Raw genomic sequence first — 55865 nt, 5'->3', positions numbered from 1 at the left:
CGCGGCGGTGGCGAGCTGCTGGACGTCGAGTACCTCACGCTCGACGGCAAGCGGGTCGTCGCGTTCGGCTTCTGGGCGGGATATGTCGGCGCCGCCCTCGCCGTCCTGCGTCACCGCGGTCGACTCGACGGCGGTGTCGCGCCGATGGGGCGGGACGACCTCGACCGGCAGCTGCGGGAGAGCGCCGCGGGCCGGGAGCCGGAGCGTGCCCTGGTCATCGGCTCCCGGGGTCGGTCCGGCCGTGGTGCGGTCGAGGCGCTGGAGCTGGCGGGGTGCGCGGTCACCCGGTGGGACCGCGCCGACACCGTCGAGCTGGACAAGGACGCACTGCTGGACCACGACGTCCTGGTCAACTGCGTCGTGAGCAGCACCCCCCGCGAGCCCTTCGTCGGTCCGGCCGACGTGCCCGCGCCGCGTCGGCTGCGCACCATCGGCGACGTGACCTGCGACGTCACCTCCGACAACAACCTGCTGCCCGTCAACACCGCGATCACCACGTGGGAGGAGCCGGTGCGCGAGGTCGGGACGGCGCAGGCGCCGCTCGAGGTCATCGCGATCGACAACCTGCCCTCGCTGCTGCCGTTGGAGTCCTCGGTCAGCTTCTCCGCGGAGCTGACGCCGCTGCTGGAGGACCTGGCCGAGCGGCGCGGGCCCTGGGCTGCGAGCCTGGAGTGGTTCCGCCGGCACGTCCCCCGGGGCTGACCTTCCCCCCACCGAGCGTCGCCTGTGGTTGCCCTCAGGCCCACCGAGCGTCGGTCGTGGTTGCCCCCAGGCCCGCCGAGCGTCGCTCGTGGTTGCCGGCATACCCACCGCGGTGGGAAGGGGTCGTCAGGGCCGCACGAAGCCACCGCGGTGGGAAGGGGTCGCCAGGGCCGCACCAAGCCACCGCGGTGGCTCTCGGGTCTCAGCGCTTGCGGGTCCAGCGCCAGCCGCGCGGCGGCTTCGTGCCGTCGTCCGGCGGCATGGTGCGCACCGAGACGTCGCCGAGCAGGCTTGTGGCGTTGATCCGCACGCAGGCGCCGGTCTCGGGCGAAGTCTGGGCCTGCGGGTCCACGTCGTGACGCAGGTTGCCGAGCAGGGTGAACCCCGAGAGCTCGACCCTCGTCCCGGCGGGGACGGCGATCCGGATGTCGCCCATGCCGGTGAAGGACGAGAACTCCAGCGTCTCGCCGGGGCGGATCACCTCACGCAGGTCGAGCTTGACGTCACCGACGAGCAGCATCGTCGTGGTCCGCTCGGCGGCCTGCCACGCCCCCGTCCGCACGACGTCGCCCATCAGGGTGCCCAGGGACTGGGTCGGCGCACGCATCGGCGCTGGTGAGCTCGCCGATGGGGTGACGTGGTTGCCGCGCCACTGCGGCGGCAGCTCCTCGCGCGGGGCGGGCCGCTGACCAGGGACGGGTATGTCCGGTCGCCACTCGGGCGGCACGTCCGAGGGACCCTGGGCGGACGGGTCGGGGGCGGCTGGGTCGGGCATACCCGTCAGCGTAGCCATCCGAGCGGCCCAGCCTCTGTGACACGTGTCACCAGGCCGCAGAGCAACCACGCGCGACGCCCGGTCGGCCCGAGAGCAACCACACGCGACGCCCGGTCGGCCCGAGGACAACCACGAGCGACGCCCGGTGGGTCTGGGAGCAACCACACGCGACGCCCGGTGGGTCTGGGGGCAACCACGCGCGACGCCCGGTCGGCCCGATAACAACCACACGCGACGCCCGGTCAGCCCGAGAACAACCACGAGCGACGCCCGGTCGGCCCGAGAACAACCACACGCGACGCCCGGTCGGGCCGAGGACAACCACGAGCGACGCCCGGTCGGCCCGAGGACAACCACACGCGACGCCCGGTGGGTCTGGGGGCAACCACGAGCGACGCGCGGTGGTCAGCGGAACGCGCTCGCCCCTGTCACCGCGCGGCCGACGAGCAGCGACTGCACCGTCCGGCTGCCCTCGTAGGTGTAGACGGCCTCCAGGTCGGCGAAGTGGCGCGCGACGTGGTGGTCGAGCAGGATGCCGTTGCCGCCCAGCATGTCGCGGGCGATCCCCACGACCTCGCGGGCGGCGGTCGTCGCGTGCAGCTTGGCCATCGCGGCGTGCTCGATGGTGCAGCGGCCCTGCGCCTCGAGCTCGCTCATGCGGGTGCACATCAGCTGCATCGAGGTGATGAGGGTGACCATCCGGGCGAGGTCGTCCTGGATCAGCTGGTTCTTCGCCAGCGGCCGGCCGAACTGCTCCCGCCGCGACGCATAGGTCAGGGCGCCCTCGTAGGCCGCGACCGCGTGCCCGACCGCCTCCCACGCCACCGTCTGCCGCGACTTGGCCAGCACCTTGTTGGTGTCGGCGAAGGTGCGGGCCTGCGCCAGCCGCTGGTCCGCAGGCACCCGCACCCCGTCCAGCCGGATGTGCGCCTGCCAGACCCCACGGTTGCTGATCTTGCCCTCGATCACCTGGGCGTCCCACCCGTCGCGCTGCTGCGGCTGCTCGACCACGAAGCCGCCGACGTCGCCGGCCTCGTCCCGCGCCCAGACGACGACCAGGTCGGCGACCGACCCGTTGCCGATCCACCGCTTGGCCCCGTCCAGGACCCACTCGTCGCCGTCCCGCCGGGCGGTCGTCTCCAGGCTGACCACGTCGGAGCCGTGCGTGGGCTCGGTGAGGGCGACCGCGCCAACGGTCTCGACCCGCGCCATCGACGGCAGCCACCGCTCGCGCTGCTCCTCGCTGCCGAGCAGGTGGACCGAGGTCATCGCCAGCCCGGAGTGCACGGCGTTGAAGGTCGCGATCGACCCGTCGCCGCGCGCCAGCTCGGCGCACAGCATCCCCTCCGCCACGGGGGAGACCCCGGCGCAGCCGTAGCCCTGGATCGAGGCGCCCGCCACGCGGGTCGCGGCATACCCGGGCACCATCTCGGCCGGGAAGCGGGCCGCCTCCCACCACTCCTGCGCCGCCGGCACCACCTCGGCGTCGCACCAGGCGCGCACCGCGTCCCGGAGTTCGCGTTCGGTGTCGTCCAGCAGGTCGTCGAGGTGGAGGAAGTCGGTCCCCCGCGCGCGCCCTAGGTCGGCCCCGTCGGGGACCGCCCGGTCGGCCTCGGGCATCGGCTCTGGTGCCTCACTCATGGCTCGAGGGTATGCCGCCGGTCCGGGGCCGGCGATCTGCACCCTCGGCGTCCGGCGGGGTGGCCTTAGGGAGCCAGCGGGTGGGTGTGGGTCAGGCCCGGCTCCCGGCCCGGCTCGATGAACCACTCGTCGCCGAAGGCCGCCGCGAACTGCTCCTCGGGCATACCCAGCATCCAGCCGACGTCCTCCTGGCTGGCGTGCGCCGAGAGCGCGGCCCGCTTGGCCGCCAGCACCGGGCGGACGTCGACGTGCCAGTGGAGCTCCGCCTCGGGCGTGCCGACGGGGTTGCCGTCGTCGGCCGGAGCGTCCGGGTCCCAGTCGGCGTCCTCCTCGGCCATCCCGGCCTCCTTGGCCGCCTCGAACATGCGCCGCATGTGGTCGCGGTTCAGCGTCGCCTCCAGCTCGCGCGGGCGGCGGGCGGCCAGCTCGGCCGCGCGGTGGGCCACGTGGTGCACCTTGACGTGGTCCGGGTGGCCGTAACCCCCGTGCCAGTCGTAGCCCACGAGCACGTCGGCGTCCTCCTCGTCGAGGACCGCCGCGACCCGCCGCGCCGCCTCGTCCGTGTCGGACCCGTGGAAGGACTGCTCGTGACTGTTCTGCTCCCACCCGGTCATGCCGGAGTCGGCGTAGCCCAGCCAGGCCACGCGGGCGGTGCCGAGCGCGACCGCGGAGCCGTCGGCCTCGGTCCGGCGCCGGTCGACGACCGTCTCGCCCTCGCGCAGGTCGGTGGGGACGGTGCCGTGGTCGCCGTTGGTGGCGTAGACGCAGATCACCCGGTGCCCGGCGTCGGCCGCGAGGCGCATGGTGCCGCCGGTGCCGCTCGCCTCGTCGTCGGGGTGCGCGTGGAGGAAGACGATGGTGCTCACAGCGCACAACCTAGAGCCCGCCACCGACATTCACACAACCTCCACATCTGTCCAGCACCCCCTCCACCTGCACGGACCTACGCTCGAGACCATGACGCAGACGACGCGCACGGTGCTGGTGGTCGAGGACGACCCGACGATCAACCAGGCGCTGACCGACCGGTTCGCCGCCGAGGGGTTCACGGTCGTGCGGGCGGTCGACGGGCCCACAGCCCTCACCGAGGCGGCCCGGCACACCCCCGACGTGGTCGTCCTGGACCTCATGCTCCCCGGCCTGGACGGCCTGGAGGTCTGCCGCCGGCTCCAGGCCGAGCGGCCCGTCCCGATCCTCATGCTCACCGCGAAGACGGACGAGACCGACATCCTCGTGGGGCTCGCGGCGGGCGCCGACGACTACGTCACCAAGCCGTTCCGCATGCGCGAGGTGGTCGCACGGGTGCAGGCGCTGCTGCGCCGGGTCGAGCGCGCGGCAGAGCTGGCCGACTCGCGGCTCCCGGTGCTCACCGTCGGCGACCTGCGGATCGACTCCTCGGCCCGACGGGTCCGCGTCGCTGGGCGGGAGGTGCACCTGACGCCGCTGGAGTTCGACCTGCTCACCGCGCTGGCGGAGCGGCCGGGCGCGGTGCGGGGCCGGGAGGCGCTGATGACCGAGGTGTGGGGCTGGGCGGACGCCCACGGCACCCGCACCCTCGACAGCCACGTCAAGGCGTTGCGCGCCAAGATCGGCGCCGAGCGGGTGCGCACGGTGCACGGCGTCGGGTATGCCCTGGAGGCCGGCCGATGAGCCCGGCGCCGGAGCAGCCGCTGGACCAGGTCGGCTCGATCACCGTCAAGATCGGTGTGCTCGTCACCCTCAGCATCCTCGCGGCGGTGGTGGTCTCCGAGGTGGGCGACCGGGCGGGCGTCTCGGCCTGGCTGACCATCCCGGTGTCGGTGGCCGCCGCGCTCTTCGTGACCCAGTGGCTGGCCCGCGGAATGACCTCGCCGCTGCGGCAGATGACCGTCGCCACCCGGCGGATGGCCGGTGGCGACTACTCCATCCGGGTCGCGGCGACCTCGAGCGACGAGGTCGGCCAGCTCGGCTCGGCCTTCAACACGATGTCCGCGGAGCTGGAGGGCGCGGACCGGCAGCGGCGCGAGCTGCTGGCCACGGTGTCGCACGAGCTGCGCACGCCCCTCGCCGCGCAGCGGGCGCTGCTGGAGAACCTCGTCGACGGCGTGGTGAGCTCGGACGACCGGGCGCTGCAGACCGCTCTCGACCAGTCGGAGCGGCTGAGCGCGCTGGTCCAGGACCTGCTCGACCTGAGCCGGGTGGAGGCAGGCGTCGCGGCCCTGGACCTGGAGCCGGTCCGGGTGGGCGACCTGCTCGCCCGGTGCGCCGACGAGGCCCGGGCCACGTCCGCGGCCGCCGGTCGCGGGGTGTCCGTGGAGGTGGCCGTCTCGCCCGAGGACCTGGAGGTGTCGGCCGACCGTGCCCGGCTGGCCCAGGTCGTCACCAACCTGCTCGACAACGCGCTCCGGCACAGCCCGGAGGGCGGGACCGTGCGGGTCGTCGCCGACGGCGCCGGCGGGGAGAGCTGGACCCTGGAGGTCGGCGACGAGGGCCCCGGCTTCCCTCCGGGGCGTAGCGAGCAGCTGTTCGCCCGCTTCGGCGTCGGTGACGACGCGAGCGGCGGCACCGGCCTCGGGCTGTCCATCGTCCGCTGGGTCTGCGAGCTGCACGGCGGCGCGGTGGCCGCGGTCGAGGACGCGGAGGCCAGCTCGCAGGACCAGGGCCTGGCGACGCCGTCCCCCGGCGCGGGGCATACCAGCGCTGCCGGAGCCGTGGTCCGCGCCGTGCTGCCCCGCTCCCCCGCCACCGCCCGAATTCGACCTCTCGAAACGTCGCCATGGCAGACAAACCAGCAGTCGAATTCCGGCAGCCCACGAATTCGACCTCTCGAAACGCCGCCATGGCAGACAAACGAGCAGTCGAATTCCGGCGACGCCCCCCGACCGACCCCCAAGCAGGCCCAGGAGAGCGCGATGACCACCGAGACCCCGCCCCCGCCCACCCCGGCGCAACCCAGCCCTCCGCCCACCCCGGCGCACCCCATCCCGGTGCCGACACCGTCGATCTTCGACACCCTCTTCGGTCGGTTCTGGCCCGAGCCGACCTCACGTCTGCGCACCGCCCCGGTCGCCCTGTGGGCGTCGATCGCGGTCGGGGCCGCCGCCGCGATCCTGCTGCCCTACCGCGGCATCGGCCTGAGCTACCTCGCGGTCCTGCTGCTGGGCGGCGCCCTGGTGCTGCACCTCAGCGCCCGACGGCGCGACCCGTGGACCGTCGTGTCGACCGTGCTGTGCCTGGGGCTGGCCAGCCTGCTGGTGCTGCGGGCCGCCGAGTGGCTCTCCGTCCTGGCCCTGCTCACCGCGGCCGTCCTGGTCACGACCGCCCTCACCGGCGCGCGCGGCCTGCCCGCCATGGTCGCCGGCGCGGCCTCCTGGGTGGCGAGCGGGCTGCGCGGCCTCCCGCTCCTCGGCCGCACCATCACGGCGACCTCACGGCATACCCTCCTCTGGCCGGTCCTGCGGACCGCCGCCATCTCCCTCGTCGCCCTGGTGATCTTCGGCGGCCTCTTCGCCTCCGGCGACGCGGTGGTCGGCGCCTGGGTGAGCGACCTGCTGCCCGACGTGAGCATCGCCGAGTCGCTGGTGCTGCGCAGCTTCACCTGGTTCGTCGTCGGGGGGATCGTGCTCGCCGGCTGCTATCTGGCGCTGAACCCGCCCCGGGTGGACCTCGTCGCGCTCCCGGAGCCCCGCCGGGTCACCCGCACCTGGGAGTGGCTGGTGCCCGTGGGTGTGGTCATCGCCACCTTCGTGGTCTTCCTCCTGGCGCAGGGGGCGGCGCTGTTCGGCGGCCACGACTATGTGCAGCGCACCACCGGCATGACGTATGCCGAGTCCGTGCACCAGGGTTTCGGCCAGCTCACCCTCGCGACCGCGCTCACCCTCGTCACCGTGGCGATCGCCAGCAGGCGGGCGCCGCAGGAGAGCGACCGGGAGCGGTTGCTGGTGCGCGCGGCGCTCGGTGCCCTGTGCGTGCTCACCCTCGTGGTGGTCGGCTCGGCGCTGTACCGGATGCACGTCTACCAGCAGGCCTACGGGTTCACCGTGCTGCGGGTCCTGGTCGACGCCTTCGAGCTGTGGCTCGGGCTGCTCATCGTGCTGGTGCTCGTCGCGGGCGTCCGGATGCGGGGGCGGTGGCTGCCGCGGGCGGCGCTCGCCTCCGGTGCCGCGATGCTGCTGGTCATCGGGCTGGGCAACCCCGAGGCGTGGGTCGCGCAGCGCAACATCGAGCGCTACGAGCGGACCGGTGAGCTGGACCTGGCCTATCTGCAGAGCCTCGGCGCCGACGCGGTGCCGACGATCCGGGCGGGGCTCGAGGGAGAGACCGTCCCGGGCCTGGCGGACGGCGACGACCTCGCCGACTGCGCGGTCGGGTGGGCCCCGGACGAGGAGCTCGCCGAGGACGCGCTGAGCTGGAACCTCGGTCGGGACCGGGCGGTCGCGGCCGGCCCGCAGAGCCTGACGCCCGTCGACGGCTACTCCTACCCGACCCTCGCGCTCGGCGACTGCCCGGTGGAGCTCAGCCCCTGAGGTCGGGGAAGTCGCTGTCCCGCCACTCGGTCTGCCCGGTCGGTGGTGGGGTCTGGGCCGACCCCGCCAGCTCCTCCTCGCGGGCGCGCAGCTCGACCCGGCGGATCTTGCCGCTGATCGTCTTCGGCAGCTCGTAGAACTCGACCCGCCGCACCCGTTGCCACGGCTGCAGGTGCTCGCGGGCGTGCGCCAGGATCGACCTCGCCGTGTCGGCGTCCGGCCGGTGGCCGTCGACCAGGGCGACGTAGGCCTTCGGCACGGCCAGGCGGACCTCGTCGGGCGCCGGGACGACGGCGGCCTCGGCGACGGCCGGGTGCTCGATGAGCACCGACTCCAGCTCGAACGGGCTGATCTTGTAGTCGCTGGCCTTGAACACGTCGTCGGTGCGGCCGACGTAGGTGATCATGCCGCGCTCGTCCCGCTCGGCGACGTCCCCGGTGTGGTAGAAACCGCCGGCCATCGCCTCGGCGTTGCGGCCGTCGTCGCCCTGGTAGCCGGTCATCAGCGCCACCGGCGACGCCGAGAGGTCCAGGCAGATCTCCCCTTCCCCGGCCCCGTCGACGACCTCGCCCCGCTCCGGGTCGACGAGCACCGTGGGGACGCCGGGCAGGGGCATACCCATCGACCCGGGCTTGACCCGACCACCCGGGCAGTTGCCGATCTGGGCGGTCGTCTCGGTCTGGCCGTAGCCGTCGCGCAGGGTCAGCCCCCACTGCCGCTGCACCTGCGCGATCACCTCCGGGTTGAGCGGCTCGCCGGCCCCGATGACCTCGCGCAGCGACCCCGGGCCGCCGGACAGGTCGGCGTTGATGAGCATCCGCCACACCGTGGGCGGGGCGCAGAAGGTCGTGACCCGGTGGCTGCGGATCACCGTCAGCAGCGCGGCCGGGTCGAACCGCGCGTAGTTGTAGACCAGGATCGTGGCCTCGGCGATCCACGGCGCGAAGAAGCAGCTCCACGCGTGCTTGGCCCAGCCCGGGGAGGAGATGTTGAGGTGCACGTCGCCGGGCCGCAGCCCCAGCCAGTAGGTCGTCGACAGGTGCCCCACCGGGTAGCTGACCTGGGTGTGCTCGACGAGCTTGGGCTTGTTGGTGGTGCCGGAGGTGAAGTAGAGCAGGAGCCGGTCGTCCGGCATGGTCCCTGGGTGCTCGACCTCGTTGACGTGCTCGCGGTATGCCGCGCGCAGGTCGGTCCACCCGTCCACCTCGCCGACGCTGACCCGGAGGTAGTCGCCCGGGACGTCGTCGAACTTGCCGGTGTCGGCCGCGTTGGCCACGACGGCGCGGGCCTCGCCACGCTCCAGCCGGTCGCGCAGGTCGGCCGCACCGGCAGCCGTGGTCGTGGGCATGATGACCGCGCCGAGCTTCATCACGCCGAGCATCGTGTCCCACAGCTCGACCTGGTTGCCGAGCATGACCATGACGCTGTCGCCCTTGCCGATCCCCTGGTGCGCGAGCATCGCGGCGACCTGGTCCGAGCGGGTGGCCACCTCGTCGTAGGTGAGCGAGGCCTCGCTGCCGTCCTCCTCGACGACGACCAGGGCGGGGGCGTCGTTGCCGCGCGCGACGGCGTCGAACCAGTCGACCGCCCAGTTGAAGCGCTCGCCGACGTCGGGGTAGCGGAACTCGGTGCGGGCGCGGTCGGGGTCGCCGTAGAGCTCGACGAGCTGGTCCCGCGCGGCACGGTAGGCCTGGGTCGCGGGCTGGTCGGTGGACGTCGTCGCCATGACCTCATGCCTACACCCGGCGGGGTATGCCTGTCAGCCGCAGGCCCGGACCCCGCCGGTAAGTCTTCGTCGCGACGGTGTCGGACCCGCGACCTACAGTCGGGCCATGACGAACCCCATGGACGACCAGACCCGGCCCGCCGGGCCGGAGGACGACGCGGAGATGCTGGGCGCTCCCAGCCCGCAGTCGCCGGACGAGCAGATCGAGCGCGACCCGGAGGACTGGGCGACCGGCGACGACCCGGCCACCGAGGCGCAGAAGTCCTACCTCGACCGGCTCGCCAGCGCCGCCGGCGAGCAGATCCCCGCCGAGGGGCTCACGAAGGCGCAGGCCTCCGAGCACATCGACCGGCTCCAGGAGCAGACCGGGATGCAGCCCCGCGACTCCTGACCCGTCGACCCACGGCGGTCAGGCGTGCTCCTCGGTCCAGACGCGCCGGACCTCCCGCATGACGGAGACGACGGCGGGGCGGCGCACGCTGGAGTCGCGGTGGACCAGCATGATGCGTCGGGTGGGCGGGTTCCGGACCGGGAAGCTCACCACCGTGTCCGGCAGCTCGGGGCGGCCCAGGCGCGGCATCAGCCCGATCCCGAGGCCGGCGGCGACGAGCGCGATCTTGCTGGGGTGGGTGTCCGCAGTGGCGGCGATCCGGTAGTCCAGGCTGCGCTCGTGCAGGGCCGTGAGCAGCCAGTCGCTGAAGACGCCCGGCGAGTCGTCGACCCAGTCGCGGCCGCCGCAGTCGCCGAGGTCGACCACCCCGTTGCGGCCGACCCGCAGGTCGTGGTCGTGCGGGGCGATGAGGTCCACCACGTCGTGGCCGAGCACGTGGGCAGTCAGGCCCCCGGGCAGGGCCTTGTGGTAGTCGGTCCAGTCGTGCACCACGGCCAGGTCCACCTCGCCGCGGCGCAGCGCGCCGAGCGAGCCCTCCGGGGTCAGCTCCCGCATGGTGATCCGCAGCAGCGGGTGCAGCGACCGCAGCACCGGGAGGGACGGCGCGAGCAGGCCGACGATCCCGGTCGGGAAGGAGGAGAGCACCAGCGGCCCGGCCACGTCGCTGGTGAGGTGCTCCAGCTCGGCCCGGGCGGCCTCGTCCAGCTGCTCGAGCTGGGAGGCCAGCTGGACCAGCACCTCGGCCGCATCCGTGGGGACGACGTTGCGCCCTCGCCGCACCAGCACGGGCTGCCCGGCCTCCTTCTGCAGCCGGGTCAGCTGCTGGCTCACGGCCGACGCGGTGAGGCCGAGCCGGTCCGCCGCGGCGAGCACCGTGCCCTCCTCGACGACCGCCTTGAGACTCACCAGCTGCTCGGGGGAAAACATACACATGATCTTACAGGTATCTGTAAGAAATGTTCGCTTGTGCTAACAGAAAAAGAGTGTCAGAGTAGTACCTGTCAGACCCCGACACGAAGAAAGGTGGCCATCATGACCGCTCTGTCCAAGGCTCTCCGCAGCAGCACCCACGTGATCCTCGAGATCGGTCGCTCCTGGCGCCCGATCGAGCACCTGCGCGGCTGACCCGACACGCACACGGAGCCGCCCCCGGACCTGGTCCGGGGGCGGCTTCGTGCATCCTGGCCGTCGTCGACCTCCCTGTGCCGACCTCGCGATTTCGACCTCTCGAATCGTCGCCATGGCGACGATTCGCGTAGTCGAATCCGAGGGGTCGAGCGCCCCTCACCCGCAGGTGGCCTCCTCCAGCGCGGCCAGGCCGGCCAGGTCCCCCTCGCCGAGCTCGTCCTGCCCCGAGTTCTCCGCCGCCATGAGCTGCACCGGATCCTGCGAGTGACCCAGCCCGAGGACGTGGATGAGCTCGTGCAGGATCACCGTCTCCTCGTCCAGGCCGCCCAGCCAGAACCCGGGCAGGTCGGTGTCCAGCACGACCATGCCGCCCACCGAGCGGGCCGCTCCCCCGGGCCCGATGACGTAGGCCGCACCTCCCAGCCCAGCGGTCGGACCGGTCAGCTCCGGCACCTCCGCCTCGTCGGCCCACCCCAGCAGGACCGGCCCGCGCCCCCGGCCCAGGAACTCGCGGTCATCGGTCTCGCCCGTCACCTCGAACGTGAAGCCGCTCACCTCGTTGAGCCGGCCGACGGCGCCGGCGACCAGGTCGGCATACCCGTCGGGCGCACCCTGCGGGTTCACCTCGATCTCGATGACCTCGTCACAGGGCCAGGTGATCGGTGACCCGTCGTCGGTCACCTGCATGAAGGTGTAGCCCTCGCCGCCGGAACCGGGCACGCCGTCCATCCGGTCCGGCGTGACGGTGCGCTGCACGTTGCCCAGGTCGAGGGTCGGCGAGAGGTAGACCATGAGGCCGATGACCAGCCCCAGGACGAGCAGCACGCTGAGCACGCTCGTGCATCCTCCGCCGCGTCGCTGACCGTTCACGCGCTCAGTGTGCCCCGCCGACCTGAGCGGACCCCGCGACGGGATCCGCCCGCACGAATTCGACCTCTCGAATGCTCGCCATGGCAGACAATCGAGAGGTCGAATTCGGTGGGCACGAGGATCGCTACTGGCCCAGGCTCGCCAGCAGGTCGGCGAAGTCGGTGGGCTCCTCGGCCCGGTCACGCCGGCGCGCCGCGGCCGGGGCGAAACCCTCGACCCCCGCCGAGACGACGGCGCCCGCCATCTCCTCCGCGGCCCGGGTGATCCGCCGCCCCAGCTCGGCCGATCCCGGCCCGCCGAAGTCGTCGGTGGCTGCGAAGACGCCGCTCGGCACGACCGCCGCCCGCAGGTAGCTGAAGAGCGGACGCAGCGCGTGGTCGAGGACGAGCTGGTGCCGCGCCGTGCCCGCCGTCGCGGCGACCAGCACCGGCGTCCCGGCGATCGACTCCGGCTCGAGCACGTCCACGAACATCTTGAAGAGCCCGGAGTAGCTGGCCGCGAAGACCGGGGTCACCGCGATCAGCGCGTCGGCGCCGGCCACGGTCTCCCGCGCGCGCTCGACGGCGGGCGTGGGCATACCTCCCGTGGTCATCGTGGTGGCCAGGTCGTGGGCCAGCTCGCGCAGCTCGATCACCTCGACCTGCGCCGACTCGCCCCGCGCGCCGATCTGGGCGGTCACGGCGTCGGCGAGGCGGTCGGCGAGCAGCCGGGTGGAGCTCGGCTGGGAGAGGCCGGCGGTGAGGACGACGATGCGTCGGGTCATGACGTGCTCCTTGAGGTATGCCGGGTGCGGGTCAGCCGGACACCGTGGCCGGGTCGCCGCTCGGGGTGGCGACGTCGGCCTTCGCCGCCGGTGCCACCAGGTGGTGCGGCGCGTCGGGGCCGGCCGCCACGAGCGAGCGGTGGGTGGGCGGGTCGCTCGGGACGTGCGCAGGGCGGCGCGCCTCGAACTCGCGGCGCAGCACCGGCACGACCTCGCGGCCGAGGATCTCGATCTGCTCCAGGACGACGTCGGTCGGCAGGCCGGCGTGGTCCATGAGGAACAGCTGCCGCTGGTAGTCACCCACGGCGTCGGCGAACCCGAGGGTCCGCTCGATGACCATCTCGGGCGTGCCCACGGTCAGCGGGGTCATCCGGGTGAAGTCCTCCAGGCTCGGCCCGTGGCCGTAGACGGGCGCCTCGTCGAAGTAGGGCCGGAACGCCCGCTTCGCCTCCGCCTCCGAGCCGGCCATGAAGACCTGGCCGCCGAGGCCGACGACCGCCTGGTCGGCGCCCCCGTGACCGTAGTGCTCGAAGCGGCGCCGGTAGAGGTTCACCATCTGGGCGGTGTGGCCCATGTCCCAGAAGATGTTGTTGTGGAAGAAGCCGTCGCCGTAGTAGGCCGCCTGCTCGGCGATCTCGGTGGACCGGATCGACCCGTGCCAGACGAACGGCGGGGTGCCGTCCAGCGGCCGCGGCGTCGAGGTGAAGCCCTGCAGCGGGGTGCGGAACTTCCCCTGCCAGTCGACGACGTCCTCCCGCCACAGCCGGCGCAGCAGGTGGTAGTTCTCCACCGCGAGCGGGATGCCCTGGCGGATGTCCTTGCCGAACCACGGGTAGACGGGGCCGGTGTTGCCGCGGCCCATCATCAGGTCCACCCGCCCACCGGAGAGGTGCTGCAGGAAGGCGTAGTCCTCGGCGATCCGGACCGGGTCGGTCGTGGTGATCAGCGTGGTCGACGTGGACAGCAGCAGGTCCTGCGTCTGCGCCGCGATCCAGGCCAGGTGGGTCGTGGGCGCGGAGGGCACGAACGGCGGGTTGTGGTGCTCCCCGGTCGCGAAGACGTCGAGCCCGACCTCCTCGGCCTTCAGGGCATACGCCGTCATCGCGCTGATGCGCTCCCCCTCGGTCGGGGTCCGTCCGGTCGTGGGGTCCGGCGTGACGTCGCCGACGCTGAAGATCCCGAACTGCATCTGACTCACCCTCCACAGGTTGTTGACGAATCAACTATATAACGCGTGGGGGGCTGTTGTATTCCGGGGCTCAGCCGAGCAGGTCGCCCATCCGCCGGGCGATGAGGTCGGTGGCCCGCTGCGGGGCGACCCGGGAGAGCCGGTCCAGCATGGCGGCGTCGGAGCCGACGGTGACGCGGTACCTGCCCTTGACGACCGCCTCGTCGACGATGATCCGGGCGGCCCTGGCCGGGGGCAGCGTCCGGTGCGCACCCGACTCCGCGCGCTCCTGGCCCCCGCCGCCGGGCGAGGCGACCCCGGAGTTGGTCGTGATGTCGGTCCCGATCGCTCCCGGGAAGACCACGCTGACCGCGACCGCGGTGCCGCGCAGCTCGGCATACAGGCCCTCGGTCAGCAGCCGGACGGCGGCCTTGCTCGCGCCGTAGATCGTCTGCCCCGGGACGGGGACGAACCCGCCCATGCTGGACACGTTGACCAGGCACGCCTCGGGGCGCTCGACGAGGTGCGGCAGGCAGGCCTGCGCGGTGTGGATGGTGCCCCACAGGTTGACGTCGAGCACCCTGCGCATCGCCTCCCCGGACAGCTCCATGAAGGGGACGAACTCCTGGATGATCCCCGCGACGTTGAGCAGCCCGTCGAGGTGACCGTGGTGCGCGATCACCTCGCCCGGCAACGCCTGGACGGCGTCCCGGTCGGTGATGTCGACGGTATGCACGGACACCCGGTCGCCGGCGCCGGCCAGCCGGGCGGTCTCCTGGAGGGACTCCTCGCGCACGTCCACGGCCGCGACCCGCGCCTCCCGCCGCAGCAGCTCGAGGGCGATCTCGCGTCCGATGCCGTTGCCGGCGCCGGTCACGACGAAGGTCTGGTGGGAGATCTGCACGGGCGCTCCGCTCGTCGTGGGCTGGTGCCCGCCAGGGTAGTGCGCGAGGCCCGCGTGGGTTACTGTCACCCCAGGGACTGCTTGACGTCACGTCAGGAGGGGAGTTCGGATGGCAACGGTGCCGGCCGAGACGGACGCCGACCAGCGCAGCGCACCGCTGGTGGCGCAACACCTGCGCGTCCCCTTCATCCTGCTCGTCCTGTGCTTCGCCGCCTGGGGCATGGCGGCCAACCTCACCGACATCCTCGTCGGCGTCTTCCGCGGCATCTTCAGCATGTCGAACTTCCAGTCCTCGCTGGTCCAGTTCGCCTACTACGGCGCCTACTTCCTGCTGGCGATCCCCGCCGCCTTCATCAACTCCCGCTTCGGCTTCAAGGCAGGCGTCCTGGTCGGGCTCGGGCTGGCCGCCCTCGGCGGCTTCCTCTTCATCCCCGCCAGCCAGCTCCTGGCCTACAACATGTTCCTGCTGGCGCTCTTCGTGCTCGCCGCGGGCCTGTCCATCCTGGAGACCTCGGCGAACCCCTTCGTCATCGCCATGGGCGACGAGGCGAGCTCCACCCAGCGGCTCAACCTGGCCCAGTCGTTCAACCCCGTCGGCGCCAACCTCGGCGTGCTCATGGGTGCCGTGCTCATCCTCCCCAACCTCACGCCGGAGGAGAGCAAGACCATCATGAGCGAGGCTGAGCTGGTCGCCAGCCAGGAGGCCGACCTCCTGCTGGTGCTGCGGCCCTACCTCGTCATCGCGGCGATCCTGGTCGCGATCTGGCTGCTCATCGCCTTCCGCAAGATGCAGCTGCCGAGCCAGCCCGAGGCCGTGGACCTGACCGAGGGCGGCGGTGGCACGCTGGCCCGGCTGTGGGCCAACCGGCACTACCGCTACGGCGTGCTCGCCCAGTTCTTCAACGTCGCCGCCCAGACCTGCACCTGGACCTTCACCATCCTCTACGCCCAGGACGTCGCCGGGACCTCCTCCGCCGCCGCGGGGTGGTGGCTGCAGGCGAGCCTGCTCATCTTCCTCGTCTCGCGCTTCGTCATGACCTGGCTGCTCGGGATCGTGCGCCCGGCGCTGCTGCTGCTCGTCATGGCGCTCTTCGGGGTGGCCTGCTGCCTCACCTCGATGTTCGTCCTCAACGTCGTCGGGCTGATCGCCGTCGTGGCGATCTCCGCGGCCCTGTCCCTGATGTTCCCGACGATCTACGGCCTGGCCCTGCAGGGGCTCGGGCCGGACGCGAAGTTCGGCTCGGCCGGCCTCGTCATGGCGATCCTCGGTGGCGCGCTCGTGCCGATGATCCATGCGGCGGTGATGGACAGCGCCGGCTCGGCGGCGGGCTACGTCGTCCCGGGGGTATGCCTGGCCCTGGTCGCCGCGTACGCGGTCTTCGACCTGCGCACCGACCGTCCCGACGCGGCACCGGCACCGGCGCCCGAGGTGGGTGCACAGGAATGGTGAGGCGCGGGAGGGTGCATACCCTGCTGGCGGCGACCCTGGTCGCCGGGGCGGCGCTCGCGGGCTGCACGCAGGAGGATCAGGAGCCGGTCACCGTCGGGCTCATCACCAAGCAGGAGGAGAACCCGTACTGGGTCGAGATGCGCGAGGTGGCGCAGGACACGGCCGCCGACCTCGACGTCGAGCTGCTCACCGCGACCGGCGAGAGCGACACCGACGTGGCCTCGCAGGAGAGGGCGCTCGAGGAGATGGTGGCCGAGGGGGCGGACGGCATCCTCATCGCGCCGACGGACGCCGAGGCGCTCAGCGCCGCGATCACCCGCGCACAGGAGGCCGGGGTGCTGGTGATAGCGGTCGACACGCCGACGGACCCGCCGGAGGCGGTGGATGCCACCTTCGCGACCGACAACGAGCGGGCCGGCGAGCTCATCGGGCGGTATGCCGCGGCGAAGGCTGCCGAGCTCGGGCTGGAGCCCCGGATCGCGACTCTGGACCTGACGCCGGGAGTCAGCACCGGGGAGCAGCGGCATGCGGGCTTCCTCAGCGGTTTCGGCATCGAGGAGGGCGACGCGGCGATCGTCGCGTCGGTGGACACGGAGGGGGATCGCGACAAAGCCGCGGTCGCGATGACCCAGGTGCTCGCCGAGCACCCGGACGTCAACGTGGTCTACACGGTGAACGAACCCGCGGCGCTCGGGGCGCTCGCCGCGCTCGAGGACGCCGGGGCCGACATGGATCAGATCGTCATGGTGTCGGTCGACGGAGGCTGCCGCACGATGCGCGAGGGCGTCCGGCCCGGGCTCATCGACGCCACCGCGTCGCAGTACCCGCAGAACATGGCCCGGGAGGGCGTCGAGGCGATCGCCGACGCGGTGCGTGAGGGCGACCAACCCACGGGATACCTCGACACCGGCACCGAGCTGATCAGCGACGACCCGGTGGAGGGTGTCGAGTCCCGCCGGGTGGAGTTCGGCGTCCGGACCTGCTGGGGCTCCTAGGGCGACCCCGATGCTCACGCTGGACCCGTCCGCGCTGGACGCCGCAGCCTCCCGACAGGCGTTCTCCGGACTCGTGACGGTCGACGTCGAGGACCGGCGCGTCCTGGAGCGCTGCTACGGCTTCGCGCACCGCGCCCACGAGGTCCCGGTGACACCGGGCACGCGGTTCGCCCTCGCCAGCGGGAGCAAGGCGTTCACGGCGCTCGCGGTCCTGCGGCTGGTCGAGGACGGCGCGCTACGCCTCGACCAGCGGGTGCGGGAGGTGCTCGGTGCCGACCTGCCGCTCGTGGACGACGCAGTCACGATCGAGCACCTGCTGACCCACACCTCGGGGATCGGCGACTACCTGGACGAGGAGGCGGGGTGGGAGGTGGACGACTACGTGCTGTCGGCGCCGGTGCATACCCTCACGACCGCCGAGGCCTTCCTGCCGATGCTCGACGGGCTCCCCCAGGCCTTCGCCCCCGGCGCCCGGTTCGCCTACTGCAACGGTGGCTACATGGTGCTCGCCGTCGTGGTCGAGCGCCTCACGCGGGCGACCTTCCAGGAGGCCGTGCGCCGGTCCGTCCTCGCGCCGGCCGAGCTGCACGAGACCGACTACCTGCGCCTGGACGACCTGCCCGCCGCGGCCGCGACCGGGTATCTCAACGAGAGCGGCGACCGCGTCAACACGCTGCACCTCCCGGTGCTGGGCAACGGTGACGGCGGAGCGTTCAGCACGGCCGCTGACCTGCACCGCTTCTGGCGCGCGCTCCACGCCGGCCGGATCGTCTCAGCCGACACGGTCACGACGATGACCCGGCCGCGCCACGTCGTCCCGGACGAGGGCATGCGCTACGGGGCGGGCGTGTGGCTGCACGCGACCAGGACCGCGACGATCCTCGAGGGCTACGACGCGGGCGTGTCCATGCGCTCGACGCACCTCCCGGGGACGTCCACCACGGTGAGCGTCCTGGGCAACACCTCAGAGGGTGCCTGGCCGGTGATCTCCGCCGTCGCCGAGGCGATCGACGAGGACCCGACCGGCTGAGGTCAGCGGAGGGTGCGCTGGGTCGTGGTCGGCCAGGCGACCACGGCGGCGCTGCGCGTCGCGGGGAAGGAACGGATGTCGTGCTCGGAGCGGCCGACCATGAGGGAGAGCAGGAACTTCGTCATGAAGCCTACGGTCCGGCATACGGACTCATACGTCCAATGTCTAGCCACAGTCTTACCCATGCATTAGCGTCATAGGTATGGACGTGGCCACCCTGCGCTGGTTCCAGCTCGTCGCGGACGGCGTAACGGTGACCGAGGTGAGCGACATCGAGATGGTGTCCCAGCCGGCGGTGTCGCGGGCGCTCGCGCGGCTGGAGCGCGAGGTCGGGACCCCGCTGCTGCGCCGCGAGGGGCGGGTCCTGCGGATGACCCACGCCGGCACCGTCTTCAAGCGTCATGTGGACGCCGTGCTGCACCAGCTGGACGACGGTCTCGCGGCGGTCCACCAGCTGCTCGACCCCGAGACCGGCACCGTGACCGTCGCCTTCCAGCCCTCGCTGGGCACCTGGCTGGTCCCCGACCTGGTGACCAGCTTTCGCCGCGCGCACCCGGAGGTCCGGCTCGACCTGCGGACCAAGGAGGACGAGACCGTCACCGCCCTGGGGCCGCACAGCACGGTCGACCTCGAGCTCTCGACCCTGCGTCCTCGCGTCGGCGACGACCAGCCTCGGTGGCGGGCTCTCGTCGCCGAGCCGATGCGGCTCCTGGTCGGGCCGGACCACCGCCTGGTGGGCACCCCGGAGGTGGCCCTCGGCGACGTCGCCCACGACGACTTCGTGATGATGGTCCCGACCTCGGTGCTGCGCAAGCACACCGAGCAGCTGTGCCGCGAGGCCGGCTTCACCCCCAGCATCTCCTTCGTGGCCGCCGACCTGCCCACCCTGCGGGGCTACGTCGCGGCCGGGCTCGGCGTCGCCGTCGCCCCCACGCGCTGGGGCGGGTCGGTGGCGGCGCCGGTGGCCGGGCTGCACGTCCTGGCCCTGGCGGACCGCACGGCGACCCGGGACGTCGGCCTGTCCTGGGCGCCGCAGCGGCGGCTGCTGCCCGCCGCGGAGCTCTTCCGCCGGCACGTGCTGGACCGCGCGGAGGCCGGGTTGCTGCCCACCCCGGTGCCGCCGACGGAGGGGTGAGCACGGGCATACCTGTGCCGTCATCTGTGACGTCTCTGCCGCTCTGGCGACCGATGTGTCACAGGAGAGTGCCCGAGCGTGGGCGCGGTTTAGCGGCACCGTCGTCGTCAGCCTCATCACCTGTGGACAACTTCTGCGCTCCGCGGCGGGAGTCGGGCAGGGTGGCGACATGCTCGACGACGCCGAATCGCTCCCGTTCTCCTGGTCGACCTCGGCGCTACGCCTGCTGCGCTCCGGCCCGGCCGATCCTGAGTGGTTGGCGCGCTGTCTCGCCAACGAGCTGGGCGACGCCCGGATCACGGCGCAGCGCGTGTGCGCCGCGATCGACAGCTCGACGCTCCTCGTGGGCCGGCCCGACGGTCTGGCCTGCCGATTCCTCGATCTGCTCGAGGGTCAGACCCTGACCCATCGGGTCACCGCCTCCACCACCGACCGACGCGACCTGTGGACGGATCTGTCGCTGCTGCCCTTCCAGGTGTGCGCCGAGGGCGAGCCGCTCCCGCTGGCGGGGGGTGGCGAGGTCACACGTGGGACCTTCGCACACGACGCGCTGGTCGGGCCCGAGGGCTGGCTGCCCGACGTGCCGCGGGGAGGCCTGATCGCGCTGACCTGGGAGGACGGTGCGCTCAGGATCAGTGCCTGCCCCGATTCTGGAGTTCCGGTGGCCCGGGACGCCGAGGTGCGTGGCATCGTCGGGCGGCACGTCCGTGAGCAGAGGTGGTGGTCGGGCTGGGGCTCGGAGGACGAGCTAGACCGTCGCCCCGAGCTGGCTCGGGCGCTGGCTCACGCGCTGCTCGAGGATCCGCAATTGTTCACCGACCCGGTAGGACCGCTGGACGAGGTGTTGCACGGCATCCTGGCTGAGTACTCACGCCAGCACTTGGTCGAGGACACTGCAGCCTGGGAGGCGGGCGAGGTGGTGTCCTTCTCCGTGGCAGGGATGCCCGAGGCCCTCTACGGTGAGCTCAGCCGTCGGGCCACGAAGTTCGGCATGTCCTTCGATCGTTTCGTGGTGGCGACGCTGGGCCACACCGCCTGGCGCACACCGTTCGCCGAGAATCTCGGGCCCTGGGAGGACTGGACTCCCCGAGAACCGCAGGCGTCTGCGCCGCCGACAGTCCTGCGACCCGTACCCACGCCGACGGACCACGACTCCACGGGGTGAGCGCGGGCATACCTCCGGCGACCCTCAGGGGTGGTGGCTGTGCTCGTGCTCGGTATGCCGCGGCGGCTCCAGCTGGAAGGTCGAGTGGTCCACGCTCACGTCGAAGTGGTCGGCCACGCAGGCCTGCAGGGCGTCCAGCATCTGCGGCGCGTGCCCGTCGCGGAAGCATCCCTCCTCGACGACCACGTGGGCCGTGAGCACCGGGGTCCCCGTCCCGATCCGGGAGGCGTGCAGGTCGTGCACGTCGACGACATGGTCGACCTCGAGGATGTGGTCGCGGACCTCGGCGAGGTCCAGCCCCGGCGGCACCGACTCCAGCAGCACGCTCCCGGCCTCACGCAGGATGCTGACGGCGCGCGGGATGATGAGCAGCGCGATGAGCAGGCCCGCGATGGCGTCCGCCTTCACCCAGCCCTGCGTCTGGATGAGCACGGCGGAGACGATCACCGCGACCGACCCGAGCGCGTCGGCGACCACCTCGAGGAAGGCGGCGCGCAGGTTGAGGTTGCTGTCCCGGCCGCCGGCCAGGATGAGCATCGCGACGATGTTGCCCAGCAGGCCGACGACGCCGAAGACGAGCAGCAGGCCACCGGTGACCTCCCCGGGCTCGCTGCTCAGCAGTCGCTGGACGCCCTCGACGATCGCGTAGATCCCCACCCCCAGGAGCACCGTGGCCTGGGCTCCCGCCCCCAGCACCTCGGCGCGGGCGAAGCCCCAGGTGCGTCGCTCGCTCGGCGGCCGCGCCATCAGCCGGGCAGCGGTGAGGGCGATGAGCAGCCCACCCGCGTCGGTGAGCATGTGCCCGGCGTCCACGAGGAGAGCCAGGCTGCCCGTGATGATGGCACCCACCACCTCGGCGACGAGGATGACGGCGGTGACGAGGAAGGCGAGCAGCAACCGCGTGCTGCTCGCCCCGGCAGCGTGGTCGTGACGGTGCTCGGCACTCATGCGCGCCAGTATGGCACAGCGAAGGCATACCCCCTAGAGGTATATGTCGGCCGGCTGCGGCGGTGGTGCTCGGCGAATCCCGTTGACCCTCACCCCACGTGAGGAATCACCATGAACCCGGGCGCGTTCAGCGTCCGAGACACGAAGGAGAGATCGGTGACCACCCTCGAGCAGGCCCGCCGGGCCGCCTACGACCTGAGCCCCACCGTGCGCCAGAAGGCCGCGGTGCACCTGGGCACCCACGGTGATGCCACGCTCGCGCGGGAGCTGGTCACGCTGCTGGTCGCCGAGCCCGACTTCTTCGTCCGCGAGACGTTGACCTGGGCGGTCTGCCGCCACCCGCAGACCGCGCTGCCGCACCTCCTCGCGGCGCTGGGGACCGACCCGCAGGCGCGGGTGCAGGTCCTGCACGCGCTGAGCAAGATCCAGGCGCCGGAGGCCGTCGACCACATCCTGCCGCTCGCCGCCGACGACGACCCGGCGGTGGCGATGAAGGCCTGGTGGGCGCTCGGCCGCACCGGCGCGCCCGAGGCGGCCCCGGCCCTGCTGCCGCACCTGGGCAGCGGCGACGAGGAGCAGCAGCGCGAGCTGTCCCGCGCGCTGGAGCAGCTGGGCGAGCCCGGTGTCGAGGGGCTCGCCGCCGCGCTGGCCGACGAGGACCCCACGGTCCGGCGGCACGCAACGCAGGCGCTCGTCCTGATCGGCGACCCGGCTGCCCGGCCGGCCGCGGCCGCGCTGGCCGCGACCGCGGAGGCGGACGAGCAGGACATCGCGATGGTGGCCCTCGAGGCGCTGGCGGTGCTCGACGCCCCGGAGGTGGAACCGGCGCTGGAGCGGCTGCGCGACGGTGAGGACCGGTTCCGGTCACTCACCGCACAGTGGCTGCTCGCCGACCGCGAGGAGCGCGCCGCCCGGCGGTGAGGGCATACCCCTCGGACCGCAGGGTGTCGGCGCCGACCCTTACGGTCGGCGACATGTACGCCACCGTCGCCATCAGCGGTTATCGATCGCTGCGCGACGTGCTGCTGCCCATGGGGCGGCTCACGGTCGTCACCGGGGCCAACGGCTCGGGCAAGAGCAGCGTCTACCGCGCGCTGCGGCTGCTCGGCTCCTGCGGCCAGGGCGCGGTCGTCCGTGCCCTGGCCGCGGAGGGCGGTCTGGAGTCCGCGCTGTGGGCCGGTCCGGAGTCGCTCACCCAGGCCCGACGCGGTCACGAGGTGCAGGGCACGATGCGCTCGGGGCCGGTGGCGATCCGGCTCGGTGTCGGTGGCACCGACGGTGAGCTGTCCTACCTGACCGACCTGGGCATACCGGTGCAGTCCGAGGGGACCCTCTTCAACCGGGACCCCGAGATCAAGCGTGAGGCGGTGTGGCGCGGGCCGGTGATGCGGCCCGCCACCCTCACCGCGCGGCGAAAGCACAGCCGGGTGGAGGTGCGGCAGGACGGTGGAGGGTGGGAGCCCACCGCGGTCCGGGTGCCTCCGTGGTCGAGCATGCTGACCGAGCTCGTGGACCCGCTCGCCGTGCCCGAGCCGTGGGCCGTGCGGGAGGCGCTGGGGACCTGGCGGTTCTACGACGGCTTCCGGGTGGACGCCGGTGCACCAGCCCGGCGACCGCACGTGGGCACGCGCACCTGGGCGGTCGCCGAGGACGGCTCGGACCTGGCGGCGGCGCTGCAGACGATCCGGGAGGACTCCCGCGCGGAGCTCGACGCCGCGGTCGCGGACGCCTTCGACGGCGCCCGGCTCGAGGTGGTGGCCAGCGACGGACTCTTCGACCTGGCGCTGCACCAGCCCGGCATGCTGCGACCGCTGCGCTCCGCCGAGCTGTCCGACGGCACGCTGCGCTACCTGCTCTGGCTCGCCGCGCTGCTCACCCCGGTGCCTCCGCGGCTGCTGGCTCTCAACGAGCCGGAGACCAGCCTGCACCCCAGCCTCGTGCCGCCCCTGGCACGCAGCATCGCCGCGGCCTCCCGGCGCACCCAGGTCGTCGTGGTCACCCACGCGCAGCACCTGGTCGACGCCCTGGCCGACGCGGTGCGCGACCTGTGCGGCCTCGACGACGACCCGCGCGAGGTGGAGCACGACCCCGGCACGGTCGCCGACCTGAGGCTGCACACGCTGGAGAAGGACCTCGGGGAGACCTTCGTCGCCGGGCAGGGGCTGCTCTCGACGCCGAGCTGGGAGTGGGGCCGGCGCTGAGGCCGGCAGACGCCCTGGGTCGCGGACGGGTCTGGTCGCCCGCACGTCGATTCCGCAGGTCAGAGGGCCTTTTTTATGGCAGTCCCCAGGTGAGAGCCTGCTGCCATGGACATCATCATCTCCGACTGTGCGGCTGGTGATCACGCCGCGGTGCTGGCCCTGGCCGATCGCCTTACCGAGGGCACCGCGCCGTGGAGAGACGCGGACGCGGTGGCACGCACGGTCCGCGAGTGGGTCCGCGAGGCGCTGGCCGGCGCGGAACCCGGCTCGGCCCCCGTCTGGGTCGCCCGGGAGCAGGACAGGGTCGTCGGCTTCGTGCACGCGGGAACGCGAACCCACTGGTCCGGCGAGGTGGACGCCTACATCAGTGAGCTCGTCGTCGCGGAGACGCACACCGGTGCCGGGATAGGCCGACGGCTCGTCGCCCGGGCGGAGGACTGGGCCCGCGAGCACGGGCACACCCGCGTGACGCTGGAGACCGGTCAGCACAACGAACGCGCGCGAGCCCTCTACGCGCAGCTGGGCTATGTCACCGAGGAGGTCGTGCTCACCCGTGAGCTATGACGGGACCGGCGCTCGGTGGTGCCCCCGCCCCGCCGCTGTGCCGCCGGACGCTCAGTCCCGCGGGGCATAACGGTGACCCCCTGGGCGTCGGGTGCCCGTGGCGTGCTCAGCCTCGGCCAGGCTCTCTGCGAGGAGATCGCGCACGTGGTGGCTGGTGCCCGAGTAGAACACGAAGGTCCCCTCCCGGCGCGTGCTCACCAGGCCAGCCAGTCGAAGCTTGGCAAGGTGCTGACTCACGACCGTCGCCCCGGCCCCCACCAGGTTCGCCAGGTCACCCACACTGCACTCACCCTGCGACAGAACCCAGAGCAGCTTGATCCTCGTCGGGTCCGTGAGCAGACGGAAGGTCTGCGCCGCCTGGTGGGCGTGGTCGTCCTGGGGGACCTGTCGCTCTGGCACTGCGGCAGTCTACATATCTTCATATCCGCGCAGGTATGCATACAATGCGCAGATGATCGAGCCGCACCACCCGCACGACCACCCTTCCGTCTGGTCCCGACTACGGCACGTCCTCGTGCCGCACTCCCACGACCACGTCGATCACGTGGTGGTCGGCGAGGACGCTCGCGCACTGGGGATTCGTGCGGCCTGGATCAGCCTTGCCGTCATGGGTCTCACGGCTCTGGGACAAGTCGCCATCGTGTGGCTCTCGGGATCAGTCGCACTGCTCGCGGATACGGTCCACAACCTGGGCCACCTGGCCACGACCATTCCGCTCATCATCGCCTTCAAGCTGGGCGCCAAGGCGCCCACCGCGCGCTACAGCTACGGCTTCCGCCGGGCCGAGGACGTCGTGGGGCTGCTCATCGCGGCCGTCATCGCCCTCTCCGCGGGACTGATCATCTGGGAGTCGGTCCGAGCCCTCACCAGCGATCGGCAGCTCACCCACCTCGGGTGGGTGTTCGCCGCCGGGCTGGTCGGTTTCTTGGGTAACGAGCTGGTGGCCGTCTACCGGATCCGTGCCGGTCGGCGCATCGGCTCGGCGGCCCTGGTGGCCGAGGGCAACCACGCCAGGGCCGACGGCCTGACCTCGCTCGCCGTAGTTGTCGGCGCTGTCGCAGCATGGTTCGGATTCCCCCAGCTCGACGCCATCATCGGCCTGCTCATCGGCGTGGTGATCCTGTGGATCCTCGTGCTGTCGCTGCGCTCGGTGATCAGCCGCCTCATGGACGGGGTCGACGCCAGCGTGGTCCCGTCCCTGACTGCCACCGCCTCACAAGTGCCGGGGGTGCACGGTGTCGCGAGCGCCCGCGCGCGATGGAGCGGGCACACCCTCCAGGCGGAGGTGGAGGTCACCGTGGACCCCGACCTCTCCGTCGGTGTGGCGCACGAGATCTGCGACGAGGTCCGCCGACGACTGCCCGACACGGTCGTCCACCTCGGTGAGGCGACGGTCAGGGTGTCGCCGGCGGGTCGTCCATCGGCGTGACGGGGGTGACCTGCGGGCGCTTCGGCACCCGGTCGTCACCGGAGCTCTCGCCGCGGATGCGCCGCCGGATCCAGGGGCGCAGGTGGGAGGCCACCCACTCGCGGTCCGCCTGGAGCGACTCGATCCGGCCCAGCGGGGGCGCCGCCTCCAGCGGGGTGGTCCAGTCCTCGTCCTGCTCCAGACCGAGGGTCCACAGCGCCTGCGCCGCGATGCGGGTATGCCCCTGGCTGCTGAAGTGGATCCGGTCCGGTCCCCACATCCGTGCGTCGTTGAGGGCGTGCAGGGTGAAGATGTCGACGACGAAGGCGCCGGTGCGCTGGCCCACGCCCCAGAGGTTGGCGGTGTACTCGACCATGCGGGGGTGCACCCGGTTGACCAGCGGTGCCCAGGACACGTCCGGGGCGGTCACGAGCAGGACGTCGGCGCCCGTCTCCCGGACCCGGAGGGTGGCCTGCTCGAGCCGATCCATGACCGCCGGCATTGACACCCGGGGCCGCAGCACGTCGTTGCCGCCGGCCGAGATGCTCACCAGGTCGGGGCGCAGCGCCAGCGCGGGCTCCAGCTGCTCCCCGATCACGGCATCGATCAACCGGCCCCGGATGGCCAGGTTGGCATAGCCGAACGGCGCGCCGATCTCGGCGTTGCGGGCAGCCAGCGCTGCGGCGACCCGGTCGGCCCAGCCGACGTAGTCGTCCTCCGCGACGGGGTCCGCGTCCACGAGGCCCTCGGTGAACGAGTCCCCCAGGGCCACGAAACGCTCCCAGACGCGCGGCTGCGGGGCATCTGGACGTGTGGGCATACCCGCAGGATAAGAAGTGACGCCGCGTCAATCGGAACTGGCCCGCCGCCCCCCGTCGACCCACGGACCCTGGTGCAGGAACGGTGCGGCACATCCGTCGTCAGGGCAACGGATGTGACGCACCGTTCCTGCACCACCATGCTCAGCACCTGCGTGTCACCAGACGCACGACGCCCGGGCGACCCTGCTGGGCCGACCGGGCGTCGTGGAGGTGTGTCTCGAGCGTCAGCTCAGGAGACGCGCTCCTTGAGCTTGGAGCCGGCCTTGAAGGCCGGGGCCTTGCTCGCGGCGATCTGGATCTCCGCGCCGGTCTGCGGGTTGCGGCCGGTGCGGGCAGCCCGCTCGCGGACCTCGAAGGTGCCGAAGCCGGGGAGGGAGACCTTCTCGCCCTTGGCGAGCTCGGCCGAGATGGCCTCGAGAACCGAGCTGACGACCTTGTCGGCAGCCGCCTGGGTCATGCCCGCCTCGCGGGCGACAGCCTCGACGATGACCTTCTTGCTCATGCTGACAGCCTTTCCTAGAGCCAATGAGTCGGCCACACCGTAGGCAGAGAACCTCGCGTTTTGCCAACTCCAGACCCCGGCGCGTCGCGGAATTCTGCCTCTGGGCGGTGTGTCGCAGGCCCCAGCGAGGCATAGGCTGCCCCGGGTGAGCACGTCACCTGCCCTCGGCGCGGTCCCGCCGGCGGGGGCGCACGGCGGGGACGGTGCGGCGGTGGCGCGGGCGCTGGGCCTGGCCCCGGAGGACCTGCTCGACCTGAGCCAGACGATGAACCCGCTGGCCCCGCCCGTCGAGCGGGTCGTGGAGCGGCACCTCGGCGAGCTGCACCGCTACCCGGACCGCACCGCGGCCACGCGGGAGCTGGCGTCGGCGCTCGGGGTGGATCTTTCACACGTCCTGCTGACCAACGGCGGCAGCGAGGCGATCGCCCTCGTCGCCGCCGAGCTCGGCGGCGGGGTCCGCGACGAGCCGGAGTTCGGGCTGCACCCACGCTCTCCCGACGGCCCGCGCTGGCGGTCGGACCCGCACAACCCGACCGGACGACTGGCCGCACCCTCGGAGCGGGCGGACGTCTGGGACGAGGCGTTCTACCCCCTCGCCACCGGCCGGTGGACCGCCGGACGCGGCCAGATCACCGTCGGCTCGCTCACCAAGACCTTCGCCTGCCCCGGGCTGCGGCTGGGCTACGTGCTGGCCGACCCCGACCTCGTCGCCCGGCTGGACGCCCGGCAGCCGCACTGGCCGGTGAGCAGCCTGGCGCTCGCCGCCCTGCCCGACCTGCTCGCCGCGGCCGACCTGCAGGGCTGGGCGCGGGGCATACGCGAGCTGCGCTCGGAGCTGACCACGCTGCTGCGCGGCCACGGGCTTGAGGTCGAGGACACGGACTCCTCCTGGGTGCTCGTGCACCGGGCCGGGCTGCGGGAGCGGCTCGCGCCCCAGGGTGTCCTGGTGCGCGACTGCGCCAGCTTCGGTATGCCCGGCACCGCCCGCGTCGCCGTGACCGACGAGCGCGGGCTGGCCCGGCTGGAGGCGGCGCTGCGCGTCACTCCCGACCGGTGACCAGCAGCCAGCTGTTGCCGTCGGGGTCGTCGAAGCTGGCGTAGCTGCCGAAGTCGATCCGCTCCGGGTGGACGCCAGGCCCCTGCCCGGTCTCGCCGAAGTGATAGGGGTCGCTCACGTCGATCCCCCTCTCCCGCAGCTCGGCGACAGCAGCCTCGACGTCGTTGACGACCAGGTGGATCCCCGAGTACTGCCCCGGTTCGGCCCTGCTCGGCATACCGATCCCGAAGGTGATCGAGCAGGCCGAGCCGGGCGGGGTGAACTGGACGACGCGGAAGTGCTCGCCGCCGTCGTGGTCCACGTCGCAGTGGAACCCGCAGCGGGCGTAGAACTCCTTGGCCCGGTCGACGTCGGAGACGGGGAGGACGAACACCTCGAGGCGGTACTTCATCACAGGTCTCCCGCCAGGATGAGCTCCTCGATCTGCTCGTAGCCCTGGACGACGCCCGTCTCCATGCCGGAGGCGAGCATCATGTCCCGCGCCTCGAAGCTCTCCACGATGGAGAGCACCTCGAGCTTGGTGCGGCCGTCCCCGAGGTCGGTGAGGTTGAGCCACTCGAGGCTGACGCCCTCGGGGTAGCCCTCGAAGGTGAACGTCTGGACGATGCGGTTCGGCCCGACCTCGTGGAAGCAGCCGTGGAAGCCGTACTCCTCGTCGCCGCGGCGGTGCAGGTAGCGGTACTCGCCGCCGGTCCGGGCGTCCCAGGTGTCGATCTCCATCGTCAGGTCGCGCGGGCCCAGCCAGCGGACGACGAGGTCGGGGTCGGTATGCGCGCGCACCAGCTGCGCGGGCGTGGCGTCGAAGACGCGCTCGATCCGGACGCCGGGCACGTGCGGGTCGGCGGTGATCTCGGTGGGGTAGCGGCCGACGCCGTCGAGCGCCTTCTGGTTGCGGGTGGTGGTGCTCATGATGACTCCTTCTCGGTGGTGGTGGGCGGTGCTGGGTCGGTGGGTGGTGCGTCGGTGAGCTCGGCGAGGACGTCGTCGAGCCGGGCGTAGCGCTCCTCGGCGCGGCGGCGGTAGCGCTCGAGCCAGACGGTGGCGAGCTGGAACACGTCGGCCTCCAGGTGGACGGGGCGGCGCTGCGCCTCCTTGGTGCGGCTCACCAGCCCGGCGGCACCGAGCACCTTGAGGTGCTTGGACACCGCCTGCAGGCTGATGTCGTAGGGCGCGGACAGCTCGGTGACGGTGGCGTCGCCGTCGGCGAGCCGGGCCACGAGGTCACGCCGCACCGGGTCCGCGAGGGCGGCGAAGACCTGCGACAGCTGGTCCTCCGCGACGGCGGCCACGATCGTCATGAGACCTCCTCCTCTACACAACTGATTGGTTGAATACAGAGAAACACGCCACGGGACTCTTTGTCAACCATTGAGTTGAATACACCGCACCCGGCCACCTCTGCCCCGGCGCTAGACTGACCCGGTCGTGCAGACGAAGTCCGGTGCGAACCCGGCACTGTCCCGCAACGGTGGAGTCCTTGTCCTCAGGGACCGAGTCCGGTCGAACTGCCCGACGCGATCCGAGACCACTCGCCCTCGAGGACCCAGGGCCGGTTCGGACGGCGGAGCCCCCGCTCCTGTCGCTCGAGCAGTCACCTCCTCGATCGACAGGAGACACCATGAGCATCCGTCACCCGTTCCCCCTCGTCGGCGCCCTGGCGCTCGGCCTGACCCTGGCCGCCTGCGGCCAGGGTGACACCGAGCCGGCCGACGACACCACGGCCCAGAGCACGGACGAGGCCGAGGGCGGCGAGGACGACACCGCCGCCACCGAGGACGAGATGGCCGGCCCGGGGTCCTTCCCCGTCACCGTCGACACGCCCAGCGGCGAGGTGACCATCGAGGAGCAGCCGCAGTCGATCGTCTCCCTGTCCCCCTCGGCCACCGAGATCCTCTTCGAGATCGGTGCCGGCGATCAGGTGGTGGCCGTGGACTCCTTCTCCACCTTCCCGGAGGAGGCCCCCACGACCGACCTGTCCGGCTACGAGCCCAACGTCGAGGCGATCGCCGGCTACGAGCCCGACCTCGTCGTCATCTCCGGCGACACGAACGACCTCACCGCCTCGCTGTCCGAGCTGGACATCCCGGTCATCGACAACCAGGCGCCCACCACGATCGAGGCCGGGTGGGACGGCATGGCCGCGCTCGGCCTGGCCACGGGGCACGTCGACGAGACGGCTGACACGGTCGCCGACCTGCGCCAGCAGGTGGAGGACGCCTTCGCCGGCTTCGACGGGGCGGACGGGCTGCGGGTCTACCACGAGCTCGACGAGACCTTCTTCTCCGCCAGCAGCACCAGCTTCATCGGCGACGTCTACAGCCAGTTCGGCGCGGTCAACATCGCCGACGAGGCGGACACCGACGGCACGGGATATCCCCAGCTGACCGAGGAGGCCATCATCGAGGCCGACCCGCAGCTCATCGTCATCACCGACCAGGTGTCCTACACCGCCGAGGACGTCGCGGACCGCCCCGGCTGGTCCGAGATCTCGGCGGTGCAGGACGGCAACATCGTCACGGTGAACGCCGACATCGCCTCCCGCTGGGGGCCGCGCCTGCCGCAGCTCGTCACCACCGTCGCCGACGCCATGAGCCAGGTCTCGGTGCCGGCGGGCCGCTGAGCCCGAGGCATACCCGATGAGCACCCGGGCGCAGGCACCGACCGACGCGCTGGAGGAGGTCGCCGACCGCGCCTTCCGGCTCTCGGTGCCCGCGCTGCTCGGGTGCACCGCCCTGCTGCTCCTGGCGATTGTGGCCTCCGCGACCCAGGGTGCGGCCGGGCTCCCGGTGGAGGGTGTGGTGCGGGCGCTCGTCGGGGGCGTCCCGGGCATCGACCTGGACCAGACCCTCAGCTCCGCGCAGCAGGCGGTGCTCTGGCAGATCCGCCTCCCCCGGACGATCCTCGCCGCGCTCGTCGGGGCCAGCCTGGCGATGGCGGGGGCCGGCTACCAGGGCGTCTTCCGCAACCCGCTGGCCGACCCCTACCTCCTCGGTGTCTCCGCCGGCGCGGGCCTCGGCGCCGTCCTGGCCCTGGGCTTCGGCCTCGACCTGTCCTGGGGCCCGATCGCGGCGCTGCCGATGGCGGCCTTCGTCGGGGCCGTGCTGGCGGTGACCGGGTCGGTGCTCGTCGCCCGGGGATCGTTCCGCGACCCGGCGACGCTGCTGCTCGCCGGTGTCGCGATGGCGGCGCTCTTCTCCGCGACGCAGACGTATGCCCTCACCCGGCTCGACGAGACCCGGTCCCGGGAGGTGCTCTCCTGGCTCTTCGGACGGCTCGCGACGAGCGGATGGGGGCCGGTGACGCTGCTGCTGCCCTACGTCCTGCTCGCCGGCGCGGTGCTATGGCTGCACGCGCGGCACCTCGACGTGCTGCGGCTCGGTGACGACGAGGCGAGGGCGCTGGGCCTGTCGCCGGCCCGGTCCCGCCTGGTCGTGGTCGCGGCCGCCACGCTGATCACCGCGGCCGCGGTGTCGGTGAGCGGGCTGATCGCCTTCGTGGGGCTGGTGACGCCGCACCTGGTCCGGCTGCTCGTCGGCCACTCCTACCGCCTCATCGTGCCGCTGTCGGCGGTCCTCGGAGCCGCCTTCCTCGCCACCGTCGACATCGGCGCCCGCACCCTGGTGGCTCCCGCCGAGCTGCCCGTGGGGGTCATCACCGCCTTCGTCGGGGCGCCCTTCTTCTGCGTGGTCCTGTGGCGGAGGAAGGTGGGGATGTGAGCGAGCAGCCGGCGCACCCGAACCCCAGCCACGCGCTGCGCACGCGGGACGTGCGGGTGGCCTTCGACGGCACCGTCGTGGTCGCCGGGGTGGACCTGGACCTGCGGACCGGCGAGTGGCTCGGCCTGATCGGCCCGAACGGCTCGGGCAAGTCCACCTTCCTGCGCTCGCTCGTGCGGCTCGTGCCGCGGACCGGCACCGTGGAGCTGGGCGACGGGAGCCAGCCCGGCCCGACCGACATCTCGCTCATGCCCCAGTCGCCCGAGCTGCCGCCCGGCATGAGCGTCGTCGAGTACGTCCTGCTCGGCCGCACCGCCCACCTCGGCTGGCTCTCGCTCGAGTCGCGCGAGGACCGACGGATCGCGACCGACGTGCTGCGCCGGCTCGGGCTGGGCGACTTCGCCCGGCGCGAGGTGCGCAGCCTCTCCGGCGGCGAGGCCCAGCGGATCGTCATCGCCCGGGCGCTGGTCCAGCAGAGCCCGGTGCTGCTGCTCGACGAGCCGACGAGCGCTCTCGACGTCGGCCACCAGGTGGAGGTGCTCGAGCTGGTGGACGAGCTGCGTCGGCACGAGGGCCTGACCGTGGTCGCCGCGATGCATGACCTGGGTCTGGCGGCGCGCTACGCCGACCGGCTGCTGCTGCTGGAGCACGGCAGCCCGGCGGCGCTGGGCGCGCCCGACGAGGTGCTGACGGCCGACCTGCTGAGCCGCGTCTACGGCCACCCCGTCCGGATCCACCACGTCGACGGCCACCTGGTGGTGCTCCCGGCACCCCGCACCCCCACTTCTGGACACAGGAAAGTGGGCGACGGGCACCAGAAAGCTCTGTCCAGAAGTGCCACCGAGGAGGTCTCGTGAGCGACCACGACCAGCCGCGCAAGGAGCGTCCCTACGACCGGCGCGAGCTGCGCTCGGTCCCGTCGTTGGTGCTCGTCAGCACCGGCCACGGCAAGGGCAAGTCCACGGCGGCCTTCGGCACGCTGCTGCGCAGCCGCGGGCGGGACTGGCCCACCGCCTGCGTGCAGTTCCTCAAGTCCGGCACGTGGCGGACCGGCGAGGAGGCGATGCTGCGCCAGCTCGGGGTCGAGTGGTTCAGCGCCGGCGACGGCTTCTCCTGGGACAGCACCGACCTGGACGAGAGCCGGGCCAAGGCGGTCGCGGCCTGGGAGTTCAGCGCCGGGCTGATCGCCGCCGGCGAGCACCGGATGCTGCTGCTCGACGAGATCTCCTACCCGATGAACTGGGGGTGGATCCCGGTGGAGGACGTCGTCCAGGCCCTCCGGTCCCGGCCGGAGGACACCAGCGTCTTCCTCACCGGGCGGGAGATGCCGCAGCCGGTCATCGACGTCGCCGACACCGTCACCGAGATGGTGGCCGTGAAGCACGCCTTCGCCTCCGGCATCCGTGCCCGCCGCGGGATCGACTACTAGCCGATGGGTGCCCTGCTCGTCGCGGGTGCCACCAGCGGTGCCGGCAAGTCGACGCTCACGTCGGCCCTGTGCCGCGCCCTCGCCCGCCGCGGCGTCGACGTGGCACCGTTCAAGGCGCAGAACATGTCCAACCACAGTGCGGTCACCGCGGACGGTGGCGAGATCGGGCGGGCGCAGGCGATGCAGGCACTGGCCTCCGGCCTCGACACCGACCGGCGGATGGGCCCGCTCCTGCTCAAACCGTCCGGCATGCGCTCGCACGTCGTGGTCCTCGGCGAGGAGGTCGCGGTCGACGACGCCGTCAGCTACGGGGACCGGGCGCGGTCGTTGCGGCCGGTGGTGCTCGACGCCCTGACCTCGCTGCGGCGGGAGCACGCGGTCGTCGTGGCCGAGGGCGCCGGCGGGGCCGCGGAGCCCAACCTGCTGGACCGGGACGTGGTCAACCTGCCCCTGGCCGACGCGGCAGGTATGCCCGCCGTCCTGGTCGTCGACATCGACCGGGGCGGCGCGTTCGCGGCGGCCTACGGCACCTGGGCGCTGCTGCCGGAGCGGCTGCGGCGACGGCTGCGGGGTGTCGTCCTCAACGGCATGCGCGGTGAGGTCTCCCTGCTGCGACCCGCGATCGACGACCTCGAGGCACGCACGGGCATACCCGTCCTCGGCGTGCTGCCGCACCTGGGCGAGCACCTCATGCTGGGCGTCGAGGACTCGCTGGACCTGCGCGCGGCGGGGCGACCCCGCGCCGTGGGTGCGGCGGGTGGTGACCGGCCGGTGCGGGTGGCGGTGGTGTCCCTGCCGCACCTGTCCAACCCGTCCGACCTGGACCCGCTCGTGCTGGAGCCCTCGGTCGAGCTGAGGTGGGCGTCGCGGCCCGGGGACCTGCACGACGCCGACCTCGTCGTGCTCCCGGGCACCCGCGCCACGGTCGGTGACCTGGCCTGGCTGCGGGAGCGTGGGCTGGCCGAGGCGATCACGGGGCTGGCCGCTGATCAGGCCGGACCGCACGTCCTCGGGCTGTGCGGTGGATACCAGATGCTCGGGTCCCGCGTCGAGGACGACGCGGTGGAGGCGCAGGCCCCGGCGAGCGTGCCCGGTCTCGACCTGCTGCCGGTCTCCACCCGGTTCGAGCGGCCGAAGGTCGTGCGCCGCGCGACCGGACGGGCCCGCGTCGGTGACGCGACGCTGCCGGTGGGCGGCTACCAGATCCACCTGGGCCGGGTGCACCTCGACGCGGGGGCCGAGCCGTGGCTGGACCTGGCCAGCGCCGACGGCCAGCCCGCCGCTGCTGGCGGGGGCAGCGGTCAGGGCGGACCCGAGGGCTGCCTGGGGGCTGACGGCCGGGTCCGCGGCACCTCCGTGCACGGACTCCTCGACGCCGACGAGCTCCGGCACGCCTACCTCGGCGTGGTCGCGGAGCACCGTGGGCGTGATTTCCAGTCCTCGACGCTGCCCTACGCCCGGGCGCTGGACGCCCACCTGGATCACCTCGCGGACTGGGTCGAGGCGCACCTGGACGTGCCGGTGGTGCTGGCGCTGGCCGGCACCGCCGCGGCACCCGGAACGGGTCCCGGATGGTGACCTTCACCGCGGACAAGGAGGCCCGCGCGCTCGTCTGGACGCTGCCCGAGGGCTGGGTGGGGCTCAGCTCGGCGTCCGTCGGGGGCGGGCTGATCCGCCCCCGCTGGGTCGTCAACCTCGACGTCGGCGACGACTTCACCCGCACCGACCTGGACGCGTATGCCTCCGCCCGCGCCGCCGGGCTCCGCCTGTCCGGGCCGGGCACGACGCTGCTGACCGCGGCCGACGTGACGCAGGTCGAGAGGTCCGAGGACGCCGGGACTCGGGTCTGGGCGACGGTCGGTGTCACCAAGCCCACCTGGGCGGTGCCGCCGCACGACGTGTCGTTGCCCGAGGATGCCGGTCCGGGCGTCGACCGCCCCGGGACCATCAACATCGTGGTCGTCGTGCCGGTGCCGCTGTCCGGCTCGGCCCTGGTGCAGGCGGTCGGGACGGTCACCGAGGCCAAGGCCCAGGCCCTGGTGGAGGCCGGCGTGCCCGGCACCGGCACCGCCAGCGACGCCGTCGTCGTGCTGTGCCCGGAGCAGGGCGCGGAGCCGGAGATCTTCGCCGGGGTCCGGTCCCGGTGGGGTCGGCGGATCGCCACGGCGACGCACGCCTGCGTCGCGGCCGGGCTGGCGGCCCGGCCCTGGGGGTCGGACGCGGCCGGGGTCCGCTGGTGAGCAGGGCGGGGCGACGGGCGCTCGGCGTCGCGGGCGGCCTGCTGCTCGACCGCGCGCTCGGCGAACCGCCGGACGCCTGGCACCCGGTGGCGTGGTTCGGCACCGCGATGGGCCGGGTCGAGCGGGAGACCTATGCCGACAGCCGGGTGGCCGGCACCCGCTACGCCCTGGCCGGCGTCGGGCTCGGCGCGCTCGCCGGCGCGATGACCGGGAGAGCCGGTGCCGCCGGGCTGGCCCTCGCCGTCGGTGTCGCGAGCGCGGGACGGATGCTGCGGCATACCTCCCGAGACATCGAGGACCTGCTGCGCGCCGGCGACCTGGCCGGCGCGCGCGAGCGGCTGCCCTGGCTGGTCGGGCGCGACCCGAGCGGGCTGGACGGGTCCGGGGTCGCGGCCGCCGTCGTCGAGTCGCTCGCGGAGAACACCGTCGACGCCGTCGTGGCGCCGACCTTCTGGGGTCTGGTCGTGGGTGCCCCGGGGGTGCTCGTCCACCGGGCGGTCAACACGATGGACGCCATGGTGGGTCACCGCAGCGCCAGGTATGCCCACTTCGGCACCGCCGCCGCCCGGCTCGACGACGTCATGGCCTGGGTCCCCGCCCGCCTGTTCGCCGGGCTCGTCGCCCTGGATGCGACCGCTGCACGCCTCGGAGGGGGTCATGTGCTGAGCACCGTGCGGCGGGACGCGCCCGCGCACCCCTCCCCCAACGCGGGCGTCGCCGAGGCGGCGGTGGCCGGGGTGCTGGGCGTCGGGCTCGGTGGGCCGCTGCGGTATGCCGGGCGCCGGGAGGAGCGCCCCCGCCTGGGAGAGGGCCCGCGCCCGACCCCGGACGACATCGCGCGGGCGCGCCGGCTCGTGGACCGGGTGGAGACGGTGCTCGTGGCGGTGTGCATGGCAGGGTGGGTCCTCGACACCCTGGTCCGGCACCGACGGAGGAACGCTGCATGAGCCTCACCCTGCTCACGGGCGGCGCGCGCAGCGGCAAGTCCGACCTGGCGGTGCGGCGGGCGGGCCGCGGCGGGCGACCGGTCACCTTCGTCGCCACCGGCGAGGCCCGCGACGCCGAGATGACCCGGCGGATCGCCGACCACCGCGCCGAGCGCCCGCAGGCGTGGGAGACGGTCGAGGCGCCGGTCGAGCTGGTCGACGCCTGCCGGCAGATCCCGCCCGGGAGGACGGTCGTCATCGACTGCCTCGCGCTGTGGGTCTCCAACCTGATGGAGCACGGCGACGACGAGGCGACCACCGTGGGCCGGGCCGCCGACCTCGCGACCTGGGCGGCGGCATACCAGGGATCGGTCGTCGTGGTGACCAACGAGGTGGGGCTGGGCATCGTCCCCATGCACCCTGTCTCCCGCGACTACCGTGACCGGTTGGGCCGGGTCAACGCGACGGTCTCCCGCACCGCCGACCTGGCTCAGCTCGTCGTCGCCGGACGTACCCTGACCCTCGACCCCAAGGACTGAGGACACATGCCGGAGGACAACAGCGCGCGGGCGGTCGTGGACCGAACCCTCGCCGCCGTCCAGGGCCTGGACCACGAGAGCTCGGCCGCCGTGGCCCATCGCTTCGACGGCAAGGTGAAGCCGTTGCACAGCCTGGGCCGCCTCGAGGGGCTGGCCGCGCGGGTCGCCGGCATCCAGGGCACCGCCGAGCCACGCATGGAGGCGCCGACGGTCCTGGTCTGCGCGGCCGACCACGGGATCGCCCGGTCCGGGGTGAGCGCCTATCCGCAGGAGGTCACCGGGCAGATGCTGACCGCCTTCGCCGGCGGCCGGGCGGCGGTGTCCGTGCTCGCGCGGCAGGCTCAGGCGCGGCTGGTCGTCGCGGACCTCGGCGTGGTCGACCCACCCACGATCGACGGCGGGCAGACCCCGGTCCTGGACCGGCGCATCCGGGCCGGGACGGACAACAGCGCCGAGGGCCCGGCGATGAGCGTGGCCGAGGCGGAGGCTGCCGTCGCCGCCGGGATCGGCCTCGCGGAGGACCTCATACGAGATGGGGTCGACCTCATCGCGCTCGGCGAGATGGGGATCGGCAGCACGACGACGGCCAGCGTGCTCACCTCCGCGATCCTCGACCGCGACCCGGCCCGCGTGGTCGGGGCCGGCACCGGCGTGGCCGGGGAGGCCCTCGCGCACAAGGTCGAGATGGTGGACGCGGTCCTGGCCCGCCACGCCGACGTCGAGGACCCGTGGGAGGTGCTGGCCGCGATGGGCGGGCTGGAGATCGCGGCGCTCACCGGGGTGGCGCTGGCCTGCGCCGCGCACCGGGTGCCGGCCCTGCTGGACGGCTTCATCAGCACCGCCGGGGCACTCATGGCCTGGCGGCTCGAGCCGCGGGTCGCGGACGCCATGATCGTCTCGCACCGCTCCACCGAGCCGGGCCACAGCATGCAGCTGGACGAGCTGGGCCTGACGCCGCTGCTGGACCTCGAGATGCACCTCGGCGAGGGCAGCGGCGCCGCCCTGGCCATCCCGGTCGTCCGCTCCAGCCTCGCCCTGCTCCGGGAGATGGGCGAGCTGGCGGACCTGGGCGTGGCGGACGGCGTCTGAGCCGGGCCATGCTCGCCGGGCTCCGCGACGCCACGACCTTCCTCACCAGGCTGCCGCTGCCCGCGCGGGAGGGCTTCGACCTGGCCCGCGCCGCCTGGGCGCTGCCGGTCGTCGGCGCCGTGGTGGGTGCGGCGACCGGGCTCACCGCGTGGGCCGGCGTCTTCCTGCTCCCGCCCCTGGTCGCCGCGACGCTCGCGGTGCTCGTCGAGGTGCTCCTCACCGGTGCGCTGCACCTGGACGGTCTGGCCGACTGCGCCGACGGGTGCGGCGGGCGCGACCGGGAGAGCCGGCTGGCAATCATGAAGGACCACGCGACCGGCGTCTACGGCGCGACCGCGGTGGTGCTCGCCCTGCTGCTGCACGTCGCAGCCCTGGGTGGGCTCCTCGCCGTGCTCGACGGCTGGCAGCTGGTCGTGCTGACCGCCGCCGCGGGCGCGGTGTCGCGGACCGTCGTGCCGGTGCTCGCCCACGCGCTGCCGTATGCCCGCGCCGCCGGCACCGCCGGCGCGTTCGTCGCCGGGTTGACCGGTCGGCGCGTAGTCGCCGCGGTGGCCTCCGGCGCGGTGGCGGCGCTGGTGGCCGCACTGCTGCTCGGACCCGGCACGGGGATCGCGCTGGTCGCCGCCGGTGCCCTGGCCGTCCTGTCCGTGGGGTGGTGGTCGCGCCGGACCCTGGGTGGCGTCACCGGCGACGTCCTCGGCGCCGCCGCCGAGGTCACCCGGCTGGCCTGCCTCGTCGCGGTCCTCGCCACCCTCTGACCGACGATACGCGCCTAGAGTCGGGGCGTGCACACCGCGACCGGCCTGACCGCCCTCGAGCTCAGCTGCGACCTGCTGCGTCGGGTCCGGCGGGAGGATCCACGCGCCGGCGTCTGGGAGGCGGCCGACCTGCAGTGGTGGTGGCGGGCGCCGCGAGCGACGGACCACCTCGAGCAGGCCTTCCTGACGGATGCCCACGGGCCGGTGGCGACGGCGCGGCTGACCGCGTGGAGGTCGCACTGGGCGCTGGACGTCATCCGCACCGCAGGAGCCGGGACGGGCTGGCGAGAGCTCGCCGAGGAGGCGGTGCAGCGTGCGCTCGACCACGACGTCGCCGCGGTGGAGGCGTGGGTCCCACCCGGTGACCTGGAGGTCGTCGACTGGTTGGTCGGGCGTGGCTTCGTCGCCGGTGACTCGGACACGACCGGGTGGCTGCGCGCGCAGGACCGCCCCCGTGTCCCGACCCTGCCCGAGGGATTTGCCCTCACCGACCGCCTGGCCCGCCCCGACGGGCCGCACCCACTGGAGCAGCGCAACGGGACGGACGTGGAGCACCGGCTGGCACAGGTCGACACCTACGACCCGCGGCTGGACCTCGCCGTCCTGTCCCCGGACGGGACGATCGCCGGGTATGCCGTGCTCTGGCACGACCCGCACACCCTCGTGGGTCTGGTCGAGCCGGTGCGCGTCGAGGACGATCACTCCGGGCGGGGTGTGGCCTACGCGATGATCGCCGAGGGTCTGGACCGGCTCGCTGCCTGCGGGTCGCGGGAGCTCAAGATCAGCTGGGAGACCGAGCGCGCGGGAGAGCTCTACACCCGCCTCGGCTTCACCGGTGCCGAGACGACCATGTGCTACCGGTGGGCGGGCCCCCGCTCGGTCGGCCTAGATTGAGGGCCGTGAGCACACCCCAGTTCGGCCAGCATCCGCCCCCGCTGCGCACGCTCGCCCACGTCAGCGACACCCACCTGCTGGCCGACGGGGCGCTGCAGTTCGGCGCGATCGACACGACCGCCCGGCTCCGCGCGGCGCTGGAGCGGCTCACCCGGCTGGACCCGGCGCCGGACGCGATCGTGGTCACCGGCGACCTCGCCGACCTGGGCGAGCCAGGGGCATACCAGCAGCTGCGCGAGCTCGTCGACCCGCTCGCCGTCGACCTCGGCGCCCAGGTCGTCTGGGTGATGGGCAACCACGACGAGCGGCCGGCCTACGCCGCGGGGCTGTTCGGCGAGCAGGTGACGCAGGAGCAGCCGCAGGACCGGGTCCACGACGTGCGCGGCCTCCGGGTCGTGTCCCTCGACACGACGGTGCCGGGCTACCACCACGGTGAGCTGCGCGAGGAGCAGTTGGAGTGGCTCGCGGACGTCCTCGCGACGCCGGCCGAGCACGGCACGGTCCTCGCCCTGCACCACCCGCCGATCCCGGTGCCCATGGTGCCCGCGGCGGCCATCATCGAGCTCCTGGACCAGGACGGGCTGGCCGGCGTGCTCGAGGGGTCCGACGTCGTCAGCATCCTGGGTGGGCACTTCCACTTCTCGTCGCACTCGACCTTCGCAGGGATCCCGGTGTCGGTCGCCGCAGCCACCTGCTACCTGGAGGACCCGGCGCCGCTGGGCCGCTTCACCTCTGCGGTCGACGCGCACCAGTCGGTCAACGTGGTGCACGTGTATGCCGACCGCGTCGTCCACTCGATCGTCCCCGTGGCGCAGGAGCCCGAGGTCGCGGGGCACCCGGCCGCGGTCGTGGACCAGCTGGCCGCGCTCAGCCCGCAGGAGCGCCGGGAGCTGGTCTCCCGCAAGGACTCCGCGCTCGACGACTGACCGCCCCTCACCGATGACCGACCTCGTCCCCGGCACCTTCACCGAGCTGCTGCTGGACCGCCCGGCCGACGCGGTCCTCGGCGCGCTGCCCCGGGCCGCCGGGAGGCCCACTCCGGTGGACGGGGCGACCTGGCTGCGCCGCCTACCGGGCTTGGTGGACGACCTGCTGGGCGGGTGGCGGCTCACGGTCGACGGCCCCAGCCGGCACGGGGAGTGCGCCCTGGTGGTGCCGGTGCGCCGGCACACCGGCGAGCCCGCGGCCCTCAAGGTCACCTGGCCGCACACGGAGGCGCGGCACGAGCACCTCGCCCTCCGGGCGTGGGACGGCCAGGGCGCCGTGCGACTGCTGGCCGCCGAGCCGACCTCCTCGGCGCTGCTGCTGGAGCGCCTCGACGCCGACCGCTGCCTGCGCGACCAGCCGCTGCTCGAGGCCTGCGAGGTGATCGGGCGGCTGATGACCGAGCTCGACCGGCCGGCGACACCCCAGCTCGACACGGTCGAGGACCGCGCGCAGCGGTGGGCCGGCCAGCTCGCCGAGGGCTCGACCCTCGTGCCCCGCCGCCTGACCGAGCAGGCGACCTCCACGCTGGCCGGGCTGCTCGGGGACGCGCCCGACCCCCGCCTGGTCCACGAGGACCTGCACGACCTCAACGTGCTCGCCCCGCTCCCCGGCACGACGGACCGCGGCGACTGGCTCGCGATCGACCCCAAGCCGCTCGCGGCGGAGTGGGCGTATGCCGTCGCCCCCGTGGTCTGGAACCGCGCCGAGGAGGCAGCGCGGGCGAGCAACCTGCGCACCCACGCCCGGCTGCGGGCCGACGTCGTCGCCGACGCCGCCGGGCTGGACGAGGACCGGGTGCGGGCCTGGACCTTCGTCCGGCTGGTGCTCAACTCCGTGTGGGCAGCGCCCCATGCACCCGCCTCCGACGACTTCCGGGCGCGGATGATCGCCCTGGCCAAGGCCTTCGCGGACTGAGCGACGCCGTCACGAGACGCACCTGGTCAGCGTCGCAGCAAAGGCCTGGGTGGCTGACTGAGCGGTCGCCCGGTCACCGGCATACGCTCGAGGGATGCAGACACGCACTCTCGGCAACCCCACCGTCGGCGAGCACCAGGTCGGTGCGATCGGCCTGGGCCTGATGACCTTCGACCAGAGCGGGGAGCAGCCCCGCGAGCAGCTCCTCGACACCGTGCGCGCCGCCCTGGACGCGGGGGTGACGCTCTTCGACACCGCGGACGCCTACGGCCCGGGCGACAAGGGTGCCGGCGCCCAGGGGGAGAACGAGCGCCTCATCGCCTCGTTGCTGGACGAGCTCGGCGCCCGCGACCAGGTCCTGCTCGCCACCAAGGGCGGGCACGTGCGCACAGACGGCGGCGCGTGGGACACCGACAGCAGCCACGACTACCTCCTGTCCACGGTGGACGCCAGCCTCGACCGGCTCGGCGTCGAGCAGATCGCCCTGTGGCAGCACCACCGGCCCGACCCGGAGACCCCGGACGAGCAGGTCTTCGCCACGCTCAAGGAGATCGCCGACTCCGGCAAGGTGGCGATGATCGGCCTGTCCAACGCCGACCCGGCCCAGATCAGGGCCGCGCACGCCGTCCTCGGGGACTCGCTCGTGAGCGTGCAGAACCAGTTCAGCCCGAAGTTCCGCAGCAGCCAGGCCGAGATCGAGGTCTGCACCGAGCTGGGTCTGGCCTTCCTGCCCTGGTCCCCCCTCGGCGGCCTGAACGACGCCAAGCAGCTCGCGGAGAACCACCCGGCCTTCGCCGAGATCGCCCAGCAGCGGGGGGTCAGCCCGCAGCAGGTGGCCCTGGCGTGGGAGCTGGCGCAGTCGCCGGTCGTCATCCCCATCCCCGGGGCCAAGCGGCCCCAGTCGGTCACCGACTCCGCGGCCGCCGCCGAGCTGCGGCTGAGCGAGGAGGAGCTGGCCCTCCTCGACGGCTGACGGGCGCCGGCCGCTCCACGCGTTGCCGCTAGGCTGCCCGTCGTGGACGCAGCCGTGAGCGTTGACTGGTCACGGGTGGCCAGCGAGTTCCACCGCGACCGGGACGTCATCGCCACCCGCCGGGCGATCCATGCCTCCACCGTCGACCTCGCCGACTTCACGCGTGCCGTCGAGGGTCTCGTCGGCGGCCCCGAGCGCGACCTGGAGGCCGTGACCGCGGCGGTGCGGTCGCTGTGGGAGCAGGCCTCGGGCCAGCCCGGCGCCACCTTCCTGCTGGCCTTCTCGCTCTACGCCGAGGTGCAGCACGGGTGGGAGCTGAGCGCCGACACCGACAACATGCTCGTGCTCATCCGGGCCGTGCAGCGGACCTGGGCGTCGGCGCGGCACGACGTGGGCGACCCCGAGGAGCGGGCTCACGTCGACCTGCTCGTCCAGCACCTGGGCGACCTGGACGCCGCCTTCCAGATGGAGAACGGCCTCAACTGCTCGTGCGCGGTCGAGACGATCGCCGCGGCCGCGCAGGTCGCGGACGGCTCGGTCGACGTGCTGGCGGCGCTGGACTCGCAGGCCCGCGCCTGGGGCGCCCAGACCGAGGTGCTGCGGCAGGTGCTGGAGGCGCACCGGATCTACTTCGACGGGGTGCGGCTGTCCGCCCAGACCATCCTGGAGCACGTCGTGGGCGAGATCGACGTGCGTGAGGTGGAGGAGCGCGCCGTCTCGCTGCAGCACTCGCTGATGGACGAGCGGCTCGCCGCGGACGTCTACCAGAGCGAGCTGCGCGCCCACGTGATGGCGCTCACCGCGCTCGCGCGGCGGCTGCGCGCGACGCCGCTGCCCGGGCTGACCTTCCCCGACCTCACGGTGACGTATGTCGTGCCGTTCACCGCGCGCGGCACCACCGACAACCTGGCGCAGGAGAGCGAGAGGCTTGTGCAGGCGGTCCGGGAGCGCGGGCAGCGGCTGATCGGCAGCGGACCCCTGGCGCCGGTGCAGGTCCACGACCTGGAGCTGAGCGACATCTGGAGCCACGGCCGCGACGAGGTCTTCAGCGAGGAGCGGCTGGAGCCCACGGCATACCGTGTCGTGGCCGCCGTCCTCCCCGACCTGTGGATCGCGCCCCGCTCCCCCGAGCTGCCGCGCCTGGGCCCCTACCGGGTCGAGATCCGTTTCTCCTCCTTCGGCAACCACCACGTGCGGGTCAGGGGGCCGGTCCAACCACCGGACGACACCCGCACCCCGGGCTACCACGACCTCAACCAGGCGCTGCGCCGCGGCTCCGGCTTCATGGGGGCCGAGGACGTCCTCGTCGACGGGTGCGACACCGCCTACGAGTCCGTCGGGCAGCTGGCCGCGGCCGCGGTGGCGATGGTGTCCGACTGGGACGTGCCGCTGGGCGTGGACCGGCTCCGCTGCCACGTCGACCCGGGGATCGACACCCACGCGATCATCACCATGCCCGAGGCCTTCGTCCGCGCGGCGGACGGCGAGAGCGACGTCGACGCCACCGGCACCCAGATCCTCGAGGCGGTCGGCCCGCTGCTGCTCATCCCGGTCGAACGCACCGCCGCCGGCCTGGAGGAGTGGTTGCGCTACGACGACCCCGGCCCGGACGCCGAGGTGCCCAACTTCCTCGGCCGGCTCGCGCCGCTGCAGTCGTTGGCCGTCCAGACCGCGCGCAGCACCTGCCTCTACACCCCCGGCCTCCCCGACTGGTCGCTGCTCGGGACCGGGGAGCTCATCGAGTTCGTCGTGTCCTCCCGCGCGCTCATCCGACAGTGGAACGGGCACGTGCAGGAGGCGGTGGAGGGGGCCACCAAGATGCTGCGGAGGCGGCTCTCCGGCGAGGTGCTCAAGACCGACGAGGTGCGGCTGCTGCGGCTGCGGCTGGCCGACCACGGTGCGCTCATCCGGCAGCAGCGGGCGCTCCTGCACTCCGAGGAGCTGGCCCGGTCACCGGGGCACCGGCACATCCTGGACAACCTGCTGCACACCAGCGGCGCGGCGCGGCTCGAGGCCGAGCTGGACACGAGTATCGCCGAGCTGGACGAGCTCTACACCCAGCTGGGCGACGACGCGGCGGCGGTGGAGGAGGCACGCACCGCGTCCTACCAGAACGTCGTCGGGCTGGTCCTCTACGTCCTCGCGCTGTTCTCCCTCGCCGACCTCTTCGGCTTCCTCAACGACTCGCTCTTCGCCGAGGGCACGCCCGCGGTCGTGGTCGGGGTCGAGCTGGTCGCCTATGCTCTGGCCATCGTCGGGTTGGCGGTATGGGGCATCGTCGGGTATCGCAGGAGCGTCCGTGGTTGATCTGGTCGAGGGCAGCTCGCAGCCGGTGCAGGTCTGGCGGGACTGCTACGACCAGGTCCTGGCGCCCTCCTTCCCCGCCGACGAGCTGGTCGGTGAGCAGGACTTCGTCGCGGCCCGCGAGCGGCCGACCAGCCGGGTGCTCTTCGCCCTGGACGCCGGGGCACCGGTCGGGCTGTCGATGGTGGACTCGGCGGCGGTCGACGCCCCGGTCGCCCTGCTGTCCTACCTCGCCACGCACCCCACCCGTCGCGCCCGCGGGGTGGGGTCGATGCTGATGCAGCAGGTGCGGGCGCACGAGCCGATGCTGCTCATCGAGATCGAGGACCCGCGAGAGCACGGTGAGCGCGGCTTCGGCGACCCGTGGCGACGCGTCGAGTTCTACCGCCGCCACGGGGTCCGCGCCCTGCAGGTGCCCTACTTCCAGCCGCCCGTGGCACCGGGTCACCCGCGGGTCGACGGCATGCTGCTCGGCCTGCTCACCCCCGGGCCGGTGCCGGACACGGTGGACGCCGGGCCGGTCCGCGACTACCTCGTGGACTACCTGCGCAGCTCCGGCGAGGACCTGGAGCAGCCGCCGGCCAGCACGTTGCTCGCCGCGCTCACCGGGTCGATGGTGCGGGTCGTCGACCTGCCCGCAGCCTGACGCCGCTCGCTCACCTGGCGATCCACCGAGGCGGTCGACTCGGGCCGACGTCGGTGAGCCTGGCTGGTGAGCATGCCTGAGGCACGCCTGCAGGCCGGCCCGTCGGGGCCGGCTGTGGAGCGTGGTTGTCACAGGTGCCAGGTCACCGTGCCGCCACGGATCGTGGCGCTCAGATCGTGCTGGTGGACGTGCGTGTGATGTCGCCCGCACAGCAGAGCCAGGTTCGTCAGGTCCGTCTCACCACCGCGGGCCCAGTGCTCCACGTGATGGGAGTCGCACCACTGCGGGGGCGCACTGCATCCGGGGAAGGTGCAACCGCCATCACGCACGGCCAACGCCTTCCATTGCGCTGGTGTCGCGAACCTCGAGGTCTTTCCCAGCATCAACGGCACCCCATGGGGAGAGACCCACACCGGCGTCACATCTCCCGCGCAGGCGTGCTGCGCCGCCGCACGTGGCGGGACGAAGTCACCGTTGGTCGTGAATGCGGGACCGCCGCCGGGCCCGCCCGTGGTCGGATCGAACGGGATCAGCAGCATCACCGTGGACCGGGCTTGCGATGGCCCGGCCCCTGGGTTCGAGACGCCCCGGTTGATCACCGTCGTCAACGCGTCGAAGCGGCGCTGACCGGGCGAGCGCAGGTCGGGCTCGGTGATCTGACCGTGCGCGTCCTTCACCGGCGCAGGCGCCGCCAAGGCCGACGTCAGGACCCCGGAGATCGTCGCTGCCTCGCCAGCCGGCGCATCGATCGTGAACCGCGTCAGCCCTCGCCCGACCTTCCGGCTCGTCACCGATCTCAACTCGTGCGCGGCCCTGTCCCGCGCACCCGGCGTCTTCTCCTCCAGCAGGTCCTCGATCAGCCGCCGGCATACCCTCGACAGATCCCGGTCCGACAGGTCCTTGCGAGCCGCCGCCCGGACGGCGATGCCGGTGTAGTCCTCCACCTGATCCACCTCCAACGACGACCGCAGCCGGCTCATCGTCCGCGCCACCAACGCGGCGCGGTGGATCGGAACCCTGCCGGCCGCAACCGCGTCCCCGATCGCGGCCATCGCCGGGTCACCGGCGGCCGTGACAATGGCGGTCATCTGGGTGGCGTCCTGGACCGACATCCATGGGCACCGCACCCGCAACCAGTCCACCAAGGACAGCGACAAAGCCGTGTGCAGACCTCGCGATGCCGCCTCCCGCGCGAGGATGAAGCTCACTGCGCCCAGCTGCGTTGTCAACTCCCCGACCGCCTCGACCGCGCCCACCAGTCCCTCATCCAGGACGGTGACCGCCTCGTCCGCAGTCAACGACGACCGCGCCAGCCCGCGCCTGGCTCCCGTCAGCCCCTCCTGCAGCTCCTGCGCAGGAAGGTCATGGCCACTACCGTCCAGGGCAGCGGCGACATCGTCCATCAACTCCCGGTACGCGGCGGCATCCATCGCCTCGGTCTCATCGAACCCGGCCCACGCGTCGTCCCCGTCGAACGGCACCACGACCGGCGCCGCCTCGGCCACAGGATCCCCGCTACCATCCGCGACCGCGCGCAACTGCGCCACCGCCGTCTTGCTCTCCCACGGCCGCGGCCCGGCAGCGGCATTGGCAGCGGCCACCCACGGGTCTGCCCCTGCCTGCTCGCCACCACTCGTCCCGCCCATGGACACACTCCACCACCTGCCACCGACAGACCCGCTGACCTGCAACGATGTCGCCCGACCCAGGCATACCCGACCCGCGCCGACGAGGCTCGAACGATGGCGGCTGGGACCCTCCCCTCGACCCCGCGGCCCAACCATCACGGCGAGGACTCGCTCGTGGTGCCGGTCCTGCGGCATTCCGGCGAGGCGCCCGACCTCACCCGCCCCGGGCCGAGTCATACCGCGCCAGCGCCTCCTTGCGCTCCTCGGCGTGGTCGACGATCGGCTTGGGGTAGTCGTGGTCGTAGCCGTCGTCCTGGTTCCACGGCTGGTGCGCGGCCTTGCCCTCCAGGTGCCGCAGCTCGGGCACCCAGCGGCGGACGTAGTCGCCCGTCGGGTCGAACTTCTCCCCCTGCGTCACCGGATTGAAGACGCGGAAGTAGGGCGAGGCGTCGGTGCCGGTCCCGGCGACCCACTGCCACCCGTGGTTGTTGGAGGCGATGTCGCCGTCGACCAGCCGGTCGAGGAACCAGCGGGCACCGACCGGCCACCACACGTGCAGGTCCTTGGTGAGGAAGCTGGCGGTGATCATCCGCACCCGGTTGTGCATCCACCCGACCTCGAGCAGCTGCCGCATGCCGGCGTCGACGACGGGATATCCGGTGCGGCCCTGCTTCCACGCCTCGATCGCGTCCGTCGGCTCGTCGTAGCGCATGCCGGGGAGGGCGTCGCGCAGGTCCTCCCACGCGCTCTTCGGCGCCTGGAAGAGCACGTCGGCGTAGAACTCGCGCCAGGCGATCTCCTGCTCGAAGGTCTGCGCGCCCTGGGACCGCTTGGAGGAGAGGTCGGCGAGGATCGTCCGGGGGTGGATGGCGCCGATCTTGAGGTAGGGCGAGAGCCGGCTGGTGCCGTCGAGCGCCGGCTTGTCGCGGTCGCCGTCGTAGTCGTCCAGCGCCTCGTCGCGGAAGTCGCGCCACCGCTGCAGCGCCGCCTTCTCCCCCGCGTCGGGGAGGGTGGGCAGGTCGTCCTCGCGCAGCGCCTTGTCGAGCATGTCCAGGGCCTTCTGGTGGCTGTCGACCTCGACCAGGTCCAGGGACCGGGGGTATGCCGCCGGCTCGGGCCAGCCGTGGTCGTGCCAGGCCCGGTGGAACGGGGTGAACACCTTGTAGGGGTCCCCCGAGCCGTTGCGCACCAGCCCGGGACCCACGGCATACGGCGTCCCGGTCTCGACCCAGTCGATGTCCTTGTCCTTGAGCGCCTGCGCGACCCGCTCGTCCCGGCGTCGACCGGCGGGGGTGACCTCGCGGGTCACGTGCACCGAAGTGGCCTCGACCTCCTTGGCGACGGCGGGCACGACCTTCTCCGGGTCGCCGTGCCGGATCACCAGGTGGCCGTCGAAGTCCTCCGTCGCGGCGTGCAGGCTCGCGGCGAGCCAGGCGCGGCGGACCGGGCCGCCGCGCTCCCACAGGTGCGGGTCGAGGACGAAGAGCGCGCAGACGCTGCCGTCCTCGGAGGCCTCGCGCGCCGCCAGCAGGGCCGGGTGGTCGCCGCGGCGCAGGTCGCGCCGCAGCCAGAGCAGGGCGGTCATCGGGTGCGTCCGGAGAGGTCCATGAGGCGACAGTAGGTGCCGTGGCGGGACGCGGCGACCTGAGGGAGGGGTGTTGTGCGTCGAGCAGGGACGGCATAGTGGGGCCATGAAGATCGCCGTGCCGACCGAGGTCAAGAACAACGAGTTCCGCGTGGCCATCACCCCTGTCGGGGTGCACGAGCTGGTGCGGCGGGGGCACGAGGTCTTCGTGCAGCAGGGGGCGGGGATCGGCTCGTCGATCAGCGACGAGGAGTATGTCGCGCAGGGCGCGACCATCGTCGACGGGCCGGACGCCACCTGGGCGGCCGGCGAGATGGTGCTCAAGGTCAAGGAGCCGATCGAGAGCGAGTATGCCTATCTCCGGGAGGACCTGACCCTCTTCACCTACCTGCACCTCGCGGCGGACGAGCCGCTGACGCGACGGCTGATCGAGGCACGCACGACGGCAATCGCCTACGAGACGGTGCAGCTGCCGAGCGGGATGCTGCCGCTGCTCTATCCGATGTCCGAGGTCGCCGGGTGCTTGGCTCCGCAGGTGGGGGCGCACACGATGATGAAGGCGCAGGGTGGTCGTGGCGTGCTCATGGGCGGCATCGGTGGCGTCGCGAACGCCAAGGTGCTGGTGCTCGGCGGTGGGGTCGCGGGGCAGAACGCCGCCAACATCGCGCTCGGCATGGGTGCCGACGTCACCATCCTGGACACCGACCTGGACAAGCTGCGCACCCTCTTCTGGCGGTTCGACAACCAGGTCAAGCAGCTGGCCTCCAACAACCTCACCATCACCGAGCTGGTGCCGGAGGCCGACATGGTCATCGGCACGGTGCTCATCCCCGGCGCGAAGGCACCGAAGCTGGTGACCGACGACATGGTGGCCACGATGAAGCCGGGGTCGGTGCTCGTCGACGTCGCGATCGACCAGGGTGGCTGCTTCGAGGGCTCCCGCCCCACCACGCACGCCGACCCGACCTTCCCCGTGCACAACTCGCTCTACTACTGCGTCGCCAACATGCCCGGCGCCGTGCCCCACACCTCGACGTGGGCGCTGACCAACGCGACCCTGCCGTATGCCGTGCAGCTCGCCGAGAAGGGCTGGCGCGCCGCGCTGACGGACAACCCGTCACTGGCACTCGGTCTGAACACGCACGCCGGGCAGCTCACCTACCCGGCGGTCGGTGACGCGTTCGGTATGCCGTCCGTCACCGTCGCGGACGTGCTCGGCTGAGTTCTCTCGCAGAGAGGCCCATGCCGGACCCGTGATCTCCCCATCGACAAATAGCCGGTAACACGGCGCTCCCCCGGCCCGAAACTCGGAGGTCCTCTCTCAGTGCTTTGGCAGTCAGGACGTCCCAGGGTCGTGACAGACCGCTCATGCCGATGAGCGGATACCGGGTTCGGCACCACAGAATAGATGTCACCTGTGCGTGCAGCAGTCCCCGTCGTCGTGGCCGTCACCTAAGAGACCCGCGCGGAGTTGTGGGAGGTTGAGCGAACCGACAACGTCTCCGGCACGAACGTGGGAGCTCCAGCCGCCCTGCGCCAACAGGAAACCCCCTGGCGCACAATGGTGCAATGTCCACGTTGCCCATGCCGACACCACCGTCACTGATCGCACTTGCGTGCACGTCAGCATGACACTGCAAGTAGTCCGCCCGAGCACGTCCCTAGGCGGTAGACGCTTCGAACCAATCGACGAGCGCTCGCTTCACCCATTCGTGCGCAAGGTCGCGACCGCCCTCCCGGGTGCGAAACACATCCTCCTCGTCCCAGAGATGCCAAGCCCGCTCGGCTTGCCTGACTTTGTCGCAGCGGTCAACTGCGGTCAATGGTTGGCCTCAAGGATGGCATCAGGAGTTCCCCCCGTCTTATCAGAGATTGATTGCACAGTCCTGTCAGTGTTGATGCCTCACAGACCCCTGTCAGTGAGGACCGTTGCGAATAGACTCGCATGGCAAACCGCGGACATCGACTCGGTTTTGTCTCGATTGACGAGATCAGGCGCGATTCAATTTACTGACGGAGGCTCCCTCGTGCGGCACCCAGCATTCAGTCCGACCGGCACACTATACGCGATCGAGGCCAAAGTAACTGGATGGCAACGCGCCATCCGGCAGGGTCGCTCCTATCGAACCTGGGCAGATAACTATATCGTGGTTATGGGGCAGTTAGGACAAACCGCTACTCTGCGCGCCCAAGAAGCACTAGAGCATGAGGGAGCGGGACTCTACCTGCCCAGTGGCTGGCTGCTGAAACCCCAACCCCGCAAGCAGAAGTTCCCTCAGCGGCTACGAGGTTTCGAACATCTGTTTGCGGCTATCGGATCAGACCCAGCCCTCGGCAGCCATGAAGGCGTCCACGCCGGCGAGTAGCGGTTGTATCCAATTGGCGTAGCCTAGGCGCGTATGAGTAATTCGCTGCACTTCGGGCCACTCCGCCCCCGCAGCGACGTAGCGCGCTCTGAGCGCCTCGACGCGATCCCGGTCTTGGAGTGGCGCGAGTTCCGAGATAACGCCAGCAAGCACTGAGGCGTGGTGCATAAAGGCCTGGCCCGGCCGTGGCCCAATTGTGCCTGGGGTCAAAGCTCGGGCCCTCTCTGGATCCTCTGATTGGAGCACCCGGTACTCGCCTTGTGCAAGCCCTCCCAGAAGCCCCGCAAGGGTGGGGCGCTGATACCAGCCTCCTCCCGGCGCATCGCCTAGGCGCTCCTCAAAGTCTTGATAGGCGCATATGCGTTGCCTCATATCCCAACCGGTGCCGAGACTTTCTGCACCGGCCGCGATCGCTGGGAGGGCGCTCAAGTCCCCGAAAGCAACTCGCACCGGCCTGTCCCTACTCAAAGCGTAGACGCTTCGCATAAGCCCGTAAATCTCGTCGGACGTGGCGCCGGGAGGCATTGCGTTATCCGAGCGGGAGACTGTCAGAAGCCAGCCGCCGGGCTCCAATTGGTCAAGAGCGCCAATATGCGCATCCAACTCGGCTCCGGACGTCCAAAATTGCTGGTCGCCCGCAATGGCAACCCATGCGCCTCCATCCTCGGTAACCGCCTCGCCCGCGAGAATGAGCGCCAACTGACTCTGCGGCGTATCCGGGTATGAAACCAAGACTGTCGGTGCCAGTCGCGGCGAGCCCAGGCCATCCTGGATATCGTAGACGCGCCTTATATGGTCTCGCTGGTGCTCAGCCGTTACTAATTCTCCACGAGTATCGCTCCAAAGAGGCCATCCGTCATAAAACCGAAAGTCCCCCGCCCTAGGCATGTTAAGGGCGTGTGTCATCGGATCGAACCAGAACTCCCCGCCAGCAGTCCGGATCGACTCAGACGTATCTATTGCTGATCGCTTGAACCCGTTTCCTTCGCGTGGCGAGGAGAAAGGCGACAACATCGCCCCTCGCGCAAAGCCTAGGCGGACCGCCTCCGCCGTCCACGAGATCAGATTGTTCCGTGCAGTGTCCTGCAGAAAGGTTACCAAAGCAACTCAGCCTCTTCCAATGCGGATCTGAGCGCTGCTCCGTTTCTGTATCGACGGGCCGGTTGCGGATGCAAGGCTCGCTCGACAACAGCAACGAAACCGGACTCTAAGTCCGGTCGTGCAGCGCTAAGTGGTATGTGGGTGGCTCCGCGCAAACGACGCATATAGTCGACGTCATCGCCCTTGTACGGGACCGGAGAGGAACCAGTGGCGGCGTAGTACACCAATGCGGCACATCCAAAGACGTCCGACGCTGCCGTTGGGGCTCCTGAGTAGCTCTGGAGGTGTTCGGGTGTCATGAATCCTGGAGTACCTGGCTGCCCGCCTACTGTAAGACCGCTTCTCAGCGTGTGCTTCGCAAAGCCAGGATCCATGACGACAAACCGATTATCGCTGAGGAGTTGTATGTTGCCCGGACTCAGGTCGCGGTGGATCACACGGTTGCGGTGAAGTTCTCCCAGCCCCGCAGAGACGTCTTTACCTAACGCCAGCAGTTCCTCGGCGCCCCAGCGCGAGCCCGCATAGCGTAGATCCTGACCATTCAGGAACTCCTCCAACCAGCACACCGCCGTCACCGGGGTCCCGATCTCCACAAAGGCTGAGGACACCTTCACGACGTTCGGGTGGTCCAAGTTGCCGAGGAGCGCAACCTCCCTTCTCGCCCGTTCCAGCGCGGCTGGGTCGGCCGCCGCGCGGAGGTCGATCAGTTTGAGGACATGCCAGTGCCCGAACGGATCGGCGACAACGTGGACTTGCTTCTGCCCCCCGTCAATGAGGGGCCGTACGACAGACACGCCGAGCAATCTGCACGCGTCTTCTAAGAGATCTGGCATGCGTGCACCTTGTCACGTCTTTGGCCTAGTCAAAAGGGGGCGTGCGGAGGACACGATGAGTTTTGAGTTCCGGTAGGCGGCCGCCCGTGATCCATCGCGGACGCGCCCGCAGTGCCACTGGCATCAAGGGAATGCCAGCTTGTCGACGGCACGTAAAAACTGACCCCCTGACCGCAGGTGAAACCTGACCCTGAACCGCCCCGGCGAGTCCGGAGACTCCGTTCCTTGGGAAGGATGGAGTCATGTCAGGAAGTACGTCGAAGAGGTACCCGGCCGAGCTGCGGGATCGCGCGGTCCGGATGGTCACCGAGATCCGGCCCGATCACGAGTCGGAGTGGGCAGCGATGAGTAGGGTCGCCGAGTTGCTCGGTGTCGGCACACCGGAAACGGTTCGGAAGTGGTACCGCCAGGCCGAGGTCGATGCCGGCCAGCGGCCCGGGATGACGACCGAGGAGTCGGCGGAGCTGAAGCGGCTCAAGCGGGAGAACGCCGAATTGAAGCGCGCCAACGCGATCCTGAAGGCGGCCACGAGTTTCTTCGTGTCAATGGCACGCTGATGGGGTCCGGTCGGGTTCGCTCCTTTTTTCGCTGCTGCGGCGGAGACCCGTCGTTGGCTGCTCGTCCGATGTGCGGCTCGGCCGGACGCCCTGGCCGTCGGGCGTGACGTGGCTTGATAGGAGCCTGCTCCGGGCTGGATTGAGGCGTGCCCGCCGCACCCGGCGACCAGGACGTCCATCCCAGTATCGACCAGGAGGTCCACCGCCATGGTGATGATCGGCACCGACTCCCACAAACGCACCCACACCTTCGTCGCCGTCGACGACGTCGGCCGACGCCTGGGCGGGTGCACGCTGCGCGCCAACACCGACGGGCACCTGCAGCTGCTGACCTGGGCGGCACAGTTCGAGGACGTCACCTTCGCCCTGGAAGACTGCCGGCACCTGACCCGCAGACTGGAGGGCGACCTCCTGCGGGCCGGCCAGCGGGTGGTGCGGGTTCCGACCCGGCTGATGGCCGGTGCGCGCCGCGGGGCGCGGACACCGGGCAAGTCCGACCCGATCGACGCCGAGGCCGTCGCTGTGGCTGCGTTGCGTCACCCAGGATTGCCGGTCGCTGAGCTCGACGGCCCCGCCCGTCAGGTCAAGCTGCTGTCCGACTACCGCCGTGACCTGGTCATGCAGCGCACCCGCGCGTGCTGCCAGCTGCGTTGGCAGCTGCACGAGCTGGACCCCGATCTGTCGCTGCCGTCCCGCAGCCTGCGTCAGGCCAACACCCGGGCCCGCGTCGAGGCCTTCCTCGACACCCGGGACGGCATCGTCGTCCGCCTGGCACGCAAGCTCCTGGTCCGGATCGCTGACCTCAGCGAGGAGATCAAGGACATCGAGAAGGAGCTCAAGATCCTGGTGGCGGACCAAGCACCGACGCTGCTGTCGCTGCCCGGCTGCGGCGTGTTCTCTGCCGCGGTCATCATCGGCGAGACTGCCGGTGTCCACCGGTTCCGGGACAAGGACGCCTTCGCCCGGTTCACCGGCACCGCGCCCGTGCCGGTGTGGTCCGGCGCCTCGGCCGGCAAAGTCCGCCTCAACCGCGGCGGCAACCGTCAGATGAACTACGCCCTGCACATGATCGCCCTCACCCAGGCGCGCGGCGTCGGACCCGGCCGGGCCTACCTGGCCAAGGCCGAAGCCCGCGGCAAGGACCGCGTCGCCGCTCTGCGACTGCTGCGTCGAAGACTCTCCGACGCCATCTACTCCGCTCTGCGCGCCGACCAGATCCCAGCCTCCGCACACATCCAGCAGGCTGCCTGAGACGCCGGCCTTGACATAGGAGCATCGCCGAACTCGACCGGCCACTGCGCTGATCGTGCGCTACATCGACGAGCACGTCGGTGAACGCCACGAGGACGCCGACGGGCAGGGTCTGCGCTGGGGTGTCGAGTCGATCTGCGCCGGGCTCACCGAGCTCGGCGTCAAGATCGCCCCTGCGACCTACTACGAACACCGCGGACGCAGACCGACCGCGCGCGAGCTGCGTGACGAAGAGCTCAAGCCCAAGATCGCGGCGGTCCATGCGTCGAACTACGGCGTCTACGGCGCCCGGAAGGTCTGGCTGACGCTGAACCGTGAACGCCCGGCCGACGCGCTGCCGATCGCGCGGTGCACCGTGGAACGGCTGATGGGCGACCTTGGGCTGGTCGGAGCGATCCGGGGGAAGGTCAAGAAGACCACGATCAGCGACCCGCGGACGGCGAAGCCGTTGGATCTGGTCGAGCGCAACTTCGCACCCCTGGCACCCGACCGTCTGTGGGTCGCGGACTTCACCTACTGCTCGACGTGGTCGGGCTGGTGCTACACCGCGTTCGTCATCGATGCCTACGCTCGACGGATCCTCGGCTGGTCGGTAGCGACCACGATGGCCAGCCAACTCGTCGTGGACGCGGTCGCGCAGGGGATCTGGGTCCGCGGCCGCGATGGCCGGGACCTGGCCGGGCTGATCGCTCATCACGATCACGGCAGCCAGTACCTCTCGGTGGCCTACTCCGAGAAGCTCGACACCGCTGGGATCAAGCCCTCAACCGGGGCAGTCGGATCGTCGTATGACAACGCCCTGGCCGAATCGATCATCAGGCTCTACAAGACCGAACTGATCAAGAAGCACCGCCCGTGGAAGGGCCTCGACGACCTCGAGCTCGCCACCGCCGAGTGGGTCGACTGGTACAACCACCGCCGCCCCCACGAGTACTGCGACGACCTCACTCCCGCCGAGGCAGAGCAGGCGCACTACGCTCACCACCAGACCCAGCGATCGCTGGAGTCTCAAACTAGAAAGTCTCCGGACTTGCCGGGGCGGTTCACCCCTGCCGAGATCCTGTCCTCGTCGACGAGGACAGGAGGAAGCGGGTGTTGAACGTGGAGGACTGGGCGAAGGTTCGCCGGTTGCACCGGTCGGAGGGCATGCCGATCAAGGCGATCGCGCGGGTGATGGGGTGCTCGAAGAACACTGTGAAGAGGGCGCTGGCTGCGTCCGGGCCTCCGGTGTACCAGCGACCGGCCAAGGGGTCGGTGGTCGACGCGGCCGAGCCCCGGA

At 71.9% G+C, this 55865-nt stretch carries 53 protein-coding genes and 2 pseudogenes (1 of these 55 running past the window's edge); 35 read left to right on the top strand and 20 right to left on the bottom strand.

The features are described from left to right. Window positions 1-702, top strand: partial view of a saccharopine dehydrogenase gene (locus FXF60_RS14495; RefSeq protein WP_151526688.1) — the 3' portion only. 333 nt of this gene lie to the left of the window's left edge; 702 of the gene's 1035 nt are visible here — the last part of the coding sequence; the start codon falls outside the window, past its left edge; the stop codon is at window positions 700-702. Between the two features lie 202 nt (window positions 703-904). Here FXF60_RS14495 and FXF60_RS14490 read toward each other — a convergent pair whose 3' ends face one another. The 3 genes from FXF60_RS14490 to FXF60_RS14480 all read right to left on the bottom strand — a co-directional run bounded on the left by FXF60_RS14490 (window position 905) and on the right by FXF60_RS14480 (window position 3984). Further along, complete coding sequence (locus tag FXF60_RS14490; RefSeq protein WP_192796761.1) at window positions 905-1477, bottom strand: LiaF domain-containing protein; 573 nt, start codon at window positions 1475-1477, stop codon at window positions 905-907. A gap of 405 nt (window positions 1478-1882) precedes the next feature. Beyond that, entirely contained in the window at window positions 1883-3118 is a 1236-nt protein-coding gene (locus FXF60_RS14485) for an acyl-CoA dehydrogenase family protein (RefSeq protein ID WP_238335874.1), read from the bottom strand. 65 nt (window positions 3119-3183) lie between these two features. After that, window positions 3184-3984, bottom strand: coding sequence for a PIG-L deacetylase family protein (locus FXF60_RS14480; protein ID WP_151526686.1), 801 nt, complete (start codon window positions 3982-3984; stop codon window positions 3184-3186). A 91-nt stretch (window positions 3985-4075) separates the two neighbouring features. On the opposite strand from FXF60_RS14480, the gene FXF60_RS14475 reads away from it, so the two are divergent. Continuing rightward, complete coding sequence (locus FXF60_RS14475; protein ID WP_151526685.1) at window positions 4076-4768, top strand: response regulator; 693 nt, start codon at window positions 4076-4078, stop codon at window positions 4766-4768. Continuing rightward, window positions 4765-7623 carry a DUF4153 domain-containing protein gene (locus FXF60_RS14470; protein ID WP_151526684.1) on the top strand — a complete coding sequence of 953 codons (2859 nt, stop codon included), beginning with the start codon at window positions 4765-4767 and terminating at the stop codon, window positions 7621-7623. Before FXF60_RS14475 ends, FXF60_RS14470 begins: the two co-directional genes overlap by 4 nt. Here FXF60_RS14470 and FXF60_RS14465 read toward each other — a convergent pair. Continuing rightward, window positions 7613-9349 (bottom strand): AMP-binding protein, encoded by a 1737-nt coding sequence (locus FXF60_RS14465; protein ID WP_151526683.1) that lies wholly within the window; start codon window positions 9347-9349, stop codon window positions 7613-7615. The genes FXF60_RS14470 and FXF60_RS14465 overlap by 11 nt on opposite strands. Before the next feature lie 106 nt (window positions 9350-9455). Between FXF60_RS14465 and FXF60_RS14460 the strand changes: the two genes are divergently transcribed. After that, entirely contained in the window at window positions 9456-9740 is a 285-nt protein-coding gene (locus tag FXF60_RS14460; RefSeq protein ID WP_151526682.1) for a DUF3072 domain-containing protein, read from the top strand. An 18-nt stretch (window positions 9741-9758) separates the two neighbouring features. Here FXF60_RS14460 and FXF60_RS14455 read toward each other — a convergent pair whose 3' ends face one another. From FXF60_RS14455 to FXF60_RS14435, 5 genes are all read right to left on the bottom strand, one after another. Further along, entirely contained in the window at window positions 9759-10667 is a 909-nt protein-coding gene (locus FXF60_RS14455) for a LysR substrate-binding domain-containing protein (protein WP_192796760.1), read from the bottom strand. A 357-nt stretch (window positions 10668-11024) separates the two neighbouring features. Further along, on the bottom strand, window positions 11025-11738 hold the full coding sequence (locus FXF60_RS14450; protein WP_202879650.1) for a matrixin family metalloprotease: 714 nt from the start codon (window positions 11736-11738) through the stop codon (window positions 11025-11027). Window positions 11739-11862: 124 nt separating this feature from the next. After that, window positions 11863-12501 carry a CE1759 family FMN reductase gene (locus tag FXF60_RS14445; protein WP_151526679.1) on the bottom strand — a complete coding sequence of 213 codons (639 nt, stop codon included), beginning with the start codon at window positions 12499-12501 and terminating at the stop codon, window positions 11863-11865. A gap of 31 nt (window positions 12502-12532) precedes the next feature. Continuing rightward, window positions 12533-13690 (bottom strand): LLM class flavin-dependent oxidoreductase, encoded by a 1158-nt coding sequence (locus FXF60_RS14440; RefSeq protein ID WP_151526719.1) that lies wholly within the window; start codon window positions 13688-13690, stop codon window positions 12533-12535. Window positions 13691-13760: 70 nt separating this feature from the next. Next, entirely contained in the window at window positions 13761-14573 is an 813-nt protein-coding gene (locus FXF60_RS14435) for an SDR family NAD(P)-dependent oxidoreductase (RefSeq protein ID WP_151526678.1), read from the bottom strand. Window positions 14574-14682: 109 nt separating this feature from the next. On the opposite strand from FXF60_RS14435, the gene fucP reads away from it, so the two are divergent. Genes fucP through FXF60_RS14420 form a run of 3 tightly spaced genes read left to right on the top strand, consistent with a single transcriptional unit; the run spans window position 14683 to window position 18048 of the window. Continuing rightward, complete coding sequence (fucP, locus tag FXF60_RS14430; protein WP_151526677.1) at window positions 14683-16023, top strand: L-fucose:H+ symporter permease; 1341 nt, start codon at window positions 14683-14685, stop codon at window positions 16021-16023. Continuing rightward, on the top strand, window positions 16017-17018 hold the full coding sequence (locus FXF60_RS14425; RefSeq protein ID WP_151526676.1) for a substrate-binding domain-containing protein: 1002 nt from the start codon (window positions 16017-16019) through the stop codon (window positions 17016-17018). The genes fucP and FXF60_RS14425 overlap by 7 nt, the downstream gene beginning before the upstream one ends. Before the next feature lie 10 nt (window positions 17019-17028). After that, window positions 17029-18048: a serine hydrolase domain-containing protein gene (locus FXF60_RS14420; RefSeq protein WP_151526675.1), complete on the top strand. Its 1020-nt coding sequence runs from the start codon at window positions 17029-17031 to the stop codon at window positions 18046-18048. Window positions 18049-18050: 2 nt separating this feature from the next. Here the strand turns inward: FXF60_RS14420 and FXF60_RS16960 are convergent, their stop codons facing one another. After that, the gene (locus FXF60_RS16960) at window positions 18051-18173 is read right to left on the bottom strand and encodes a hypothetical protein (RefSeq protein WP_302849034.1); all 123 of its coding nucleotides are present in this window, start codon (window positions 18171-18173) and stop codon (window positions 18051-18053) included. Between the two features lie 77 nt (window positions 18174-18250). On the opposite strand from FXF60_RS16960, the gene FXF60_RS14415 reads away from it, so the two are divergent. Together FXF60_RS14415 and FXF60_RS14410 are read left to right on the top strand one after the other, a co-directional pair. Further along, window positions 18251-19183, top strand: coding sequence for a LysR substrate-binding domain-containing protein (locus tag FXF60_RS14415; RefSeq protein WP_151526674.1), 933 nt, complete (start codon window positions 18251-18253; stop codon window positions 19181-19183). 169 nt (window positions 19184-19352) lie between these two features. Then, complete coding sequence (locus tag FXF60_RS14410) at window positions 19353-20348, top strand: hypothetical protein (protein WP_151526673.1); 996 nt, start codon at window positions 19353-19355, stop codon at window positions 20346-20348. Window positions 20349-20372: 24 nt separating this feature from the next. Here FXF60_RS14410 and FXF60_RS14405 read toward each other — a convergent pair whose 3' ends face one another. Further along, complete coding sequence (locus FXF60_RS14405) at window positions 20373-21296, bottom strand: cation diffusion facilitator family transporter (RefSeq protein WP_151526672.1); 924 nt, start codon at window positions 21294-21296, stop codon at window positions 20373-20375. 156 nt (window positions 21297-21452) lie between these two features. On the opposite strand from FXF60_RS14405, the gene FXF60_RS14400 reads away from it, so the two are divergent. The 3 genes from FXF60_RS14400 (at window position 21453) to FXF60_RS14390 (ending at window position 24061) form a co-directional block, all read left to right on the top strand. After that, window positions 21453-22217 carry a HEAT repeat domain-containing protein gene (locus FXF60_RS14400; protein WP_151526671.1) on the top strand — a complete coding sequence of 255 codons (765 nt, stop codon included), beginning with the start codon at window positions 21453-21455 and terminating at the stop codon, window positions 22215-22217. Window positions 22218-22270: 53 nt separating this feature from the next. Beyond that, entirely contained in the window at window positions 22271-23497 is a 1227-nt protein-coding gene (locus tag FXF60_RS14395; protein WP_151526670.1) for an AAA family ATPase, read from the top strand. Between the two features lie 105 nt (window positions 23498-23602). Continuing rightward, window positions 23603-24061 carry a GNAT family N-acetyltransferase gene (locus tag FXF60_RS14390; protein WP_151526669.1) on the top strand — a complete coding sequence of 153 codons (459 nt, stop codon included), beginning with the start codon at window positions 23603-23605 and terminating at the stop codon, window positions 24059-24061. A gap of 51 nt (window positions 24062-24112) precedes the next feature. On the opposite strand, the gene FXF60_RS14385 is transcribed toward FXF60_RS14390, so the two are convergent. Beyond that, window positions 24113-24460: an ArsR/SmtB family transcription factor gene (locus FXF60_RS14385; protein WP_151526668.1), complete on the bottom strand. Its 348-nt coding sequence runs from the start codon at window positions 24458-24460 to the stop codon at window positions 24113-24115. Between the two features lie 52 nt (window positions 24461-24512). Here FXF60_RS14385 and FXF60_RS14380 point away from each other — a divergent pair, with 52 nt between their 5' ends. Next, on the top strand, window positions 24513-25490 hold the full coding sequence (locus tag FXF60_RS14380; protein ID WP_151526667.1) for a cation diffusion facilitator family transporter: 978 nt from the start codon (window positions 24513-24515) through the stop codon (window positions 25488-25490). Here FXF60_RS14380 and FXF60_RS14375 read toward each other — a convergent pair. Together FXF60_RS14375 and FXF60_RS14370 are read right to left on the bottom strand one after the other, a co-directional pair. Beyond that, the gene (locus tag FXF60_RS14375) at window positions 25456-26289 is read right to left on the bottom strand and encodes an SGNH/GDSL hydrolase family protein (RefSeq protein ID WP_151526666.1); all 834 of its coding nucleotides are present in this window, start codon (window positions 26287-26289) and stop codon (window positions 25456-25458) included. The two genes, FXF60_RS14380 and FXF60_RS14375, sit on opposite strands and share 35 nt — an antisense overlap. Before the next feature lie 230 nt (window positions 26290-26519). Beyond that, a complete protein-coding gene (locus FXF60_RS14370) occupies window positions 26520-26792 on the bottom strand; it encodes an HU family DNA-binding protein (RefSeq protein ID WP_010146686.1) in 273 nt (90 codons plus the stop codon). Window positions 26793-26937: 145 nt separating this feature from the next. Here FXF60_RS14370 and FXF60_RS14365 point away from each other — a divergent pair, with 145 nt between their 5' ends. After that, complete coding sequence (locus FXF60_RS14365) at window positions 26938-27849, top strand: aminotransferase class I/II-fold pyridoxal phosphate-dependent enzyme (RefSeq protein WP_151526665.1); 912 nt, start codon at window positions 26938-26940, stop codon at window positions 27847-27849. Here FXF60_RS14365 and FXF60_RS14360 read toward each other — a convergent pair. Genes FXF60_RS14360 through FXF60_RS14350 form a run of 3 tightly spaced genes read right to left on the bottom strand, consistent with a single transcriptional unit; the run spans window position 27833 to window position 29147 of the window. Further along, on the bottom strand, window positions 27833-28240 hold the full coding sequence (locus FXF60_RS14360) for a VOC family protein (protein ID WP_151526664.1): 408 nt from the start codon (window positions 28238-28240) through the stop codon (window positions 27833-27835). The genes FXF60_RS14365 and FXF60_RS14360 overlap by 17 nt on opposite strands. Then, window positions 28240-28758, bottom strand: a complete 519-nt coding sequence (locus tag FXF60_RS14355; RefSeq protein ID WP_151526663.1) for an SRPBCC family protein — start codon at window positions 28756-28758, stop codon at window positions 28240-28242. The genes FXF60_RS14360 and FXF60_RS14355 overlap by 1 nt, the downstream gene beginning before the upstream one ends. Continuing rightward, complete coding sequence (locus FXF60_RS14350; protein WP_151526662.1) at window positions 28755-29147, bottom strand: ArsR/SmtB family transcription factor; 393 nt, start codon at window positions 29145-29147, stop codon at window positions 28755-28757. Before FXF60_RS14350 ends, FXF60_RS14355 begins: the two co-directional genes overlap by 4 nt. Before the next feature lie 320 nt (window positions 29148-29467). Between FXF60_RS14350 and FXF60_RS14345 the strand changes: the two genes are divergently transcribed. The 16 genes from FXF60_RS14345 to FXF60_RS14270 all read left to right on the top strand — a co-directional run bounded on the left by FXF60_RS14345 (window position 29468) and on the right by FXF60_RS14270 (window position 45265). After that, window positions 29468-30469 (top strand): ABC transporter substrate-binding protein, encoded by a 1002-nt coding sequence (locus tag FXF60_RS14345; protein ID WP_151526661.1) that lies wholly within the window; start codon window positions 29468-29470, stop codon window positions 30467-30469. A gap of 16 nt (window positions 30470-30485) precedes the next feature. Further along, window positions 30486-31565, top strand: a complete 1080-nt coding sequence (locus tag FXF60_RS14340) for a FecCD family ABC transporter permease (protein ID WP_151526660.1) — start codon at window positions 30486-30488, stop codon at window positions 31563-31565. Then, window positions 31562-32422: an ABC transporter ATP-binding protein gene (locus FXF60_RS14335; protein ID WP_151526659.1), complete on the top strand. Its 861-nt coding sequence runs from the start codon at window positions 31562-31564 to the stop codon at window positions 32420-32422. Before FXF60_RS14340 ends, FXF60_RS14335 begins: the two co-directional genes overlap by 4 nt. Further along, window positions 32419-32994, top strand: a complete 576-nt coding sequence (gene cobO / locus FXF60_RS14330) for a cob(I)yrinic acid a,c-diamide adenosyltransferase (protein WP_151526658.1) — start codon at window positions 32419-32421, stop codon at window positions 32992-32994. The genes FXF60_RS14335 and cobO overlap by 4 nt, the downstream gene beginning before the upstream one ends. A 3-nt stretch (window positions 32995-32997) precedes the next feature. Beyond that, window positions 32998-34572, top strand: coding sequence for a cobyric acid synthase (locus FXF60_RS14325; RefSeq protein WP_151526657.1), 1575 nt, complete (start codon window positions 32998-33000; stop codon window positions 34570-34572). Continuing rightward, on the top strand, window positions 34566-35234 hold the full coding sequence (locus tag FXF60_RS14320) for an adenosylcobinamide amidohydrolase (protein WP_151526656.1): 669 nt from the start codon (window positions 34566-34568) through the stop codon (window positions 35232-35234). The genes FXF60_RS14325 and FXF60_RS14320 overlap by 7 nt, the downstream gene beginning before the upstream one ends. Beyond that, the gene (locus tag FXF60_RS14315) at window positions 35231-36181 is read left to right on the top strand and encodes a CobD/CbiB family cobalamin biosynthesis protein (RefSeq protein ID WP_151526655.1); all 951 of its coding nucleotides are present in this window, start codon (window positions 35231-35233) and stop codon (window positions 36179-36181) included. Before FXF60_RS14320 ends, FXF60_RS14315 begins: the two co-directional genes overlap by 4 nt. Then, the gene (cobU, locus tag FXF60_RS14310) at window positions 36178-36699 is read left to right on the top strand and encodes a bifunctional adenosylcobinamide kinase/adenosylcobinamide-phosphate guanylyltransferase (RefSeq protein WP_151526654.1); all 522 of its coding nucleotides are present in this window, start codon (window positions 36178-36180) and stop codon (window positions 36697-36699) included. Before FXF60_RS14315 ends, cobU begins: the two co-directional genes overlap by 4 nt. A gap of 6 nt (window positions 36700-36705) precedes the next feature. Continuing rightward, window positions 36706-37788: a nicotinate-nucleotide--dimethylbenzimidazole phosphoribosyltransferase gene (gene cobT, locus FXF60_RS14305; RefSeq protein ID WP_151526653.1), complete on the top strand. Its 1083-nt coding sequence runs from the start codon at window positions 36706-36708 to the stop codon at window positions 37786-37788. An 8-nt stretch (window positions 37789-37796) separates the two neighbouring features. Further along, complete coding sequence (cobS, locus tag FXF60_RS14300) at window positions 37797-38546, top strand: adenosylcobinamide-GDP ribazoletransferase (RefSeq protein ID WP_151526652.1); 750 nt, start codon at window positions 37797-37799, stop codon at window positions 38544-38546. Between the two features lie 27 nt (window positions 38547-38573). Beyond that, window positions 38574-39440 (top strand): GNAT family N-acetyltransferase, encoded by an 867-nt coding sequence (locus tag FXF60_RS14295; RefSeq protein WP_151526651.1) that lies wholly within the window; start codon window positions 38574-38576, stop codon window positions 39438-39440. Between the two features lie 5 nt (window positions 39441-39445). Beyond that, on the top strand, window positions 39446-40366 hold the full coding sequence (locus FXF60_RS14290) for a phosphodiesterase (RefSeq protein ID WP_151526650.1): 921 nt from the start codon (window positions 39446-39448) through the stop codon (window positions 40364-40366). A 13-nt stretch (window positions 40367-40379) separates the two neighbouring features. Then, window positions 40380-41342, top strand: coding sequence for an aminoglycoside phosphotransferase family protein (locus FXF60_RS14285; protein WP_151526649.1), 963 nt, complete (start codon window positions 40380-40382; stop codon window positions 41340-41342). Window positions 41343-41436: 94 nt separating this feature from the next. Then, on the top strand, window positions 41437-42315 hold the full coding sequence (locus FXF60_RS14280; RefSeq protein ID WP_151526648.1) for an aldo/keto reductase: 879 nt from the start codon (window positions 41437-41439) through the stop codon (window positions 42313-42315). A gap of 42 nt (window positions 42316-42357) precedes the next feature. After that, window positions 42358-44622 carry a hypothetical protein gene (locus FXF60_RS14275; protein WP_151526647.1) on the top strand — a complete coding sequence of 755 codons (2265 nt, stop codon included), beginning with the start codon at window positions 42358-42360 and terminating at the stop codon, window positions 44620-44622. After that, a complete protein-coding gene (locus FXF60_RS14270) occupies window positions 44615-45265 on the top strand; it encodes a GNAT family N-acetyltransferase (RefSeq protein ID WP_192796759.1) in 651 nt (216 codons plus the stop codon). The genes FXF60_RS14275 and FXF60_RS14270 overlap by 8 nt, the downstream gene beginning before the upstream one ends. Window positions 45266-45393: 128 nt before the next feature. Here FXF60_RS14270 and FXF60_RS14265 read toward each other — a convergent pair whose 3' ends face one another. Both FXF60_RS14265 and FXF60_RS14260 read right to left on the bottom strand, forming a co-directional pair. Continuing rightward, window positions 45394-46866 carry an HNH endonuclease signature motif containing protein gene (locus FXF60_RS14265; RefSeq protein ID WP_192796758.1) on the bottom strand — a complete coding sequence of 491 codons (1473 nt, stop codon included), beginning with the start codon at window positions 46864-46866 and terminating at the stop codon, window positions 45394-45396. A gap of 241 nt (window positions 46867-47107) precedes the next feature. Beyond that, window positions 47108-48478: a cryptochrome/photolyase family protein gene (locus FXF60_RS14260; protein ID WP_151526644.1), complete on the bottom strand. Its 1371-nt coding sequence runs from the start codon at window positions 48476-48478 to the stop codon at window positions 47108-47110. Window positions 48479-48584: 106 nt separating this feature from the next. On the opposite strand from FXF60_RS14260, the gene ald reads away from it, so the two are divergent. Continuing rightward, on the top strand, window positions 48585-49700 hold the full coding sequence (gene ald, locus FXF60_RS14255; RefSeq protein ID WP_151526643.1) for an alanine dehydrogenase: 1116 nt from the start codon (window positions 48585-48587) through the stop codon (window positions 49698-49700). Window positions 49701-51938: 2238 nt separating this feature from the next. Here ald and FXF60_RS14250 read toward each other — a convergent pair. Further along, the gene (locus FXF60_RS14250) at window positions 51939-52778 is read right to left on the bottom strand and encodes a serine/threonine-protein kinase (protein ID WP_151526642.1); all 840 of its coding nucleotides are present in this window, start codon (window positions 52776-52778) and stop codon (window positions 51939-51941) included. Between the two features lie 242 nt (window positions 52779-53020). Here FXF60_RS14250 and FXF60_RS14245 point away from each other — a divergent pair. The 4 genes and pseudogenes from FXF60_RS14245 to FXF60_RS14230 form a co-directional block, all read left to right on the top strand. Continuing rightward, window positions 53021-53332, top strand: a pseudogene (locus FXF60_RS14245) (transposase); the annotation flags it as partial. Window positions 53333-53542: 210 nt separating this feature from the next. Next, window positions 53543-54586, top strand: coding sequence for an IS110 family RNA-guided transposase (locus FXF60_RS14240; RefSeq protein ID WP_151526641.1), 1044 nt, complete (start codon window positions 53543-53545; stop codon window positions 54584-54586). Between the two features lie 28 nt (window positions 54587-54614). Then, window positions 54615-55574 (top strand): annotated as a pseudogene (locus tag FXF60_RS14235) (IS3 family transposase); the annotation flags it as partial. 104 nt (window positions 55575-55678) lie between these two features. Beyond that, the coding region (locus FXF60_RS14230) for a helix-turn-helix domain-containing protein (RefSeq protein ID WP_151526639.1) at window positions 55679-55865 on the top strand (187 nt) is incomplete at its 3' end.

Source organism: Serinicoccus kebangsaanensis, assembly GCF_008919445.1.
Lineage (GTDB): Bacteria > Actinomycetota > Actinomycetes > Actinomycetales > Dermatophilaceae > Ornithinicoccus > Ornithinicoccus kebangsaanensis.
This window is presented reverse-complemented; position numbering and strand designations above follow the sequence as displayed.

Coding starts and splice junctions, on each gene's coding strand:
- FXF60_RS14490 (WP_192796761.1), bottom strand. CDS start 1,477: ATGCCCGACCCAGCCGCCCCCGACCCGTCCGCCCAGGGTCCCTCGGAC.
- FXF60_RS14485 (WP_238335874.1), bottom strand. CDS start 3,118: ATGAGTGAGGCACCAGAGCCGATGCCCGAGGCCGACCGGGCGGTCCCC.
- FXF60_RS14475 (WP_151526685.1), top strand. CDS start 4,076: ATGACGCAGACGACGCGCACGGTGCTGGTGGTCGAGGACGACCCGACG.
- FXF60_RS14470 (WP_151526684.1), top strand. CDS start 4,765: ATGAGCCCGGCGCCGGAGCAGCCGCTGGACCAGGTCGGCTCGATCACC.
- FXF60_RS14465 (WP_151526683.1), bottom strand. CDS start 9,349: ATGGCGACGACGTCCACCGACCAGCCCGCGACCCAGGCCTACCGTGCC.
- FXF60_RS14460 (WP_151526682.1), top strand. CDS start 9,456: ATGACGAACCCCATGGACGACCAGACCCGGCCCGCCGGGCCGGAGGAC.
- FXF60_RS14455 (WP_192796760.1), bottom strand. CDS start 10,667: ATGTTTTCCCCCGAGCAGCTGGTGAGTCTCAAGGCGGTCGTCGAGGAG.
- FXF60_RS14445 (WP_151526679.1), bottom strand. CDS start 12,501: ATGACCCGACGCATCGTCGTCCTCACCGCCGGCCTCTCCCAGCCGAGC.
- FXF60_RS14440 (WP_151526719.1), bottom strand. CDS start 13,690: ATGCAGTTCGGGATCTTCAGCGTCGGCGACGTCACGCCGGACCCCACG.
- fucP (WP_151526677.1), top strand. CDS start 14,683: ATGGCAACGGTGCCGGCCGAGACGGACGCCGACCAGCGCAGCGCACCG.
- FXF60_RS14425 (WP_151526676.1), top strand. CDS start 16,017: ATGGTGAGGCGCGGGAGGGTGCATACCCTGCTGGCGGCGACCCTGGTC.
- FXF60_RS14420 (WP_151526675.1), top strand. CDS start 17,029: ATGCTCACGCTGGACCCGTCCGCGCTGGACGCCGCAGCCTCCCGACAG.
- FXF60_RS16960 (WP_302849034.1), bottom strand. CDS start 18,173: ATGACGAAGTTCCTGCTCTCCCTCATGGTCGGCCGCTCCGAGCACGAC.
- FXF60_RS14415 (WP_151526674.1), top strand. CDS start 18,251: ATGGACGTGGCCACCCTGCGCTGGTTCCAGCTCGTCGCGGACGGCGTA.
- FXF60_RS14410 (WP_151526673.1), top strand. CDS start 19,353: ATGCTCGACGACGCCGAATCGCTCCCGTTCTCCTGGTCGACCTCGGCG.
- FXF60_RS14405 (WP_151526672.1), bottom strand. CDS start 21,296: ATGAGTGCCGAGCACCGTCACGACCACGCTGCCGGGGCGAGCAGCACG.
- FXF60_RS14395 (WP_151526670.1), top strand. CDS start 22,271: ATGTACGCCACCGTCGCCATCAGCGGTTATCGATCGCTGCGCGACGTG.
- FXF60_RS14390 (WP_151526669.1), top strand. CDS start 23,603: ATGGACATCATCATCTCCGACTGTGCGGCTGGTGATCACGCCGCGGTG.
- FXF60_RS14380 (WP_151526667.1), top strand. CDS start 24,513: ATGATCGAGCCGCACCACCCGCACGACCACCCTTCCGTCTGGTCCCGA.
- FXF60_RS14375 (WP_151526666.1), bottom strand. CDS start 26,289: ATGCCCACACGTCCAGATGCCCCGCAGCCGCGCGTCTGGGAGCGTTTC.
- FXF60_RS14370 (WP_010146686.1), bottom strand. CDS start 26,792: ATGAGCAAGAAGGTCATCGTCGAGGCTGTCGCCCGCGAGGCGGGCATG.
- FXF60_RS14360 (WP_151526664.1), bottom strand. CDS start 28,240: ATGAAGTACCGCCTCGAGGTGTTCGTCCTCCCCGTCTCCGACGTCGAC.
- FXF60_RS14355 (WP_151526663.1), bottom strand. CDS start 28,758: ATGAGCACCACCACCCGCAACCAGAAGGCGCTCGACGGCGTCGGCCGC.
- FXF60_RS14350 (WP_151526662.1), bottom strand. CDS start 29,147: ATGACGATCGTGGCCGCCGTCGCGGAGGACCAGCTGTCGCAGGTCTTC.
- FXF60_RS14345 (WP_151526661.1), top strand. CDS start 29,468: ATGAGCATCCGTCACCCGTTCCCCCTCGTCGGCGCCCTGGCGCTCGGC.
- FXF60_RS14340 (WP_151526660.1), top strand. CDS start 30,486: ATGAGCACCCGGGCGCAGGCACCGACCGACGCGCTGGAGGAGGTCGCC.
- FXF60_RS14325 (WP_151526657.1), top strand. CDS start 32,998: ATGGGTGCCCTGCTCGTCGCGGGTGCCACCAGCGGTGCCGGCAAGTCG.
- FXF60_RS14320 (WP_151526656.1), top strand. CDS start 34,566: ATGGTGACCTTCACCGCGGACAAGGAGGCCCGCGCGCTCGTCTGGACG.
- cobU (WP_151526654.1), top strand. CDS start 36,178: ATGAGCCTCACCCTGCTCACGGGCGGCGCGCGCAGCGGCAAGTCCGAC.
- cobT (WP_151526653.1), top strand. CDS start 36,706: ATGCCGGAGGACAACAGCGCGCGGGCGGTCGTGGACCGAACCCTCGCC.
- cobS (WP_151526652.1), top strand. CDS start 37,797: ATGCTCGCCGGGCTCCGCGACGCCACGACCTTCCTCACCAGGCTGCCG.
- FXF60_RS14285 (WP_151526649.1), top strand. CDS start 40,380: ATGACCGACCTCGTCCCCGGCACCTTCACCGAGCTGCTGCTGGACCGC.
- FXF60_RS14280 (WP_151526648.1), top strand. CDS start 41,437: ATGCAGACACGCACTCTCGGCAACCCCACCGTCGGCGAGCACCAGGTC.
- FXF60_RS14260 (WP_151526644.1), bottom strand. CDS start 48,478: ATGACCGCCCTGCTCTGGCTGCGGCGCGACCTGCGCCGCGGCGACCAC.
- ald (WP_151526643.1), top strand. CDS start 48,585: ATGAAGATCGCCGTGCCGACCGAGGTCAAGAACAACGAGTTCCGCGTG.
- FXF60_RS14250 (WP_151526642.1), bottom strand. CDS start 52,778: ATGCCAGATCTCTTAGAAGACGCGTGCAGATTGCTCGGCGTGTCTGTC.
- FXF60_RS14240 (WP_151526641.1), top strand. CDS start 53,543: ATGGTGATGATCGGCACCGACTCCCACAAACGCACCCACACCTTCGTC.